Annotated in this window: 40 protein-coding genes, 1 tRNA gene and 1 pseudogene; 24 read left to right on the plus strand and 18 right to left on the minus strand. The window is 69.9% G+C overall.

All coding sequences use genetic code 11. The features are described 5' to 3' along the window. The 8 genes from HG543_RS13905 to HG543_RS13940 all read left to right on the plus strand — a co-directional run. A partial coding sequence (locus tag HG543_RS13905; protein WP_211193912.1) for a hypothetical protein occupies nucleotides 1-1,156 on the plus strand: 1,156 nt, incomplete at its 5' end. Nucleotides 1,157-1,684: 528 nt separating this feature from the next. Next, nucleotides 1,685-2,806 carry an NAD-dependent epimerase/dehydratase family protein gene (locus tag HG543_RS13910; protein WP_169345229.1) on the plus strand — a complete coding sequence of 374 codons (1,122 nt, stop codon included), beginning with the start codon at nucleotides 1,685-1,687 and terminating at the stop codon, nucleotides 2,804-2,806. Next, nucleotides 2,803-4,839 (plus strand): NAD-dependent epimerase/dehydratase family protein, encoded by a 2,037-nt coding sequence (locus HG543_RS56290; protein WP_281404400.1) that lies wholly within the window; start codon nucleotides 2,803-2,805, stop codon nucleotides 4,837-4,839. The genes HG543_RS13910 and HG543_RS56290 overlap by 4 nt, the downstream gene beginning before the upstream one ends. Before the next feature lie 25 nt (nucleotides 4,840-4,864). Continuing rightward, nucleotides 4,865-5,947, plus strand: a complete 1,083-nt coding sequence (locus HG543_RS13920) for a glycosyltransferase family 4 protein (RefSeq protein WP_169345230.1) — start codon at nucleotides 4,865-4,867, stop codon at nucleotides 5,945-5,947. After that, a complete protein-coding gene (locus tag HG543_RS13925; protein WP_169345231.1) occupies nucleotides 5,944-7,083 on the plus strand; it encodes a CgeB family protein in 1,140 nt (379 codons plus the stop codon). Before HG543_RS13920 ends, HG543_RS13925 begins: the two co-directional genes overlap by 4 nt. Continuing rightward, nucleotides 7,080-8,201, plus strand: coding sequence for a CgeB family protein (locus tag HG543_RS13930; RefSeq protein ID WP_169345232.1), 1,122 nt, complete (start codon nucleotides 7,080-7,082; stop codon nucleotides 8,199-8,201). Before HG543_RS13925 ends, HG543_RS13930 begins: the two co-directional genes overlap by 4 nt. Continuing rightward, complete coding sequence (locus HG543_RS13935; RefSeq protein ID WP_246357010.1) at nucleotides 8,201-9,322, plus strand: CgeB family protein; 1,122 nt, start codon at nucleotides 8,201-8,203, stop codon at nucleotides 9,320-9,322. The genes HG543_RS13930 and HG543_RS13935 overlap by 1 nt, the downstream gene beginning before the upstream one ends. Nucleotides 9,323-9,348: 26 nt before the next feature. Then, nucleotides 9,349-10,647: a UDP-glucose dehydrogenase family protein gene (locus HG543_RS13940; RefSeq protein ID WP_169345233.1), complete on the plus strand. Its 1,299-nt coding sequence runs from the start codon at nucleotides 9,349-9,351 to the stop codon at nucleotides 10,645-10,647. A 142-nt stretch (nucleotides 10,648-10,789) separates the two neighbouring features. Here the strand turns inward: HG543_RS13940 and HG543_RS13945 are convergent, their stop codons facing one another. Further along, nucleotides 10,790-14,335 carry a hypothetical protein gene (locus tag HG543_RS13945; protein WP_246357004.1) on the minus strand — a complete coding sequence of 1,182 codons (3,546 nt, stop codon included), beginning with the start codon at nucleotides 14,333-14,335 and terminating at the stop codon, nucleotides 10,790-10,792. A 47-nt stretch (nucleotides 14,336-14,382) separates the two neighbouring features. Continuing rightward, on the minus strand, nucleotides 14,383-16,488 hold the full coding sequence (locus HG543_RS13950) for a chloride channel protein (protein ID WP_211193913.1): 2,106 nt from the start codon (nucleotides 16,486-16,488) through the stop codon (nucleotides 14,383-14,385). A gap of 200 nt (nucleotides 16,489-16,688) precedes the next feature. Between HG543_RS13950 and HG543_RS13960 the strand changes: the two genes are divergently transcribed. After that, nucleotides 16,689-17,126 (plus strand): peroxiredoxin, encoded by a 438-nt coding sequence (locus HG543_RS13960; protein ID WP_246357005.1) that lies wholly within the window; start codon nucleotides 16,689-16,691, stop codon nucleotides 17,124-17,126. Between the two features lie 82 nt (nucleotides 17,127-17,208). On the opposite strand, the gene HG543_RS13965 is transcribed toward HG543_RS13960, so the two are convergent. From HG543_RS13965 to HG543_RS13980, 4 genes are all read right to left on the minus strand, one after another. After that, nucleotides 17,209-18,000, minus strand: a complete 792-nt coding sequence (locus HG543_RS13965) for an NrsF family protein (protein WP_169345235.1) — start codon at nucleotides 17,998-18,000, stop codon at nucleotides 17,209-17,211. Further along, nucleotides 17,997-18,590 (minus strand): RNA polymerase sigma factor, encoded by a 594-nt coding sequence (locus tag HG543_RS13970; protein WP_343073348.1) that lies wholly within the window; start codon nucleotides 18,588-18,590, stop codon nucleotides 17,997-17,999. Before HG543_RS13970 ends, HG543_RS13965 begins: the two co-directional genes overlap by 4 nt. Nucleotides 18,591-18,678: 88 nt before the next feature. After that, nucleotides 18,679-19,746: an acyl-CoA desaturase gene (locus HG543_RS13975; protein WP_169345236.1), complete on the minus strand. Its 1,068-nt coding sequence runs from the start codon at nucleotides 19,744-19,746 to the stop codon at nucleotides 18,679-18,681. An 84-nt stretch (nucleotides 19,747-19,830) separates the two neighbouring features. Continuing rightward, entirely contained in the window at nucleotides 19,831-21,261 is a 1,431-nt protein-coding gene (locus HG543_RS13980) for a TPR end-of-group domain-containing protein (protein WP_169345237.1), read from the minus strand. A gap of 93 nt (nucleotides 21,262-21,354) precedes the next feature. Between HG543_RS13980 and dusB the strand changes: the two genes are divergently transcribed. Continuing rightward, entirely contained in the window at nucleotides 21,355-22,368 is a 1,014-nt protein-coding gene (dusB, locus tag HG543_RS13985; protein ID WP_169345238.1) for a tRNA dihydrouridine synthase DusB, read from the plus strand. Nucleotides 22,369-22,460: 92 nt separating this feature from the next. Here dusB and HG543_RS13990 read toward each other — a convergent pair whose 3' ends face one another. Beyond that, nucleotides 22,461-23,366, minus strand: coding sequence for a zinc metalloprotease (locus HG543_RS13990; protein ID WP_246357006.1), 906 nt, complete (start codon nucleotides 23,364-23,366; stop codon nucleotides 22,461-22,463). A gap of 210 nt (nucleotides 23,367-23,576) precedes the next feature. Further along, complete coding sequence (locus HG543_RS13995; RefSeq protein ID WP_169345239.1) at nucleotides 23,577-24,908, minus strand: glycoside hydrolase family 1 protein; 1,332 nt, start codon at nucleotides 24,906-24,908, stop codon at nucleotides 23,577-23,579. A gap of 357 nt (nucleotides 24,909-25,265) precedes the next feature. On the opposite strand from HG543_RS13995, the gene HG543_RS14000 reads away from it, so the two are divergent. The 4 genes from HG543_RS14000 to pyk all read left to right on the plus strand — a co-directional run bounded on the left by HG543_RS14000 (nucleotide 25,266) and on the right by pyk (nucleotide 29,634). Further along, nucleotides 25,266-25,448, plus strand: coding sequence for an excinuclease ABC subunit A (locus HG543_RS14000; RefSeq protein WP_169345240.1), 183 nt, complete (start codon nucleotides 25,266-25,268; stop codon nucleotides 25,446-25,448). 96 nt (nucleotides 25,449-25,544) lie between these two features. Beyond that, entirely contained in the window at nucleotides 25,545-27,002 is a 1,458-nt protein-coding gene (locus HG543_RS14005) for an NFACT RNA binding domain-containing protein (RefSeq protein ID WP_169345241.1), read from the plus strand. Nucleotides 27,003-27,259: 257 nt separating this feature from the next. Continuing rightward, nucleotides 27,260-28,105, plus strand: coding sequence for a hypothetical protein (locus HG543_RS14010; protein WP_169345263.1), 846 nt, complete (start codon nucleotides 27,260-27,262; stop codon nucleotides 28,103-28,105). Nucleotides 28,106-28,206: 101 nt separating this feature from the next. After that, complete coding sequence (gene pyk / locus HG543_RS14015; RefSeq protein ID WP_169345242.1) at nucleotides 28,207-29,634, plus strand: pyruvate kinase; 1,428 nt, start codon at nucleotides 28,207-28,209, stop codon at nucleotides 29,632-29,634. Between the two features lie 51 nt (nucleotides 29,635-29,685). Here pyk and HG543_RS14020 read toward each other — a convergent pair whose 3' ends face one another. Further along, nucleotides 29,686-31,194, minus strand: coding sequence for an HD domain-containing phosphohydrolase (locus HG543_RS14020; protein WP_169345243.1), 1,509 nt, complete (start codon nucleotides 31,192-31,194; stop codon nucleotides 29,686-29,688). A gap of 171 nt (nucleotides 31,195-31,365) precedes the next feature. Here HG543_RS14020 and rpe point away from each other — a divergent pair, with 171 nt between their 5' ends. Then, nucleotides 31,366-32,022 (plus strand): ribulose-phosphate 3-epimerase, encoded by a 657-nt coding sequence (gene rpe, locus HG543_RS14025; RefSeq protein WP_169345244.1) that lies wholly within the window; start codon nucleotides 31,366-31,368, stop codon nucleotides 32,020-32,022. A gap of 36 nt (nucleotides 32,023-32,058) precedes the next feature. On the opposite strand, the gene HG543_RS14030 is transcribed toward rpe, so the two are convergent. Continuing rightward, complete coding sequence (locus HG543_RS14030; protein ID WP_169345245.1) at nucleotides 32,059-32,442, minus strand: response regulator; 384 nt, start codon at nucleotides 32,440-32,442, stop codon at nucleotides 32,059-32,061. Nucleotides 32,443-32,700: 258 nt separating this feature from the next. Between HG543_RS14030 and HG543_RS14035 the strand changes: the two genes are divergently transcribed. Beyond that, nucleotides 32,701-32,777: transfer RNA gene (locus HG543_RS14035), tRNA-Pro, on the plus strand. 229 nt (nucleotides 32,778-33,006) lie between these two features. Here the strand turns inward: HG543_RS14035 and HG543_RS14040 are convergent. The 3 genes from HG543_RS14040 to HG543_RS14050 all read right to left on the minus strand — a co-directional run bounded on the left by HG543_RS14040 (nucleotide 33,007) and on the right by HG543_RS14050 (nucleotide 34,468). Further along, on the minus strand, nucleotides 33,007-33,222 hold the full coding sequence (locus tag HG543_RS14040) for a glycogen debranching enzyme N-terminal domain-containing protein (protein WP_169345246.1): 216 nt from the start codon (nucleotides 33,220-33,222) through the stop codon (nucleotides 33,007-33,009). An 88-nt stretch (nucleotides 33,223-33,310) separates the two neighbouring features. Beyond that, the gene (locus tag HG543_RS14045; protein ID WP_169345247.1) at nucleotides 33,311-33,508 is read right to left on the minus strand and encodes a hypothetical protein; all 198 of its coding nucleotides are present in this window, start codon (nucleotides 33,506-33,508) and stop codon (nucleotides 33,311-33,313) included. A 24-nt stretch (nucleotides 33,509-33,532) separates the two neighbouring features. Next, complete coding sequence (locus HG543_RS14050; RefSeq protein ID WP_169345248.1) at nucleotides 33,533-34,468, minus strand: VOC family protein; 936 nt, start codon at nucleotides 34,466-34,468, stop codon at nucleotides 33,533-33,535. Between the two features lie 293 nt (nucleotides 34,469-34,761). Between HG543_RS14050 and HG543_RS14055 the strand changes: the two genes are divergently transcribed. Then, nucleotides 34,762-35,343 carry a hypothetical protein gene (locus HG543_RS14055; protein ID WP_246357007.1) on the plus strand — a complete coding sequence of 194 codons (582 nt, stop codon included), beginning with the start codon at nucleotides 34,762-34,764 and terminating at the stop codon, nucleotides 35,341-35,343. Nucleotides 35,344-35,376: 33 nt separating this feature from the next. On the opposite strand, the gene HG543_RS14060 is transcribed toward HG543_RS14055, so the two are convergent. Beyond that, nucleotides 35,377-36,584, minus strand: a protein-coding gene (locus HG543_RS14060) for an IS3 family transposase (protein WP_169345249.1) whose coding sequence is annotated in 2 segments (ribosomal slippage) — nucleotides 35,377-36,230 and nucleotides 36,230-36,584 — 1,209 coding nt in all. Because the reading frame shifts where the segments join, the coding sequence is not laid out codon by codon here. A 182-nt stretch (nucleotides 36,585-36,766) separates the two neighbouring features. On the opposite strand from HG543_RS14060, the pseudogene HG543_RS56790 reads away from it, so the two are divergent. The 4 genes and pseudogenes from HG543_RS56790 to HG543_RS14075 all read left to right on the plus strand — a co-directional run. Continuing rightward, nucleotides 36,767-37,048, plus strand: a pseudogene (locus tag HG543_RS56790) (DNA methyltransferase); the annotation flags it as partial. 357 nt (nucleotides 37,049-37,405) lie between these two features. After that, the gene (locus tag HG543_RS56795) at nucleotides 37,406-38,062 is read left to right on the plus strand and encodes a hypothetical protein (protein ID WP_253910477.1); all 657 of its coding nucleotides are present in this window, start codon (nucleotides 37,406-37,408) and stop codon (nucleotides 38,060-38,062) included. Then, nucleotides 38,059-39,189, plus strand: a complete 1,131-nt coding sequence (locus HG543_RS14070) for a DUF262 domain-containing protein (protein WP_169345251.1) — start codon at nucleotides 38,059-38,061, stop codon at nucleotides 39,187-39,189. Before HG543_RS56795 ends, HG543_RS14070 begins: the two co-directional genes overlap by 4 nt. Nucleotides 39,190-39,198: 9 nt before the next feature. Next, complete coding sequence (locus tag HG543_RS14075; RefSeq protein ID WP_169345252.1) at nucleotides 39,199-39,945, plus strand: HEPN domain-containing protein; 747 nt, start codon at nucleotides 39,199-39,201, stop codon at nucleotides 39,943-39,945. Nucleotides 39,946-40,611: 666 nt separating this feature from the next. On the opposite strand, the gene HG543_RS14080 is transcribed toward HG543_RS14075, so the two are convergent. Beyond that, nucleotides 40,612-40,839 (minus strand): hypothetical protein, encoded by a 228-nt coding sequence (locus tag HG543_RS14080; RefSeq protein ID WP_169345253.1) that lies wholly within the window; start codon nucleotides 40,837-40,839, stop codon nucleotides 40,612-40,614. A gap of 472 nt (nucleotides 40,840-41,311) precedes the next feature. Here HG543_RS14080 and HG543_RS14085 point away from each other — a divergent pair, with 472 nt between their 5' ends. Beyond that, nucleotides 41,312-42,469, plus strand: a complete 1,158-nt coding sequence (locus HG543_RS14085) for a NosD domain-containing protein (protein ID WP_169345254.1) — start codon at nucleotides 41,312-41,314, stop codon at nucleotides 42,467-42,469. Here the strand turns inward: HG543_RS14085 and HG543_RS54485 are convergent. Further along, the gene (locus HG543_RS54485) at nucleotides 42,466-44,472 is read right to left on the minus strand and encodes an alpha-ketoglutarate-dependent dioxygenase AlkB family protein (RefSeq protein ID WP_211193914.1); all 2,007 of its coding nucleotides are present in this window, start codon (nucleotides 44,470-44,472) and stop codon (nucleotides 42,466-42,468) included. The genes HG543_RS14085 and HG543_RS54485 overlap by 4 nt on opposite strands. 404 nt (nucleotides 44,473-44,876) lie before the next feature. On the opposite strand from HG543_RS54485, the gene HG543_RS14105 reads away from it, so the two are divergent. Further along, the gene (locus HG543_RS14105) at nucleotides 44,877-47,087 is read left to right on the plus strand and encodes a sensor histidine kinase (RefSeq protein ID WP_169345255.1); all 2,211 of its coding nucleotides are present in this window, start codon (nucleotides 44,877-44,879) and stop codon (nucleotides 47,085-47,087) included. A gap of 295 nt (nucleotides 47,088-47,382) precedes the next feature. Here HG543_RS14105 and HG543_RS14110 read toward each other — a convergent pair whose 3' ends face one another. Both HG543_RS14110 and HG543_RS14115 read right to left on the minus strand, forming a co-directional pair. Next, nucleotides 47,383-47,928: a putative immunity protein gene (locus tag HG543_RS14110; protein WP_211193915.1), complete on the minus strand. Its 546-nt coding sequence runs from the start codon at nucleotides 47,926-47,928 to the stop codon at nucleotides 47,383-47,385. 110 nt (nucleotides 47,929-48,038) lie between these two features. After that, complete coding sequence (locus HG543_RS14115; RefSeq protein ID WP_169345256.1) at nucleotides 48,039-48,734, minus strand: RICIN domain-containing protein; 696 nt, start codon at nucleotides 48,732-48,734, stop codon at nucleotides 48,039-48,041. A gap of 367 nt (nucleotides 48,735-49,101) precedes the next feature. On the opposite strand from HG543_RS14115, the gene HG543_RS54490 reads away from it, so the two are divergent. Continuing rightward, the coding region (locus HG543_RS54490) for a carbohydrate-binding protein (RefSeq protein WP_343073349.1) at nucleotides 49,102-49,386 on the plus strand (285 nt) is incomplete at its 3' end.

Here is a 49,386-nt window from a genome sequence, read left to right on the forward strand (position 1 = left end):
CTATTTCGGGTGGGCGGGGCTGGGTCTGCTGGCCCTCGCCTACGAGCACCTCGGCGTGAGTGGGCGCGAGGCCACCCGGGTGCTCACCGCGCTCACCATCACCTCGGCGCTGACCTTCGTGGCGTTCCTCCACGGCGGCTACGCCCCGCCGGGAATGGCGGTGTCCACCCTGGCGCTCATCGTCTGGGCGGTGGCCGTGCGAGTCGGGTGGCGCGCGGCGCGCGAAGCCACGGGCCTGGAGTCCCGCTTCCTCCGCGCGGGCCTGGCCTACGTGGTGCTGGCCCTGGCGGGTGCCGTCGCCAGGGTGGTGCTGCTCGCGTCGGGGAAGGGCACGCCGTTCCACGGTCAGCTGGCTGTCTTCGTCTTCCTGCATGCCTTCGCGTGGTTCTTCCTCTTCACCACGATGGCCGTGCTCATCGCGCACGCCCGGGAACGCGGAGCGCGCGTGGACGAGCGCGCACTCGGTGCCAGTCTGCGCGTGCTCGCGGTGACCGCATGGTTGGGCGCTCCGCTCGGCGTCGCGGGAGGAGACACGGGGATGATGGGCGCCGTCGCGCGCTCCGCCGCGCTGGCCGTCTCCGTCGCGGGCCTCGTCTGGGTCCGTGCCCTGTGGCGCATGTCCCGCGAGCTCCACGGGACGACCGCGACCGCATTCCGCTGGCTGTCCCTGTGGTACGCGTTGAAGGTGGTGATGGAGGCCGCGGGCGCGCTGGGCCTCGCCACGTGGGCGGCACGCGCGCGGCAGCCCGCGCTCCTGTACCTCCACGTGATGCTCGTGGGCTTCGTCAGCCTCGGCCTGCTCGTCCCCCTGCTGTCGAGACTGGGGCGTCCGCTGGCACGCGGGTTGGCACTGCACAACGGGGGCCTGCTGCTCATGGCCAGCGGACTCGGGCTGCTGGGCGCGGGAGCGGGCGGCCTGTCATGGGCGGCCACGTGGCTTCCCCACGGATACAGGCTTGCCGCGCTGGGCGCGGTGCTCCTCGTCCTCGCGGGAGTCCGCTGGCTGCTGCCAACATCCGCGTGGCGCATGCAGAGTGCCGGAAGTCACGCGCGCCCACACTCGTCCTCGGGTACAGGGCGCGTGTCGCTTCATGGTACGGCTTCGGTACAGGCCGTGTGTCGCCCATCCGCTGAATCCGGGTGGCACGAGGCGTGAGGTCCGCGCGCCGCACGGTGCTTCACACCGCATCCTGACGGTGTCACGCGCGGCCTCCGCGCAAGCCTCTCGTCATCCTGTAGATGCAGCGTGATTGCGATTCATGAGGCGCCCCATCGCGGAGCAGGGGAGCGTTCGTGAAGCGTTCGCTCCGCGCGTTCTTCCGAGTGAATACCTCGCATGAACGCGCATGAATGTGTCGGCCAGTCCGCCGTTTCGTCCTCGCGTCTCATTCCACGTGAGGCGCCGCGCGCGGAGCATGGTGTCGATGCGCGCGTGCTTCCCTGCCTACACTCCAGGTCACCAGGATTCCACGTGACTTCCCGGGTATGTCCTCAACTACTCAGTGGGTGGCGTACCGAGGCATGGGGACAACGTGGCATGGCACTCCCCGCTTGATTGGCTGAGACCTAGGTTGCGCGAAGAAGAGCCCGGGGGGGGCTCGGTCACGAGGCCGGTCCACGAATCGGGTACGGCGCGCCGGCAGCGGCGGCCATCCAAAAAGGTCTCGAGGGTGTTGGAGGGGCAATGAAGAGCAAGCGGATTCTCATTACTGGCGGAGCGGGCTTCATCGGCTCTCACCTGGCGGACCAGCTCATCGAGCGCGGACACCAGGTGCGAGTGCTCGATTGCCTCCTGCCCCAGGTGCACGGCGAGGCTCGCGAGCGGCCGGCCTATCTCAACCCGGAGGTGGAGCTGCACGTCGGTGACGTGAGGGACGCGGAGGCGGTGCGCCGTGCCCTGGAGGGCATGGACGCTGTCTACCACTTCGCGGCCGCGGTCGGCGTGGGCCAGTCCATGTATGAGATTGCCCACTACACCTCGGTGAACAACCTCGGCACCGCGGTGCTGCTCGAGGCGCTCCTCAAGCATCCGGTGAAGAAGCTCATCGTCGCCTCCAGCATGAGCGTCTACGGCGAGGGCCTCTTCCGCGCCCGTGACGGCAACCTCGTCCCCGGTACGGACCGCCCGCGCGAGCAGCTCCAGGCCAACCAGTGGGAGGTGCTGGACGTGGACGGCCAACCGCTGGCTCCCGTGCCCACGCCGGAGACGAAGCCTCCCGCGCTCTCCTCGGTCTACGCGCTGTCCAAGTACGACCAGGAGCGGCTGTGCCTCATCTTCGGCAAGGCCTACAACATCCCCACGGTGGCGCTGCGCTTCTTCAACGTGTACGGGCCGCGCCAGGCGCTCTCCAATCCGTACACCGGCGTGCTGGCCATCTTCGCCAGCCGGCTGATGAACAACAACGCGCCGCTCATCTTCGAGGACGGCTTCCAGCAGCGTGACTTCGTCAGCGTGCATGACATCGCCCTGGCGTGCCGGCTCGCGCTGGAGGTGCCCGAGGTCGCTGGCGGCGTCTTCAACATCGGCAGCGGCAACGCCGTCACCGTGCGCGAGGTGGCCGCCGCCATCGCCGAGGTCATGGGCAAGTCGCACATCCGCCCTGAAATCGCGGGCAAGTACCGCGTGGGCGACGTTCGCCACTGCTTCGCGGACATCTCCCTGGCCCGCAAGGTGCTGGGCTACGAGCCCCGGGTGGGCTTCCACCAGGGACTGACGGAGCTGGCCGAGTGGCTGCGGGGCCAGGTGGCCACGGACCGCGTGGCCGAGGCACGGGCGGAGCTGGAGGCTCGGGGGCTGACCGTATGACACGGAACCGGATGGGGAGTGGAGCGGGACGGGGCACGGGGCTCCGCACGTCGCGGGTGGGCCTGGTACAGGACTTCGCCCCGGGCGAGCACGGCATCGTGGAGGCCGCGCTGGCGGACCTCAAGGTGCTCGGCGTGCGCGAGCTGCGCACGCGCGTGTCCTGGGCCGAGGCCCTCACGCCCGAGGGTGCCCGGTGGTACCGCTGGTTGATGCGGCGGCTGTCGCAGGACGTGTGCGTGCTGCCCTGCCTCGTGGGGACGCCCTCGGCCGCGAACCAGGACCCGAAAGCCTTCGGCGACTTCGTGGAGGGCTTCCTCGCGGAGCACGGCCGCTTCGTGGAGTGGGTGGAACTGTGGGACGAGCCGTGCAGCCTCGCCTCCTATGACTGGCGGATGGACCCTACGTGGGAGTCGTTCTCCGCGCTGGTGGCGGAGGGCGCCCGGCGCGCGCACGCGGCCGGCAAGCGGGTGGTGCTGGGGGGCATGAGCCCGGTGGACCCGCTGTGGCTGAACCTCGTGCTGGAGCGCGTGGGCCCGGACGCACTCGACGCGGTGGGCGTGCACGGCTGGCCGGACACGCACGACACGCCGTGGACGGGCTGGGACGCGTGGCTGGAGCCCGTGCGGGACGTGCTCGGCCGCCATGGCTCGCGCGCGGAGGTCTGGATTACCGCCGCGGGCTACTCCACGTGGCGTCACGGCGAGCGCCGGCAGGTGGCGGAGTTCCTCGACGCGGCCGCCGCGCCGGTGGCGCGCATGTACTGGGACGGCCTGTATGACGCGGGCTCCGTGGAGGACGTCGTCCCCGAGGGCGCCGACGAACGCGACCTGTACCTCGGCCTGAAGCGCGCCGACGGCGGCATGAAGCTCCTCTATCGCCTCTGGGCGGAGAGCGGCCTCGTGGGGCTGGCGGAGGGCCTCCGGCAGCTCGCGCAGCCTCGCGGCGTGCGTCCGGAGCGGCAGGTCGTCGTGTTCGGCGGCGCGGGCTTCATCGGCTGCAACGTCGCCAATTCGTACCTGGAGGAGGGCCGCCGCGTCCTCGTCTACGACAACCTCAGCCGTCCGGGCGTGGAGAAGAACCTGCGCTGGCTGAAGGAGCGCCACGGTGATCGGCTGGACGTGGAGGTCGCCGACATCCGCGACGCGGCCTCCGTGCGCCGCGCCGTGCGCCACGCGGGCGAGGTGTTCCACTTCGGCGCCCAGGTGGCCGTCACCACCAGCCTGGACGCGCCCACGCACGACTTCGAGGTCAACGCACGCGGCACCTTCAACGTGCTGGAGGCCCTGCGCGACATGGAGACGCCGGCGCCGCTCGTCTTCACCTCCACCAACAAGGTGTATGGCGGGCTGCCCGGCCTGCGCTTCGTGGCGGGGGAGCATCGCTACGAGCCGTTGGATCCGGACATCCGCGCCCAGGGCATCAGCGAGCGCTGCTCACTGGACTTCGAGAGCCCCTACGGCTGCTCCAAGGGCACGGCCGACCAGTACGTGCTGGACTGGGCCCGCAGCTTCGGCCTGCGCGCCACCGTGTTCCGCATGAGCTGCATCTACGGCCCGCGCCAGTTCGGCACGGAGGACCAGGGCTGGGTGGCCCACTTCCTCATCCGCGCGCTGAAGGGGCAGCCGATTACCCTCTACGGCGACGGTATGCAGGTGCGCGACGTCCTCTTCGTGGAGGACCTGGTGCGCGCCTTCCGCCTCGCGCAGGCGAGGATGGACGAGGTCTCCGGCGAGGCCTTCAACATCGGCGGCGGCCCCACCCGGGCCATCAGCCTGCTGGAGCTGCTGGAACTCATCGAGGAGCTGGTGGGCCACCGGCCCGACGTGCGCCACGAGGACTGGCGCACGGGAGACCAGCGCTACTACGTGTCCGACACGCGGAAGTTCCAGGCGGCCACCGGCTGGGCTCCGCAGGTGGGTGTGCGCGAGGGCGTCACCCGGCTGCTGGGCTGGCTGGGGGAGATGCTGGAGCGCCGCGCACCTCGACAATCCGTGTCACGGGAGCCACTCGCGCTTGAGACCTTCGCCGGATAGTCCCGTCGCTCCGCGCCGGGTGCTGATGACCGCCGACACCGTCGGCGGTGTGTGGACGTACGCGCTGGAGCTCACGCGCGCGCTCGCTTCGCACGGCGTGGAGGTGACGCTGGCCACCATGGGTGCGCCGCTCTCCGAGGCGCGGTGGGCCGAGGCGCGCGCCCTGCCGAACCTGGCTGTCGAGGAGTCCCGGTTCGCGCTCGAGTGGATGGACGACCCGTGGGACGACGTGCGCGCCGCGGGGGACTGGCTCCTCTCCCTGGAGGCCCGGCTGCGTCCGGACGTGGTGCACCTCAACGGCTATGCGCACGGCGCGCTGCCGTGGGCGCGGCCGCCGCTGGTGGTGGGCCACTCGTGTGTCCTGTCCTGGTGGCGCGCGGTGAAGGGCGAGGACGCCCCGGACCGGTACGCGCGCTATCACGACGCGGTCGCCGCCGGACTGCGTGCCGCGGGCCGGGTGGTGGCGCCGAGCGCGGCCATGCTGGAGGCCCTGCGCGAGCACTACGGGCCGCTGCCGGCCTCCGACGTCATCTTCAACGCGCGCGGCTTCGAGGCATTCCCTTCGGGCTCGGCGCGAGAGCCCTTCATCCTCAGCGCGGGCCGGCTGTGGGACGAGGCCAAGAATGTGTCCCTGCTGGCGGCCGTGGCGCCGCGGCTGAGCTGGCCGGTGATGGTGGCCGGTGACGCCCGGCACCCCGCTGGGTGGCGGGTGGAGTCGCCCAACGTGGAGATGCTGGGCCTCCTGGCGCCCTCCGTCCTGGCGCGGTGGATGGCGCGCGCGGCGGTGTACGCGCTGCCCGCCCGCTACGAGCCCTTCGGCCTGTCCGCGCTGGAGGCGGCCCTGTCCGGCTGCGCGCTGGTGCTGGGCGACATCCCCTCGCTGCGAGAGGTCTGGGGGGACGGGGCCGCCCTCTTCGTCCCGCCGTCGGATGGGGACGCGCTGGTGGAGGCCCTGGAGTCGCTGAGCCGTGACACCTCGCTGCGCACGCGGCTGGCCGAGCGCGCCCGGGAGCGCGCCCTGAACTACACGCCGCGGCGCATGGCCGCGGCCTACCTCTCCGTCTACGCAGAGCTGCGGCACCCGCATCCAGAGAGCCCCACGCCATGAGAGTCGTCATCTTCTGTCACTCGCTGCTATCCGACTGGAACCACGGCAACGCCCACTTCCTGCGCGGCATCGTCACCGAGCTGGTCGAGCGCGGCCACGAGGTGCGCGTCTGGGAGCCCCAGGACGCGTGGAGCCTCCAGAACCTGCTGGCCGAGCCACGCGGGCAGGAGGCACTGGACGCGGTGCGCACCATCTACCCACGCGTGCGCCCGCTCCGGTACGACCCCGCCACCCTGGACCTGGACCGCGCGCTGGAGGGCGCGAACCTGGTCATCGTCCACGAGTGGAGCACCCCGGAGCTGGTGCAGCGCGTGGGCGAGAAGCGCGCAAGGGGCGGCGCCTTCCGGCTCCTCTTCCATGACACGCACCACCGCAGCGTCACCGCGCCGCACGAGATGGCCCGGTACGACCTGACGCACTACGACGGCGTGCTGGCCTTCGGCGACGTCATCCGCCGCCTCTACCTGGACCGCGGCTGGACGCGCCGGGCCTGGACCTGGCACGAGTCCGCCGACAACCGCGTCTTCCGACCGCTGCCCGCGACGTCCCAGGAGGAGGACCTCGTCTGGGTGGGCAACTGGGGCGACGACGAGCGCACCGCGGAGCTGCACGAGTTCCTCCTGGGCCCCGTGAAGCGGCTCGGCCTGAAGGCCCGTGTACACGGCGTGCGCTACCCCGACGAGGCGAAGCGCGCCCTGGCCGACGCCGGCATCCAGTATGGCGGCTGGCTACCGAACCACGAGGCCCCCAGGGCCTTCGCCCGCGCGCGCCTCACCGTCCACGTGCCGCGCCGGCCGTATGCCTCCGCGCTGCCGGGCATCCCCACCATCCGCGTCTTCGAGGCGCTCGCGTGCGGCATTCCGCTGGTGAGCGCTCCGTGGGAGGACGCCGAGGGGCTCTTCACGCCGGGCAGGGACTTCCTCGTCGCGCGCGACGGGGCCGAGATGGAGCGCCACCTGCGCACGCTGCTGTCGGACGAGGGCGCGCGCCGCGAGCTGGCCGAGCACGGCCGGCGCACCGTGCTGTCGCGCCACACCTGCGCGCACCGCGTGGACGAATTGTTGGGCATCTGCCGCGAGCTGGGAGTCGACACCCGCGCGGCGCAATCGCAGGCACAGGAGAGGGTCACCGCATGAACCAGGGTCTCCGCATCGCCTTCTTCGGCTCCAGTCTCGTCTCCGCGTACTGGAACGGAGCGGCCACGTACTACCGGGGCGTCATCCGCGCCCTCCACGCGCGGGGCCACCGCGTCACCTTCTACGAGCCTGACGCCTTCGAGCGCCAGCAGCACCGCGACATCCCCGAGCCGGACTGGGCCCGCGACGTCGTCTACTCCGCGCAGGGCACCGAGGCCCTGGAGCGCTGCCTGGAGGAGGCCCGGGGCTCGGACGTGGTGGTGAAGGCCAGCGGCGTGGGCGTCTTCGACGCGCTGCTCGAGGCCCGCGTGCTGGATTTGCAGGGCCCGCGCACCCAGGTGATTTTCTGGGACGTGGACGCGCCGGCCACGCTGGAGCGCGTGCAGCAGAACCCGGATGACGCGTTCCGTCCGCTCATCGCCCGGTATGACCGCATCCTCACCTACGGCGGCGGCAACCCGGTGGTGCGCGCGTACGAGGCGCTGGGCGCCCGCGAGTGCGTGCCCATCTACAACGCGCTGGACCCCAGCACGCACCACCCGGTGCCGCGCGAGCCGCGCTTCGAGTGTGACCTGGCCTTCCTGGGCAACCGCCTGCCGGACCGCGAGGCCCGCGTGGAGGAATTCTTCCTCCGCGCCGCGCAGCTCTACCCGGAGGGGAAGTTCCTGCTGGGCGGCAGCGGCTGGGGCGACAAGCGCATGCCGGCCAACGTGAAGTACCTGGGCCACGTCTACACGGCGGACCACAACGTGCTGAACTGCACGCCCCGCGCGGTGCTCAACATCAGCCGCGAGAGCATGGCGCGCTTCGGCTTCTCGCCGGCCACCCGCGTCTTCGAGGCGGCGGGCGCGGGCTCGTGCCTCATCACCGACGCGTGGGAGGGCATCGAGCTGTTCCTGGAGCCCGGCCGCGAGGTGCTGGTGGCGAAGGACGGCGCCGAGGTGGCGGAGTTGGTGCGCTCGCTCGACGCACAGCGCGCGCGCGACATCGGCAACGCGGCCCGCCGCCGCGTGCTGGCCGAGCACACCTACGCGCACCGCGCGGTGCAGGTGGAGCAGGTGCTGGGCTATCGCGCGCCGAAGCGGGCCATGGGCTCCGCGCTGGAGGGAGTGGCGTGATGGAGCCCCAGCGCATGCGCATCGTCATCCTCGGCCTGTCCATCACCTCGTCCTGGGGCAACGGGCACGCCACCACCTTCCGCGGGCTCGTGCGCGAGCTGGTGCGGCGCGGGCACGACGTCCTCTTCCTGGAGCGGGACGTGCCCTGGTACGCGTCCAACCGGGACATGCCCCGGCCGCCCTGGGGCCGCACCGAGCTGTACGCCGACCTCGCCGACCTGCGCGCCCGCTTCACCGACGACGTGCGCGACGCGGACCTCGTCATCGTGGGCTCCTACGTCCCGCAGGGCGTGGAGGTGGGCCGCTGGGTGCAGGCCACGGCCCGTGGCATTCCGGCCTTCTATGACATCGACACGCCGGTGACGCTGGCGAAGCTGTCGCGCGGGGACTTCGAGTACCTCTCGCCCGACCTCATCCCCGGCTACCGGCTGTACCTGTCCTTCACCGGCGGCCCCACGCTGCGCAAGATCGAGCGCGAGCTGGGCTCGCCCGCGGCCCGCCCGCTGTACTGCAGCGTGGACCCGGAGCTGTACGAGCCGCGCAACTGCGTGGCGAAATGGGACCTGGGCTACCTGGGCACCTACAGCGCGGACCGGCAGCCCACGCTGGAGCGGCTGATGCTGGAGGCCGCGCGCGAGTGGGACGCGGGGCGCTTCGTCGTCGCGGGCCCGCAGTACCCGGAGGAGGTCCGCTGGCCCGCCAACGTGCGGCGCGTCGAGCACCTGCCGCCGCCCGAGCACGCGGGCTTCTACTGCGCCCAGCTCTTCACGCTGAACGTGACGCGCGCCGACATGGTGCTGGCGGGCTACTCGCCGAGCGTGCGCCTCTTCGAGGCGGCCGCGTGCGGCGTCCCCATCATCAGCGACGTGTGGAACGGGCTGGAGAGCGTCTTCGTGCCGGGGGAGGAAATCCTCCTGGCGCGGACGGAGAAGGACACGCTGGGCTACCTCCGGGACATGACGGAGGCGGACCGGCGTGCCCTGGGAGCGAAGGCGCGGGCGCGGGTGCTGGCCGAGCACACGGCGGCACACCGGGCCCTGGCGGTGGAGGAGTACGCGCGGGAGGCCAGCCGGGGCGCTGCCTCGGGGACGCCATTGGACAGGGTCATCGTGAAACGCTGAGCGAGAAGGAAGCGGGGGGTCAACCAATGAAGATCGCGGTGGTGGGAACGGGATATGTCGGGCTCGTAGCGGGCACCTGCTTCGCCGAGTCGGGGAACGAGGTCACCTGCGTGGACGTGGACGAGCGGAAGGTCCGCGCCCTCCAGGAGGGAAGGGTTCCCATCTACGAGCCGGGGCTGGAGGAGCTGCTGCACCGCAACTCCGCCGCGCACCGGCTGCACTTCACCACCGACCTGGGCAAGGCGGTGTCCTCCGCCCAGGTGGTCTTCATCGCCGTGGGCACGCCCGAGGGCGAGAGCGGTGACGCCGACCTCCAGTACGTGCTGGCCGCCGCCGAGGGCATCGGCAAGGCCATGAAGCAGTACACGGTGGTGGTGGACAAGAGCACCGTGCCGGTGGGCACCGCGGACAAGGTGCGGGAGACCATCTCCAAGGTGACGAGCGTCGAGTTCGACGTCGTCTCCAACCCGGAGTTCCTCAAGGAGGGCGCGGCGCTGGAGGACTTCCTCAAGCCGGACCGCGTCGTCATCGGCACCTCGTCCGAGCGCGCGCGCAGAATCATGGGCGAGCTGTACGCGCCCTTCGTGCGCACGGAGAACCCCATCCTCTTCATGGACGCGCGCTCGGCGGAGCTGACGAAGTACGCCGCCAACGCGATGCTGGCCACGCGCATCTCGTTCATGAACGACGTCGCCGCGCTCTGCGAGAAGGTGGGCGCGGACGTGGAGTTCGTGCGCAAGGGCCTGGGCTCGGACAAGCGCATTGGCTACCCGTTCCTCCATCCGGGCTGCGGCTATGGCGGCTCCTGCTTCCCGAAGGACGTGAAGGCGCTGGTGGCCACGGCGCGCGAGTTCGGCCTGGAGCTGGACTTGCTGCGCGCGGTGGAGCGCACCAACGCGCGGCAGAAGCGCTCGCTCTTGGCGAAGGCGCTGCGGCACTACGGCGACGTGGCGGACCGCACGTTCGCGGTGTGGGGCCTGGCCTTCAAGCCGAAGACGGACGACATGCGCGAGGCCCCGGCGGTGGAACTCATCGAGGGTCTGCTGGGCAAGGGCGCCCGGGTGCAGGTGCATGACCCGGTGGCCGCGAAGGTGGCGGAGCGCTACTTCGGCAACCGCGTGCTGTACGCGCCGTCCAACTACGCGGCGGCGGAAGGGGCGGACGGCCTCTTCCTCGTCACCGAGTGGAACGAGTTCCGCCGGCCGGACTTCAAGAAGCTCAAGAGCCTGATGAAGGAACACGTCATCTTCGACGGCCGCAACATCTTCGACCCGGTGCGGGTGAAGGAAGAGGGCTTCGCGTACTACGGCATCGGCCGCTCGTAGCGGCGGGTATCGCTCGAGCGGGTAGGGCTCCATCCCGAGAGGGGCTTCGCGGTCCGCGGCACCGGCCGCTCGCGGCGAAGCCCCCGTGGCTGGGCTGAAGCTCCACGGAGCACCAGGCTCCGCTATGGGGTGGCGAAGCTCCTCACGCGGACTGCTTCACCATCTCCCGGGGCGGGAAGACCACCTGCGCGGCACCGGAGACCAGCGGCGACGGGTCGGCCTGGAGCTTCTCCAGGCGCGCCAACCGCTCCGGCGTCCACCCGCGGCCCGGGGCCGCGTCGCGAATCAGGCACCACACGGCCACGCGCCGGGCCTCCGCGCTCGGGCTCGCGGTGAGCCGCGCCTCCACCGCCTCCAGCATCGCGGCGGGAATCGCGTCGACCACCTCCCGGCACGCCTCCAGCGCATCTGGCAGCAGGTGCCCCGACTCGCCCATGTGCGCCAGCCGCTCCGCCAGCTCCACGGGCTCCAGGGCCGCCGCCGCGCAGCGCACGCGCAGCGGCGCCAGCCGGACATCCTTCGCCAGGACGCGCTCCGCCGCGGCCGCCGCCAGCATGTAGCTGGCGCGGGACTTCACCCGCAGGCTCAGCAGCTGCCCGAGCGCCACGCTCAGCGCGCGCCGGTCCACCGCCACCGAGTCCAGCATCCCCTCCAGTCGCTCCAGGTCCTGCTCGTTGGAGCGGTGAAGCACGGCGCGCATGGCCGCGGCCACCTCGTCGTCATACGGCGAGGCCAGCCGCGCGCCGCACGCGGACAGGAAGGTGCGCTCGGTGTCCCTCACGGAGAGGAACGCCGCTCGCTGGAGCAAATCGATACGGGCCTCGGGCTCGGGCCGGGCCAGCACGCGCCCCAGCAGCGCGGACAGCTTCCGGTCCGACGCCTCGGTGAGCCGGTCCGCGGGGATGTCTCCCAGGCGCGAGGCCATGACCCAGTCCGCCCCGTCCACCGCGCGGTCGAGGACGGCCCACGTCGGCTCGCGGTCCAGGTGGTCCCACAGCGCGCGCAGCATGGCGATGCGCACGTCCCGGTGCAGCGCCATCCCGTCCAGCTCCAGGAGCCGCGCGTAGGCCGCGTCGGAGCGCAGCTCGCCCAGCAGGCGCACCACCTCCTTGGCGATGGTGACCTTGGTCAGCGGCACCTCGGACAGCAGGGACACCACCCGCGCGGGAGGCATGCCGTTGAAGGCGCGGCGCAGCCCGTAGATGGCGATACGGCCGCGGACATCCTCCAGGCAGCGCAGCAGCGTGGGCACGCCCTGGCCCTGGTCGCACCGCGCCAGCACCCGGATGGCCCTCTCCTGCACCGCCGGCCGCGAGTCATCCGCCAGCGCGCACAGCCGGTCCATGGGCGCCCAGTCGATGGCCGCGAGCAGCGTGGTGGCCCACAGCAGCGTCGGGGTGTCCCGCTCGGGGTCCTCGAACATCCGCCCCACCGCGCCCGAGTAGAGGGCGCACTGCTCCGACGTCCACCGGAAGAAGCCGCCCTCGAAGGACAGCAGCCAGCCCGTCTTCCCCGTCGCGAAGCGGCCCTGGATGACGGGCGCGCCCAGGTAGGGCGTCAGCAGGTCTTGCCGGCGGCGGTGCAGGTAGTCGTGCACCCAGACGATGACGCTGGCGTCCGCCTTCAGCAGCGCGGGCAGCAGCCGGTCGAACGCGGTCCACGCCTTCTTGCGCAGCACCCCGAGCGCCGGAGGCGTGTGCTTGTCCATCCGCAGCGCCAGGCGCTCCAGTCCGGAGACCAGCTCGACGTGGAGGGCCTCGCCCTCCTCCTGCGCGTCGGCCAGCGCGATGAGTTCCGCGTACCAGCCCGTGTCGAGCCAGCGCCGCACGGTGGCGCCCAGCGTGGCCTCGAACCGCTCGCGGCCATGCTCGGACAGCCACAGGCTGAGCCCCAGCGACAGGCCGGACCAGGGCGTCGCGTCGCGCAGGGAGACGATGACCTCCGGCAGGCCCGGCACGAGGTTCGCCCGCTCGCCGAGGCTCCGCACCAGCTCCAGCAGGGGCCCGCCCCGCTCGCGCTCCGCCCAACCCTTCGCGATGGCGAGGAGCTGGGGCGCGGCGGCGCGCACCTCGTCATCGGTGAGGTACTCGCCCAGCCGGCAGCTGTAGAGGCGGCCCCGCTCCTTGAGGAGGGTGGCCAGCCACGAGGCGCCCCAGGCGGGCTCCCGGGCGAAGGTGCGCAGCACCAGCGTCTCCGCGAGCTGCGCGGTGCCATGGGACAGGTCGGCCGCGTCGAGCGCGTCGCGCACCATGCGCCCCACGGCCTCGGTGTGCTCGCGGCGCCACACGCGGCGGGGCCACTTCACCAGCGCGCCCAGCATCGCCCCGCGCACGGGGTCCTGCTCGTTCTTGCGCGCCAGCACCAGGGGCAGGGCGCGGTCCACGAGGGCGGGCTCGTCGGGGCGCAGCCCGGGGATGGCCAGCAGCGTGGTCAACGCCGCGCCGCGCATGCCGGCCTCGGGGTGGCCCAGGTAGGACTGGAGGGCGGACTGCGCCTCGTCCCAGGGCAGCAGGCGCGCGTACTCCATGCGCTGCTGGGCACGGGTGCCCAGGGCGATGACTTCCGTCAGGTGCCGGCGCGCCTCGCGCTCCCGCAGGTCGATGGGCAGCGCCCGCAGCACGCCCACGGAGATGACGCCGTCGCGGTTGCGCGTGGCGACGCTCCAGCGCGAGTACACGTGCTCGCGCGCGGTGGAGTCGGTGATGGAGCGCAGCAGCTCCGTGCCCCAGTCGGGCGCCACGTCCACCGCGGCGCACCATGCCTCGACGACGGCGCGGCGCGCGGGCTCGGAGAGGAGGGGCAGCAGCGTCTTCGCGTCGCCCAGCGAGCCGGGGGCGCGGCGCACGAGCCACGCGAGCGACTCCACGGCCAGACGGGGCGCGGCGCGGGCGAACAGCTTCTCGGGAGGGGTGGCGTGCTCGTGCCGCTGGAACAGGGCCACCGCGGCCTCGGGACGGCGTATCACCAGCCACTTCCAGTCCTCGGCATCGGGGTGGATGCGCCGGTCGAGCAGCAGCTCGAACAGCTCCAACGCCGCGTCGGGCGCCTGGTCGGCGATGCGGGCCAGGTAGGAGTGGATGAGCTGACGCGTCACCGGGTCGGGCTCGCCGGGCACGGCCCCCAACCACCCCGCGAGCAGCTCCCCGAGGATGTCCGGGGCATGGCGCGCCATCCGGTCATAGAAGCGGTAGCCCGGCATCTCCAGGGCCCGCGCGAGGTGACGGCGGATGCCGTCGGGCGTCCCGAGGGGGACGGCGTCGGCGAAGTCGGTGACACCGTCGCGGGCGGCGAGCCAGTCGAGGTACGTGTCGATGACCCCCTGGCGTCCCCGCCGCATGAGGCCGCGGAGGAGGTCGCCCTCGCGGCGCATGGCATAGGCCATCTTCAGTGCCTCCAGCGCCTGGGTGTCGTCGCAGGCGATGGGCACGAGCTGGAAGGCCAGCGAGCGGATGCGGCGGGACGCGTCGGACGTGGCGCGGAGCACCTGGGCCCCGTCGCGCCGGGTGTACTGGGCGAAGAGGGCGAGCCGTCGCTCGTACGCGTCACCTTCCGACAGGCCGTCCAGCGCGGCGCGGACCTCCGGCTCCACCGGTGCGCGGCGCCCCAATTCCACCATGCGGTGGACGCGGGCGACGTCGTGGGTGGAGGACAGCTCGGCGCGGAGCTCGGACAGGCGGATGTCGGGCATGGCGCCAAGGATGGCAGTCCACCCTCATTCCTGACAAACCTCTGGGGCTAGTGCGACGCCTCGGTGGGGCTGACGGGATAGTCGCCGCGCGCGTGGGCCTTGGCGTGCTGGGCGAAGAGGAAGCGGCGCACGGCGCCCCGGGTGAGCAGCCCGCAGGTGGGCTCGCCCGGTGGCGCGCTGACGGGAAGTGCGTCCACGTCCTCCTGGTCCATGACGCGCAGCGCCTGGGCGAGGTCCGAGTCCGGGGACAACAGGGGCGTCTTGCGGGCCAGGTCGCTGGCCACCAGGAGCGGGTACACGGACTCGTCGCGCCACACCTCGCGCAGGTGCTCCACCTGCACGGTGCCGTAGACGCGGCCGGCGGTGTCCAGCACGGGAAGGGTGCCCGCCTCCGAGGTGAGCAGCAGGTCCGTCAGCGGGCGCAGCGGCGTGCCCGCGGGCACGGGTGTCAGCCGCGCCATCACCTCGCGCACGGGGGTGCCCTCCAGCAGGTCCGCGTCGCTCTGCACCTTCGGCGCCTTGCGCTCGGTGAGGTAGTGGCACAGCGCGGAGGCGATGGTGCACGTCACCATCAGCGGCAGGATGATGTCGTGGTTCCCGCTCAGCTCGTAGAGCATCATCATCCCGGTGAGCGGGCCGCGGTTGAGCGCGGCCACGGCGCCGCCCATGCCCACCAGGGCGTACGCGCCGCTGGGGCCGGTGCCCTCCGGGAAGAAGTAATGCACCACCGTGCCGAAGGCGCCGCCCGCCATGGCGCCGATGACGGCCGCCGGGAAGAAGGTGCCGCCCGAGCCGCCGGAGCCGATGGTGATGGCCGTGGCCACCAGCTTCAGCACGCACGCGGTGACGAGGAAGAGGAAGGGCAGCCGCCCCAGCGCCGCCAGGTTGATGTAGTCGTGCCCGCTGCCCCACACCGTGGGGCTGAGGAAGGCCAGCAGGCCCGCGCACAGCCCGCCCAGGCCCGCGCGCACCGCCAGCGGCCGCTTGGCCAGCCAGGGCGACAGCCGCCCTCCGCCGCGCCCATGGAAGTAGTGCTCCACCCCATGGAGGAAGCGCACGAAGGTGAAGGCCAGCAGGCCGCATGCGATGCCCAGCCCCGCGTATGCCAGCACCTCCGAGCCGCTGACCAGCTCGTACGGGACGCGGCGGAGCATGGGAACCTCGCCCAGCACGCCCTGGCTCACCAGCGTGCCCGCCACGCTGGCGAGGATGATGGGCGAGAAGACGCGCAGCTCGAACTCGCGGAGGATGATTTCCATCGCGAACACCGCGCCGGCGATGGGGGCGTTGAAGGACGCGGAGATGCCCGCGCCCGCGCCGCAGGCCAGGAGGATGGACAGCTCCTTCCGGCTGAAGCCCAGCACGCGGCCCACGCTGGAGGCGAACGCGGCGCCGCCGTAGACGATGGGCCCCTCGCGCCCCGCCGAGCCGCCCGAGCCGATGGTGATGGCCGAGGCCACCAGCTTCAACAGCCCGCGGTCCGCCGGCACCACGTTGGCGCCGCTCTTCACCGCGCGCACCACCTCCGGTACGCCGTGGCCGTGCGTCTCGGGCCGGTCGCGCAGCAGCCGCCCCACCACGATGCCGCCCAGCGTGGGCGCCAGCAGCATCAGCCACCACGGCAGGTGTGGCAGCGCCTCCGGTAGGTTGTGCGAGTGGCCGAACACGCTGTTGAGCGCCGCCAGGCCCACCAGCGGGTAGTAGAGCGACAGCGCGCCCAGGGCCAGGAGCGACAACAGCCGCAGCCGGCGCTTCACCTCGTCGCGGGGGCCACCGGGCTCGATGACTCGCGACAGCAGCAGCGCCCCCAGCGCCAGCGGCACGCCGACGAAGGCGTACTCCGGATGCCAGCGCGCCGAGGCGAACGCCTCCATCAGACTGCGCAGCTGCCCCCGGCGCAGCGTGTGCGTCAGCTCGGCCGCGCCGAAGGTGAGCCCGCTCACCAGGCCGATGAGGTTGGCGAAGATGCCGGCCGCCAGCCCGCTGTAGAGCCCCACCACCGCCCCCGCCACCGGCAGCACCGACGGGCCCGGAAGCCGCAGCCGGTTGGAGGCCTGGAGGAGCGCGTGGATGGAGCGACTCAGGCCCGCGCGGAGGCGGACCCAGGCGGCGTGTCGGAGTGCTGCGTGGGCCGTGGGTGCCTCGCCATTCATTGGGGCTCCCACTAAGCAGGGATGAGGGGGACGCTTCAAGCTCCGCGAATGGGTTGTCGGGCCGGCGGCACTCCGTGCCTTCCATGGGGCGCGTGGCCGGCGGGGGAGCAGGCGGGCGTGCTACGAAAGGAGGGGCCGGAGGCGCAGAGGACACACGGGCGTGGCGGGACTCCGGCACCGCCGCGCACAGAGGGCTTCGCATGCTCAAGCCAGGAGACGTGGCACCGGACTTCAACGTCCGGGACCACACCGGCCGGGTGCACCGGCTGGCGGACTACCACGGGAAGAACGTGGTGCTGTGGTTCTACCCGAAGGCGGACACCCCGGGTTGAACGGCCCAGGGTTGCGGGTTCCGCGACCAGAAGACGCAGTACGACGAGAAGAACGCGGTGATTCTGGGAGTCAGCTTCGACACGTTGGAGGAGAACAAGGCGTTCGCGGAGAAGTTCGGGTTCACCTTCCCGCTGCTGAGTGACACGGACCGGAAGCTGGGGCTCGCCTATGGCGCCTGCGACGACGTGAAGTCGCCGAACGCGCGCCGGGTGGGCGTCATCATCGGCCCGGATGGGAAGGTGAAGGCGTGGTACCCGAAGGTGGATGCACGCGCCTTTCCGCAGGAGGCGCTGAAGCAGCTCTGAGGCCGTGCGCGTCGTACCCGTGACTTCGGGACGCGTCCGGCCTTGAACCCCGGACGCGCCCCGGTTTCGGGCACGAAGCCCCTCAGGGCGCGTGGTTGCGCGTGGGCATGCGGGAGCGCGCGAACACCGCCACGCACGCCAGCACCAGCCAGGGCAGCAGGTGGGCCGACACCAGGTGCCGCGCCGTCCCGTCGGGGCAGTGCAGGTGGAGCACCAGCAGGGCCACTCCGGCGGCGGACAGGCCCGCGGCCAGCGCGCGCACGGGCTGGAAGGCCGTGCGGCACAGCAGCACGAGCGTGGCGGCCAGCGGCAGCACGGACAGCGCCACCTCCGAGCCCATGCACCTCCACATGCCGTCCAGGAAGGGCCGGCCCTCCAGCCCGGAGCCGCCCACCACCTGCGCCGCCGCCACCACCCCCGCCGCCAGCAGCACCAGGGTCCAGGGCCACCGCCGCCGGAGCGGGGCCAGCGCCACGTAGGTGCCGCCGCCCACCAGCACCAGGGTGAGCGCCGCGACGCCCATCACGGCGAGGGGCGAGGCCCGGTTGCCCACGATGCCGTGGCGGCCCAGGACGAGCAGCCCTCCCACCAGCACGACCGCGTGGACGGCCAGCAGCACCAGCAGCTCGTGCCACCAGGGGGTGGCCTTCGGCCGTGTGGCCAGCTCCTTCAGGGCGAGCTGGCGCGCGGCATCCAGCCCCGGCGATGGCGCCACGGGGGCCGGGGGGGCCAGCGGCGCCACCGGAGCTCCGCCCAGCGCGTCGAAGCCGCCCAGGAGGCTCCGGCAGTCCGCGCAGGTGGCAACGTGTGAGGACAGGTCCGCGGGCAGCGGCCCTCCCAGCGAGTCCATCACCCGCGAACACTCCGGCTTCATTCCTGGGTCTCCTGATGCAGGGCGGCCAGCAGCTCGCGCAGGCGCTCATACCCGCGGTGGGCGCGGACCTTCACGGCGCTTTCGGTGAGGCCCATCGCGTCGGCGATTTCCGCGAAGCTCATCCCCTCGAAGCGGTGCAGGAGGATGGGGACGCGCTGTCCCTCCGGAAGCTGCGCCAGGGCGCGCTGCACGGCCTGCTCCAGCCCGCTGTCGCGCGGGCCCGGCGCGTCGTCGGGGATGCTGGCGGGCAGCTCGCCCTCGGGCGTCAGCTCCTCGGGCCGCCGGTTGCGGCGCTGCGAGTCCCGCGCCGCGTTGGTGGCGATGGCGTAGAGCCACGGCTTGAAGCGGGAGCCGGCCAGGAAGCGGCCCCGGGCGCGCACCAGGGAGAGGAAGGTGAGCTGCACCAGGTCCTCCGCCGAGGACGCGCTGCCCGTCAGCCGGGTGAGGTAGCCGTGCACGGGGCGGGCGTAGCGCTGGAAGAGCGCGTCGAACGCCCCGGAATCCCCCTGGCAGAACCGCTCCATCAACACCTCGTCGGACACACCGGCGGCGGGCGCGCGCGCCGGGGTTTCTCCGGTACGCGCGGGCACGGCTTCGGGTTTCAGCGAGGGGGGCGGCGGGGACAAGCGCGCGGGACTCTACCCCGGACTTTCCGGGGGTGTCCCGCTTCGCGGAGTGTCAGCGGCGCTTCAACAGGGCCTGCGGGGTCGGCGCGGAGGTGGGCAGGTGGTCCGCGGCGGAGGCAATCGCCTCGCGCACCTTGTCGCCCGCCGCCTTGGCCGCGTCACCGGCCGCCTTGGCCGCGTCGTTCGCCGCCGTCCGGGCGGCCAGAATCTGGGCTCGCGCACCCCGGGCGCCCCAGAAGGGCGTGGGCGCCGCCAATTCCGCGCGCTCCTCGGGCGTGTACTTCAGGTAGGCGTACTTCGTGGACTCGGACGGCATGCGCAGCCCCTCCACCACGCCCACCCACGAGAGCGCCTTCAGCGTGTAGTAGCTGATGTCCACCTCCCACCAGAACCAGCCCTGGTTGGCGGTGTTCTGGTGGTAGTGGTGGTTGTTGTGCCACCCCTCGCCCAGGGTGATGAGCGCCAGCAGCCAGTTGTTGCGGCTGGTGTCCGTCGTCTTGTAGCGGCGCTTGCCGAAGACGTGGCTGAGCGAGTTGATGGTGAAGGTGCCGTGCCACAGCAGGGTGGTGCTGACGAAGAAGCCCCACACCAGCATGGAGAAGCCGCCGATGAAGTAGAGCGCCACGGCCAGCAGCACCGGCGGCACCAGGTGGAAGCGGTTGAGCCACACCAGCTCCGGGTAGCGCGCGAAGTCCTTGATGGCCTCCATCTTCGTCTCGCCGTACTTGTCGCAGAGAATCCAGTTCATGTGGCTCCACCAGAAGCCCCGCTGGATGGGCGAGTGGATGTCCTCGGGCTGGTCCGAGTACCGGTGGTGGTGCCGGTGGTTCGCCGCCCACCACAGCACGCCCTTCTGCGTGGACGTGCTGCCCACGAAGGCCAGGATGAACTGGAAGACGCGCCCCGTCTTGAAGGCCCGGTGCGAGAAGTACCGGTGGTAGCCCGCGGTGATGCCCCACATGCGAATCACATACAGGGCCACACACACCGCCACGTCCACCGGCCTCGCGCCCACCCAGAAGACGGCCAGGCACATCAGGTGGACGCCGATGAACGGAATGGAGGACAGCCAGTTGATGCGCTCGTTGTCCGCGGATGCGGCGGAGGAGGGTGTCTGCAAGGCGAGCCTCGTGTGCTGAACGGGACCGAGCCGGAACCTGCGCAGTCTCACCCCGCATCAACACCCCCTCGTGTCATGCCTCTGTCAGGAGGCCGCGGATTGGCGCAGCTCCGTCAGCCACGCTTCGAACGCCGGGTGGCCATGCAGCGGCTCCAGGTCCGCGTCCGACGCGGCGTAGGCCCCGTCGTTGAACCCCAATTCGGTGGCGCGGCGCAGCATCCGCACCGCGTCCGGCGCGTTACGCGCGCGGGCATAGGCACACGCGGCGTCGTAGGCGATGGTGGCGCTGGGGACGCGCTGGAGCGCCGCCTCGCCCACCGCGGCCGCCTCGGAGAAGGCGCCCCGGTTGAACAGCACCGACTGCGCGCAGGCGTAGGCCGCCGCGGGGTCCACGCCCGGGAGCCGCAGCGCCTCCTGCTCGCGGTTCAGGCGGATGAGCGTGCCGGCGTACTCGTGCAGGAGCGTCCGGTTGGAGGACATCTTCCAGGCCTGCTCCCACCAGCCCACCGCGCGGGTGTCGTCTCCCACCAATGAATAGGCCGCCGCCACCGCGTGGGGCTCCACCGGCGGCGTGCCCTGCACCTGGGAGAAGTGGTCCAGCGCCGCCCGGCCCTGGCTCTGCTTCAGGGCCACCCAGCCCAGCAGGTAGTGCGCGTGGCTGGCCAGTGGCACCGTCAGCCCTTCTTCCGCCTCCAGTACCGACGAGGCCAGCCGCCGGGTGTCGTCCAGCCGGCCCGCGTCGAGCGCCGCCTTCGCCTCCCGCAGCGTGTCCGCCAGCGGGCCCGTCAGGCGCGCGTCCCGGGCCTGGCTGCCGCGCATCGCCTCGGCCACCACGCGGAAGGCCTGCACGCCGTACATGGCGAAGATGATGGTGAGCAGGGGCGCGCCGGAGCGCAGGCCGTACACCACCGCGCCCACGCACACCATCAGGGCCAGGACCTGTGACAGCACGAAGCCGCGCCGCGGGCCGAACATCCGCGTCGCCAGGGTGGCGGTGATGTGGCCGCCGTCGAGCGGCAGCACCGGCAGCATGTTGAGCACCGCCCAGAAGATGTTGGCGATGGTGAACCAGGTGAGGAAGAAGTCGAGTCCCGGAGACCTCCCCTTGAGGAGGAGCAGCCCCAGCCCGCTGACCAGCCCCAGCATCAGGCCGAAGAAGGGCCCGGCCGCGGTGATGAGCAGGTTGCGCTTCCAGGGCAGGGGGCCGGGCTGGTCATTGGGCAGCGTGTGGCCCCCCATCCAGACGAGCGCGATGCTCGGCCGGTAGCCGAACAGGCGGCTGGCCAGGGCATGTCCCAGCTCGTGGACGAGGACCGACACGAAGACGATGAGCATCCACGAGAGGATGTAGACCCCCACGGCGCTGGCGTGGCCGAGCGCGGGGCCTCCGGCCACCTGGCGGAACGGCCAGCCATTCTGGGCCCCCTCCATGGAGGACCAGGCAATCAGGGCCGACACGAGCAGGTGACTGGGGTGAACCTCGACGGGAATGCTCCCGAGGCGAAAGCGGAACATGGGCGGGGACCTTAACCGTTAGGCCCTGGCCGCGCAGGGTCGTCGCGCACCGCCTGCATCCTCCCGGCCAATTCGCTAGGTTCCCCGCCCTTCATGCCGCAGCTCGGTCCCTACTCCCTGCCGAACCCCTACATCCTCGCTCCCATGGCGGGCGTGAGCGAGATGCCCTTCCGGGTCATCGCCTTCCGCCTCGGCGCCGCCCTCTGTCCCACGGAGCTGGTCAGCTCCCAGGGGCTGATGCGCGCCAACCAGCGCACGCTGAAGTACCTGCGCTACGACGCCGAGGTGGAGCGGCCCTACTCGCTGCAAATCTACGGCGGCGAGCCGGAGGCCATGGCCCGCGCCGCGGTGGTGGGCCGCGAGGCCGGCGCGCAAATCATCGACATCAACATGGGCTGCCCGGTGAAGAAGGTGACGAAGAACGGCGCCGGCAGCGCCCTGCTGTGCGACCCGCCCCGCGCCGCCCGCATCGTCCGCGAGATTCGCGAGGCCACCGGCCTGCCCGTCACCTGCAAGATTCGCTCGGGCTGGGACGTGAAGAGCCGCAACTACCTCCAGATGGCCGCCGCGCTCCAGGAGGCCGGCTGCGCGGCGCTCGCCATCCACCCTCGCACCCGTGAGCAGGGCTACTCGGGCCAGGCGGACTGGAGCGTCATCGCGGACCTGAAGCGCCACTTCCCGGACATGCCCATCATCGGCAACGGCGACGTGAAGACGCCCGAGGACGCCCGGCGCATGCGGGAGACCACCGGCTGTGACTTCGTGATGATTGGCCGCGCCGCGCTGGGCAACCCGTGGATATTCCGCGAGCTGCTGGGCGGCCCGCCCGCCACGCCCCAGGAGCGATGCGCCCTGGTCCTGGAGCACCTGCGCGCGCACCTGGACTTCGTCGGTGACGCGCTGGGCGCGGTGCGCTCCTTCCGCAAGCAGCTGGCGTGGTACGCCCACGGCCTGTTCGGCGCCGCCGCCTTCCGCGCGGAGGTGAACGCGCTCGACGCGCCCGGGGCCGTGGAGGACTGCGTGCGCCGCTTCTTCGCCGCGGCGGACACCGACGCGGCGGGCACTTCCGAGGAGCAGGACGTGGACTACCGGGCCGCGCTGGGCTGAAGGCGGCGGCCCGCGGGAAAAGAAGAAGGCGCGGCTCCTCTGGAAGAGGGCGCCGCGCCTTCGCGCTTCAGACGGCTACGACCGTGCCGGGATTACAGGCTCGGCTTGTACGTGGAGGCGGCCCACGCCATGCGCGACACCTGGCCCGCGGTGAACTGGTTCATGCAGGCGTCGTCGGTGTAGTCCATGAAGTTGTAGATGGGGTCCGCGCCGGTGCTGGAGCAGGTGTCGCGGCCCGCCGGGCAGCCGTAGGCGGCGGAGGCCTCGGCCGGGGTGTCATCCACGGAGTCGCCCGGGTTGTTACAACCGCCCTGGAACGTGTGGTACAGGCCCAGGTAGTGGCCGACCTCGTGCGTCGCCGTGTCGCCCAGGTTGTACGGGGCCGCGCTGCCGCCGGGCAGCGAGCTGTACAGGAGCACCACGCCGTGCTGCTTGCTGCTCTCGGCGTAGGACCACGGGAAGGTGGCCCAGCCCAGCAGGCCCTGGCCCGGGGCCGCGGTGTAGATGTTCAGCGTGGTGGCCGGGTTGACGCCCAGCGTGGTCTTCGCGTTCGTCTCGTTCCGCGAGCCCGGGGACATCGTGTACCACTTGGAGTTGCTCGTCCGGTCGATGGAGACCGTCGTGAACTGGAAGCCCTTGCCGGCGTAGGCGGCGTTCAGCACGTCCATCTGCGCGGCGATCTGCGCGTCCGTCACGTTGCCGGCGGTGCCGTTGGTGATGACGTGCCAGGCCACGCGGACCGTCTTGTCGGCGGCGGCGCGGGTCTCGAACTTCGAGGCCTCCTCGGGGGTCGGCGCGCGGCGGGCCTCGCTGGGTCCGAAGTCGACCGTGGCGCAGGCACCCACCTTGTTCTCGTTGAAGAACGCCTCGTCGATGACCTCGCCTCCGATGACCTGGAAGTCGGCGGCCTCCGCGGCGGGCTTCGGCTCCTCACTCTGGCAAGCGGTCAACGACAGGGCGGTGGTAACGGCAACGACACTCGACCACATCTTCTTCATGAAGGATGCTCCTGGATGTGAGAGGCCGACCCCGGGAATTCCCAAGAAAACGAGAGCCCCGTTCGGTTGGTCCCGCATCAAGCAGCTAATCGGTTGATGAAGTCAAGGTGGTGGGGGCGGAATTTTTCAGATGCAGTTGTAATTCTGTGGCGCAACTCGCCAAATCCGCCCTGATTTCGGGCGGATAGTGGCCTCGTTTCAGCCAGTTACTCAGGTGCCTGTCCCATTTTTGGACAGCAAGTCAGGGCTTGTCGGGGAGCCCGGAGGAACGAGCTTGCGGCTGATCGCCACGGCGCGGAAGTAGTCGCAGGCGGGCGTGACGCGGCGCTCCAAGGTATCGAAGTCCACGTGGTACAGGCCGAAGCGCGGCCCCCAGCCCTCCAGCCACTCGAAGTTGTCGAGGAGGCTCCAATAGAGGTAGCCGCGCACGTCCACACCGGACGCGCGCGCGGCGAGCACCTGCTGCAGGTGCGTATGGAGGTAGTGGGGCCGGCGCGTGCCGGCGCGGTCGTCGATGCCGTTCTCGGTAATCCAGACGGGCCGCCCGTAGCGCTTCACCTCGCGCAGGGACTGGAGGAAGCCCTCGGGCCAGTCCTCCCAGCCGATGTCGGTGAGGCCGCGGCCCTGGGTGTCGCGGTACTTGAACTCGATGAAGGGCGCGCGCGGCACGAAGCGCAGGTGCGCGCGCGTGTAGTAGTTCACGCCGATGAACTCCACCGAGTCGCGCGCCCCGGGGATGTCCGCGCGCGTGGAGGCCACGCCCGGCATGGTGACGCGCAGCTTCCCGGTGGCCAGCGCTTCATGGAAGGCGTGGTTGTAGGCCTGGGCGCTCAGCCGCACCAGCGCGCGGTCCAGCGGGTGCCACCACCGGTCCGGCGCGAAGGCGAGCGTGTTCTGGGAGATGCCCAGCTCCACGCGGCCCAGGCGCGACAGCAGCTCCTCGCGCGCGGCCGCGTGTGAGCGCACCAGGTTCTCCAGGGCCCGCATGGTGGTGGGGCCGTCGATGATGCCCGGCGGAATGGCGCCCTGCAGGTAGCCGCCCAGGAGCAGCACCATGGGCTCGTTGAAGGAGATGACGAGCGCGTCCAGTCCCTCCAGCAGCGCCGCGCACTCACGCGCGTACCGGCGGAAGGCGTCCACGCTGGCCGGCTGGTGCCAGGGCGTCTCGCGGTGGAACCACGTGGGGTGGGTGAAGTGGTGGAGCGTCACCACGGGCCGCAGGCCCTGGGCCTTCATCTTGAGGAGCCGCTCCCGGTACGCCTCCAGCGCCGCGCCGTCGAACCGGCCGCGCTCGGGCTCGATTCGCGCCCACTCGAGGGAGATGCGGAACGCGGTGGCGCCCACCGCGCGCGCCAGGCGGTAGTCCTCCTCGTAGCGGTTCCAGTGGTCCACCGCGCGGCCGCAGCGCGCCTCCGGCTCCTTCAGCTTGCCGGCGCGCTCCCACTCGGCCCAGTCGTTCTCGATTCCGCCCTCCACCTGATACGCAGATGTAGCAACGCCGAAGGTGAAGTCCGCGGGGAAGGTCTGCTCGTGGGTGCTCATCGTGGCCGCGCAACGTAGACCCCGCCTCCCAACGCGAAAAGCACCGCGTGCCCCGCGCGATCGCGCTGCGGTGATGCGCGAGAGGTCGGCGAGAAATTGGGCGAAACGCGCCGGAGGCCGGAAAATCGGCCTCGCGCGCGACGCCTTCCGACGCCTCCGAATGTCCGCGAGGCACCGTTTCCGGCCTTCGGAAGCGCCCGATGCCGAAAAATCGGCCTCAAAACGCGTTGCACTACATCACCATGCGTTGACACACGCGCATGGCGCCCGTACTCTTCACTTCAAGCACTCACTCCCATCAAGAAGAGTGCAGGGCCCCGCTTGACTGGGGCCACACCACTGAACCGGAGGATTCTGATGGCCGCGAAGAAGAAGACCGCCTCGAAGTCGGCGAAGAAGACGACCACCCGCAAGACGGCGGGCAAGACCGCGAAGAAGGCCGCGGCCAAGAAGGGCGGCGCTCGCAAGACCGCGAAGAAGGCTCCTGCCCGTAAGCGGGCGAGCAAGTCGGCGGCTGCTCCGTCGACCCCGGAGTCCTGAGCAGACAGAAGTCATGAGCGGACGTGAGTTGACGTCCGGTGAACGGCTCGGCGGAAATCCGCCGGGCCGTTTTCATTTTCTGGCGCTGGAGGGCCCGTGTCGCTGCGTCCCGTGGAACTGGAGCAGGTGGTGGAGGAGGTGGGGGCACGCCTCACCGGGGCGGTGGCGCAGAAGGCGTGGTGCCCGCTCCCCCGGCTGGCCTACCTGGAGCTGCGCGTGCCCGGCCGCTCGGTGCTGCTGTGCCTGTGCGCGGAGGGTGATCTGGCCCGCGTGTCGGTGGCGGACGAGCGCTTCCCCACGCCGGGCGAGCCCGCCCCCTTCCAGCGGTGGCTGCGGCACGAGCTCACCGGCTTCAAGCTCCAGGGCGCCCGCTGGCGCGACGCGGAGCGGGTGGTGGAGCTGGACTTCGAGCGCGAGGACGTGCGCCGCCGGCTGGTGCTGGAGCTGGGCGCGCCGGGCGGGCTGTTCCTCCTGAGCGACAGCGGCCGCGTGCTGATGCACTCGGGCGAGGGCTTCGCGCAGCGGCGCAACCTCTACCCGGGCATGGCGTGGACCCCGCCGGAGCCGCAGCCCCAGGACGCGCTCGCCAAGGCGAAGGCCGTCCCGTCGCGCCTCGTCCCCAACGAGGGGGAGGACCTGCCGTATGCCCGGGCCGCGGAGCGGCTGTTGGGCGCGCGCGACAAGGCGAGCCGCGCGGAGACCATCCGCCGGCGGCTGGCACAGCCGTACCGCGCGCGCCTCAAGCGCTCCTCGCGCACGCTGGAGAAGGTGCGCGCGGAGGCCTCGCGGGGGCCGGACGCGGAGAAGCACCGGCGGCTGGGCGAGCTGCTCGCCCAGAACCTCTTCCGCCTCAAGCGGGGCGCCACCGAGGTGATGCTCACCGAGTACACGGAGAGCGGCGCCGAGGAGGTGCGGGTGGCGCTGGACCCGAAGCGCACGCCGAAGGAGGAGGCGGACTGGCACTTCCACCAGTACCGGCGGCTCTTGCGCGGCGTGGAGCAGGCGCGCCACCGCGAGGCGGAGCTGGCGCGCGAGGTGGCGCAGGCGCAGGCGGCGCTCGCGCAGATTGAGGCCATGGACGAGGCGCTGCTCCTGGCGCAGGCCGAGGTGCTCCAGCTGCCCGCGGGCGGGGAGGGCACGCCGGAGGGGCGCCCCTTCAAGGAGTACGTGGGCCACGGCGGCGCGCGCATCTGGGTGGGCCGCGGCTCGGAGGACAACGACACGCTCACCTTCAAGGTGGCGCGGCCGTGGCACCTGTGGCTGCACGCGCGCGGCGTGCCGGGCAGCCATGTGGTGCTCCCGCTCGAGAAGGGCCAGGAGGTGGCGCAGGAGGTGCTGCTGGACGCGGCGCACCTGGCGCTGCACCACTCGGGCGCCAAGGGCGAGCCGCGCGGCGAGGTGAGCTACGTGCCGGTGAAGTTCGTGCGCAAGGTGAAGGGCGGCGCGCACGGGCAGGTGACGTACACCCGGGAGAAGACCTTCGTCGTGCGCATGGAGCCCGAGCGGCTGGAGCGGCTGCTCAAGTCCCGTCACGCCGAGGCGCCCACCTCCTGACCTGTGTGACGTGGATGTCGCCTGGCCCGCTGACGTCCTGCCCTGGAGGCGGAGGCCGACGCCTCTGGCGGACATGCACCCGGAGGCTCGGCGCCCTTGCGCGTGGAGTGGGGTCCGCCGGGAGTTTCCCAGGAGCGGCGCGTCCGGGCGCGGTTGACGGGCTGACTTAAGGGGAGGCAGGCAGGGGCCGCCGGCCTTGAGTCCCCCGGGGTGGCGGATACGATGGCGGCCGAGTGACCCCCGAGCAACTCCGTCAGATGTCCTTCTTCCCTCGCGGCATGTCCGCGGCCAATCGCGCCGCGGAGCCCGCCGAGCCGCAGGCGCGGGATGTAACGCCCACGCCCTCGCAGCCCCGTCCCCTGCCACCGCGCAACCGGGTGGCCGAGGAGGCGCCGCGCATGCTCACCCTCAACCCGACGCGCGAGGAGATGTGGACGCGCGCCGAGTCGTTGGCCTGGCGGCTGAGCGCGGACCTGGGCCTGCCCGTGCGGCTGTCGGTGACGGACAACCGCTCCACCATGGTGTCCTTCCGCCGGGGCGCCAGCGTGCTGCAGCTGCGGCTGCACCACATGTTCCTGGACGCGCCCGAGCCCGTGGTGCGCGCGGTGGCGGACTACGCCGGCCGCGGCCACCGCACCGCGGGCGCCATCCTGGACGAGTACATCCGCGGCCAGCAGCCGCGCATCCGCCAGGTGCGTCGTGAAACGGACGCGGACCTCAACCCGCGGGGACGCTGTTTCGACCTCCAGGCGCTTTACGACGCCGTCAACGTCGCCCATTTTCAGGGCCTCATCCAGGCCCGCATCGGCTGGGGTCGTATGCCCCCGCGCCGGCGCCGCAAGTCCATCCGCCTGGGCGTCTACGACCACCAGACGCGCGAGATTCGCATCCACCCGGCGCTCGACAGGCCGGAGGTGCCCGCCTTCTTCGTGGAGTTCATCGTCTTCCACGAGATGCTCCACCAGCTCTTCCCCAGCAACGCGCGGGGCGGCCGCCGCGTCCACCACCCGCGTGCCTTCCGCGAGCGCGAGCGGACGTACCCGCACTACGCCGCCGCGCTGCGTTGGGAACGAGAGAATCTGGGAGTGCTGTTGCGCGGTTGATGGCTCATTCGCTCGCTCACTCATTTACCGTTTTACCGAGCGAAACCACCCGTGGACCGTGCTTGACGCGTCCATGAGGTACACCCATCCTCCCGAGCCCTATGCGAAGAGCGAAGATTGTCTGCACCCTCGGTCCCGCCAGCCAGAGCCAGGAGATGCTCGAAGCGCTCCTGGAGAACGGCATGGACGTCGCCCGCCTGAACTTCTCCCACGGCAGCCACGAGCAGCACGCGGAGAACATCGCCAAGCTGCGCGCCGCGTCGCTGAAGGTCCGCAAGGCGGTGGGCATCCTCGGAGACCTGCAGGGCCCGAAGATTCGCACCGGCCGCTTCGTCAAGGGCAGCACGGAGCTGAAGGAGGGCGGCACCTTCCACATCACCACCGATGAGACGGTGCCGGGCACGGACGACATCGTGTCCACCACGTACCCCTTCCTCGCGGCGGACGTGAATCCGGGAGACCGCATCCTGCTGGATGACGGCCTGCTGGAGCTGAAGGTCCTGGAGACGGACAAGCAGAAGCTCATCAAGACGCAGGTCATCCACGGCGGCACGCTGAAGAACAACAAGGGCATCAACCTGCCCGGCGTGGCGGTGCGCGCGGAGGCGCTGACGCCCAAGGACCGCGAGGACCTCGTCTTCGGCCTCAAGGCGGGCGTGGACTTCATCGCGCTGTCCTTCGTGCGCCAGCCGTCGGACCTGGACACCGCGCGCCAGGCCATGGCCGAGGTGGGCCGCTCGGTGCCCATCATCTCCAAGCTGGAGAAGCCCGAGGCCATCGCCCGGCTGGACGCCATCCTCGACAAGACGGACGGCGTCATGGTGGCCCGCGGCGACCTCGGCGTGGAGATTCCTCCCGAGGAGGTGCCGGCCGTCCAGAAGGACATCATCCGGCGCTCCAACCTGCGCGGCCTGCCCGTCATCGTGGCCACGCAGATGCTGAACTCGATGATTGACAACCCGCGCCCCACGCGCGCCGAGGCGAGCGACGTGGCCAACGCCGTGTTCGACGGCGCGGACGCGGTGATGCTCTCGGGCGAGACGGCGAGCGGCAAGTTCCCCATCGAGTCCGTGCAGATGATGGAGCGCATCATCCTCGCGGCCGAGTCCTCGGCGCGGGTCGGCAACCTGTCGCGCTTCATCGAGGCGCCGCTGGGGCTCCCGCAGCACTTCCCGGACGTGATTGCGCGCGTGGCCTGCGAGGCCGCCAAGGCGAGCGGCGCCACGCTGATTGCCGCCTTCACCCTGTCCGGCGTGACGGCGCGCCTCTTGGCGCACTACCGGCCGCCGGTGCCGATTGTGGCCTTCAGCCCGAACCAGGAAGTGCGCCGCCGGCTGGCGCTGCTGTGGGGCGTGGTGCCGCGCGTGCTCGAGCCCATCCAGGACACCGAGGCGATGGTGAAGCGCGTGGAGGAGGAACTCCTGGCGCGCGGGCTGGGCCGCAAGGGCGACCGCATCGTCATCGTCTTCGGCGCGCCGGTGGGGCAGCCGGGGAAGATCAACAGCCTCCGCCTGCACACCATCGGCTGAGAAGCGCCTCGGGGCTCCGGGCCGCCCGGCTCGGAGCCTTCCGCCGCGCGTCTACTTCTTGTCGTGAAGGGCGCGGCGGGGAATCTCCGCCTCGACGAAGACGGTGAACAGCTCCTTGTCGAGCTGGCCGGAGTCCGCCTCGCGCTTGAGGATGTCGAGCGCGAGCGTGTGGGGCACGGCCTTTTTGTAGGGCCGGTCGCTGGCGGTGAGCGCGTCGTAGATGTCGGAGATGGACATCATCCGGGACTGGACGGGGATGGCCTTCTCGGCGCGCGGGTAGCCGGTGCCGTCGAGCTTCTCGTGGTGGGCGTAGGCGATTTCCGGCACGCGGCGCAGGGTGCGCGTCCACGGAATCTGGGTGAGGAAGCGGTAGGTGTGCTCGACGTGGCTCTCGATTTCGCGGCGCTCCTCCGGAGAGAGGGTGCCGCGGGTGATGGAGAGCGACTGGATTTCGCGGGGCAGCAGCAGCGGCTGCGCCTGCCCGTCCGCGTCCGAGTACTGGAGCCGGCCCAGCTCGTGGAGCCGCTCGAAGCCGCCCTGGGCGAGCACGGTGGGGCGGTTGCAGGTGAGGATGAAGTCGAGCACCTCGTTGAGCTGCTTCAGCTCCGTGCCGAGCCGCTCCTCCTCCTCACCCTCGATTTCCGCCAGGTGCTTGTCGCCGCGAACCTTCACGGCCTCCAGGCGGCGCCGGTAGCTCTGGAGCTGCAAATCCTTCCGGGCGAGATGGAAGCGGGCACGCAGGGCCTCCAGCTCGTGGGGGTAGAGCTTCTCCGCCTTGACGAGCACGGGCTCGCGCACGCCCACCTTGCCGAAGTCGTGCAGCAGTGACGCGTAGCGCAGCTCCTGCAGCTCCACGGGGGAGAAGCGCGTGTGGGCGTAGGGGCCGGTCGTCAGGTGCTCCAGGGCCTGGGCCAGGGTGACGGTGAGGTCGGCCACGCGGCCGGAGTGACCGGCGGTGGTCGGGTCTCGGGCTTCGATGGCGACGACGGAGGCGGAGACGAAGCCCTCGAAGAGGCGGTTGATTTCCTCGTGGAGGAGGGCGTTTTCAATCGCGCCAGCGGCCTGGGCGCCCAGGGCGAGCAGCAGCTCCTCGTCCTCGGCGTTGAAGCTGCCGCCGTCGAGCTTGTTGAGGGCCTGGATGACGCCCGTCACCTCGCCGTTGGCGTCGCGCATGGGGACGCAGAGGATGGTCTTCGTCTGGTAGCCGCTCGAGACGTCGAACGAGCGGTTGAAGCGCGGGTCGGAGTAGGCGTCGGGGATGTTGATGACGGCGCCCGTCTGGGCGACCTGGCCGGAGATGCCGCTGCCCACGGGGAGGCGGATTTCGCTCTTGGAGCCCTGGGCGACCTTGCTCCACAGCTCGTTGCGCTCTCGGTCCAGGATGAAGAGCGAGCAGCGGTCGGCCTCGACGACCTTGGTGGCCTCGAAGAGGATGAGGGGCAGGAGCAGGTCGAGGTCGCGCTCGGCGCTCATGGCCTTGGCGACGTCCAGGATGGACGTGAGCTTCGCGAGGCGACGGCTCAGGTCGGGAGTGGGGGACGAGGCGGGCTGGGAAAGCACCGGGGCGGCTCCGGGTGAAGCGGCCAGCGGCCGCGAGGGCTTCAGGGTTGTAGCACGGCCGGCCGGGCGACTGCCCGGGGGCCCCACCTGCTTGGTTACCTGCTGTCTGCTGGACGCCCCCGGGTACGTTCCGCGCCACCGCGGCCGGGGAAGCGGGTATGAAGCGCCCGCATGACCCGACGCCCCATCCGCATCTCTCCCTCGCTGCTGTCCTGTGACTTTGGCCGCATCGCCGAGGAGGTCCGCGCCGTGGAGGCTGCGGGAGCCGACCTCATTCACGTGGATGTCATGGATGGCAGGTTCGTCCCGAACATCACGATTGGTCCGGTGATAGTGGAAGCCATCAAGCGGGTGGCGACGAAGCCGCTGGACGTGCACCTGATGATTGAGGAGCCGGAGCGCTACGTGCCGGCGTTCGCGAAGGCGGGGGCGGACCTGCTGACGGTGCACGTGGAGGCGACCACGCACCTGCACCGGACGCTGCAGCAGATTCGCGGCGCGGGGGCGAGCCCGTCGGTGGTGCTCAACCCGAGCACGCCGCTGTCGGCGATTGAAGAGGTGCTGGGCGACGTGGAGATGGTGCTGCTGATGAGCGTGAATCCGGGGTTCGGCGGGCAGAGCTTCATCGAGTCCACGGTGGACAAGGTGCGCCGGCTGCGGGCGATGCTGGACGCGCGCGGGCTGGACGTGGACATCGAGGTGGACGGCGGCATCAACGCCACCACGGCGAAGCGGGTGGTGGAGGCGGGGGCGACGGTGCTGGTGGCGGGCAGCTACGTCTTCGGCGCGAAGGACTACGCCGAGGCCATCCGCTCGTTGCGGCCGTGAGGGGTGGGGCGGCGGGGACTGCCGCCCCTGGGTGACTCAGGCGCGGGCGCGGGCCACGGCGGTGGCGAGGCGGGCGACGCGGGTCATGAAGGTGGGGTCGAAGGGCTTCACCTCGTAGTCGTCGGCGCCGAGCTCGAAGCAGACGTGGCGGGTGAACTGGTCCTCGACGCCGCTGAGGATGATGACCTTGCAGTCGCGGGTGGTGGGGTCCTGCTTGAGCTGGGCGAGGAGGTCGCGCCCGTCCTGGTGCTGATTGATGTCCAGGATGATGACGGCGGGCCGATGCTGCCGGGCCAGCTCCAGGACGCGCTCCGAGGTGGTGTCCGAGATGCAGGTGAGCCCGGACCGCTTCGCCTCGCGAGCGAGGGCGGAGACTACGAGGGGCTCGTCATCGGAGATGAGAACGACGGGGGGCGTCATGGAGTCGTGCTGCTGCAATGCAGTGTGACCTTTTCAACAGAGCAAGAGTTGTTCCTGACCGGAAGTACCGGAATGTCGGGGAGTTGGGAAGAGAAGAAGCGGGTCATTCCCGCCGAACGGGTAAGCCCGTACCCCGTGCGAGGGGGCAGGAGGGGGCGGAAGAAAAGGTGATCCGAAGACGTTGACTCAGCCGGGCGGCTCGGGTACTACCGCCGCACTTCGCCGGTCCCGAGAAGACCCACCGGCGGACAGACATATCGGGGAGTGGCTCAGCCTGGTAGAGCACTTGGTTCGGGACCAAGGGGTCGCAGGTTCAAATCCTGTCTCCCCGACCACGTCATGAAGCGGGCTGGAGATCGCAAGGTCTCCAGCCCGTTTTCATTTCGGGCGTCCTGCGGCGCTCCCTTGAGCATCCGAGTGGCCGCTGACTTGGCCGCCGCTTCTCGATCGCATAGCCGGCCGCGTCGTACCGCCAGACGGGCAGGCCCTGATCGAGCCGGAACTCCTTGAGCGCGGCGAGCCCGTGGACGTCGCGCATTCCGGGTGCCTGCTCGCTTCCGCCAATCATCCCCGCCGGCCATCGGGGAGGGTGATGCGCTCGGTGAGCTGGCTGAGCATCACCACCCGGCCAAGCGGCGCGGGGAGCGCGGCGACGAGGAAGGCATGGAACCTGTGGGTGGGAACGCCAGCCACCGTCCCGCACGCGTAGCCGCCCAGCCCATCCCCCCGCACGGGAGCGGGAGCGACCTGACGCTGGGACGCCAGGCCGAGTCCCGGCACGCGGTGGGCACGGTGCCGCCACCGAGCGGCGCGGGCAGCGGACCTCGCGCCCCGGGGAGGGAGCGGGCCCACGAGGGCAGTCACCGCTTCAGGGATACCAGCGCGCTCCGCCGCCGTACCAGCCCCAGGTCGCGGTGGGCCCCACCACGCCCACCGGGCCCCAGGGCGAGGCCGCGGTGACGCCGAGCCCCACGCCGACGGTGGCGTTCTCACAACTGGAGGTCAGCAGGGCGGCGGCGAGCAGCCCCAGCAATGACAGACAACGGCGGGTTTTGCGCGGGAGCATCGGGCGTTCTCCTGGGGGTACGGGTCAGGGCGAGGCCTCGGCGGCCTCCTCCGTCTTGAATGGGTAGCGCTGGAGGGCGAGCACGGCCCCGGTCGGGTCGGCGATGAGCGCGAGCGAGCCGCCCCGGACATCGGGCCGGGGCGCCATCACCACCCGGCCCCCGAGCGACTCCACCCGCGCGGCGAGCGCCGCCGGGTCCTCCACGCGCACATAGGTGAGCCAGTTGGGGCGCACGACCTCCAGCGGCTTGCGGAGGATGCCCGCGCGGGGCTGCTGGCCCTGCTTGAGCAGGTAGTAGGTGCCGCCGCTCTCGTCTCGTGCCTCGACCTCGTAGCCGAGCAGGTCCTTGTAGAAGGTGGCCGCCGCGACGGGGTCCTCGGCCAGGTGCTCCGTCCAGAGGAACTGGCCCGGCTCCGGCAGGCCCGTGTCGGCGGGGTCTCCGGGCTGCGAGCGCACGAAGCCCACGGGGGCACCCTGCGGGTCGGTGATTACCGCGGCCCGGCCGATCTTCTCGACATCCTCTGGTCCCACCAGGGCCTTGCCGCCGCCGGCGCCGGCCTGCTCCACCGCGCGGTCCACGTCCGGCACGGAGAGGTAGCCGAGCCACTGGGAGTGACCCTTGCCCACGCCAATGGGCTGGACGATGCCGCCCATCCAGCGGCCCCGCGCCTTGATGAGCGAGTAGGGGCGCTTGCTTCCCTTGACGTCCTGGAACTCCCAGCCGAGCAGCTCGCCGTAGAAGCGCTTCACGGCGGCGGGGTCTTCCGTGACGAGGTCATGCCAGACGAACTTCCCGTAGAGCGGCACCGGGGAGATCGGGATGCCCGCCTTGCTCGCGCCGCTCGGGGTGCTGGCGCAGCCGGCCATGGCGGAGAAGAGCCCTCCCAGCGCACACAGACCCGCCGCCAGCAGGAGTCCACCGTGAAGCCGGGCGCGCGAGCGCGCGGCAGCGCGGGCCATGTCAGGCGATTCCATCGTTGCTCCTTTGGCGCGGCCCCGGGTCACGCGGGGCGGGCAGCCGGGCGCATCCATATGGAGCGCGAGCGCACGCGGGGCAAGTGACGCACCACCGTCTTGCGACCCGGGTACGGCCCTTCCCGCCAGCGGCCGACAGCGCACGGCCCCCGGGGGCAGAACGCCCTCCCCACCCGCTCCAACCCAGGCGAGGGGCTGGCGTGCGGGGCGGCGTTGCCCGGAGCGAGGGCCGCCCACCAGCTTGTTCGTTGCAGGACTCACGACCGGGGAGGCCCACCATGTTCCCATCCAGACTGCCGCTCACGCTCGCCGCCCTCGCGGCGCTGGCGTCCGTGGCCGGCTGCTCGAAGAGCGCGACGACGTCACAGGGAGAAGGGCAGTCCACGGCCCAGCAGGAGCAGGCCCCGCCGGAACGGACGGGCGAGATGCCTCCACCCCGGGCCGAAATCGAGCGGGACTGCCCGATGACGGTTCCCGGCGCCCAGGCGCGGGCGGAGGACACGCGCGAGGGCGTGGCCATCGCCTTCACCACCTCCGAGCAGGACCAGGTGGTGGAACTCCGCCAGCGGGCCCGCAACATGATGCAGCGGCAGGCGGAGCACGGCGTCTCGGGGCGCCGCGGCCTGGAGCAGCCTCCCGGCGTCGACTACAGCGGGATTGGCGGAGGCGGGCTCCCGGGCTCGGCGGGCGCTCCGAGCGTGCAGTCCTATACCCGCGTGGATGACACGCCCGACGGCGTCACCATCTCCTACAAGGCCGTGAAAGACTCGGAGCGGGAGCGGCTGCGCACGGAGGTTCACCAGACCGCCGGGATGATGCAGCCGGGCGTGTGCCCGGGCATGGCCGCCCCCGGGGAGTGAGGCGGTGGAGTTGCCCCCGTCAAATCGGACAGCTCAAGGTTGAGAGTGAGCAGTACGGAACTCGCGGGGTGACTTCATCTTGAGCCCGCGGTGCGGATGGCAGCGGTTGTAGTCGTCGAACCAGGCGGGCAGCTGGGCGAGGACGTGGGCGGCCGAGGGCAGCTCGTTGACGTACCGCTTGAAGGTCTTCACGAAGGCCTCGGCCATGCCGTTGCTCTGGGGCGAGTAGGCCGGCGTGGTGCACAGCCGCAGGCCGAGGCTGCTGCCGAAGTCGCGGGTGTCCTTGGCGGTGGAGACCGGGCCGTTGTCTGACAGCCATTCCACCGGATGGGGCAGCTTGGCGGTGCCCGGGCAAAAGCGGGCCTCAAGCGTCTCGACCATCAGGTCCTGGAGGGTGAGCGAGGTGGGAGGCTGAGCGGCGGCCTGGAAGGCAATGGCTTCGCGGTCGCAGCAGTCGAGGCTGAAGGCGACGTGGACGCGCTCGCCGTTCCAGCAGCGCACCTCGAAGCCGTCGGAGCACCAGCGCAGGTTGGACTTGAGCGTCACCACTTGGCCCTCGTGGGTGCGCGTCGGCTTGCCGGTATGGCGCTGCAGCAGCAGCCGGCCCTGGCGCATGAGGCGGTAGGCTCGCTTGTGGTTCACCCCGGGCCTGCCCTCGGCCCGGCGCTGGCGGTTGAGGACGACGCAGGCCCTGCGGTAGCCGGAGGTGGCCTGCTGCCCGACAACAGCCTTGAGCTCCTCGAGGACCTCGATGTCGGCCTGGGCGTCTGGGCGGCGGGGCTGGTGAGGGGACAGGGGCCGGTGCAGCGTGGAACGGGCCACGGCGAGGGCCCGGGCCACCGCGCTCACAGAATGCCTCCCAGCTTCGACAAGGCCGCGAGCGACAGCAGTTTATTTTCGCGCGCCAGTTCCACCGCGTCCCGGAGGATTTCGGCTTCCTGCGTCTTCTTGCCCAACAGCCGCTGCAGCTCGCGCACCTGGGCCTTGAGCTCCAGCACCTCGGACTCGGGCACCACCGCCTCACCGGCCTGCAGCCCCGACACGCCGCCCGACTCCTTCAACTGCCGCCACCGGAACCACAGGCTGGAGCTGATGCCGTACTTGCGGGCCACCAGGGACACGCTGCTGCCCGGCGCCTCGCACTCGGCCACCAGGCGCAGCTTCTCCTCCGCCGAGTACCGGCGGCGACGCTTGCTCCCCGCAGTCCCCTCTGGGGCTCCCTCTTGGGTCTTCTTCTCCATCGTCAGACTCGCGTTCTAGCCGAACGAGCCTGTCCGACTCTTCAGGGGCTACACCAGTGGGCGGTGAGCCTCCTTCTTCGCAGACGAAGTTCTGGCGCTTGGCTCGGTCCGGACCTAAAAATGGAGCTTAGGAGGAGCCCACTGTTCTTGGGATTTCGTGGGGATACCCGAGGAGGCAGGGCATGACGGTGCTAGCGCGGCGGACGTCACCACAGCGGCTTTTTGACCAACTCCGTGATCGACTGGGCGGGCTCGTTCCCGACCCGAAGCGCCGAGCTGGGGCCACTGGGGTCGATGCTTGGTACCCATACTACGCAGGCTTCTCCAGCGACTTTGCGAATGCGGTGCTTCGCGAGATACCCCGCGGAAGCATCGTGCTCGATCCGTGGAATGGCAGCGGCACTACCACGACGGCAGCGGCTCGGCTGGGCCTCCGATCCTATGGCGTCGATCTGAATCCGTTTGCTTCGCTCATCGCGCAGGCGAAGACAGTTTCGTTCGCCAGCCCAGCGGACGCTGTTGAGTTCGGGCAACGAGCCCTTGGCTGCACCAGCAGCGTGCGGGGACCTTCGACAGCCGGTGATCTGTCTCGGTGGATTTCGCAGAGCCTCGCCCGCCGTTTTGTTTCCCTCGGAGCGGCGATTGTCGAATCTGAAGACGTAGCGTGGCCTCCGGATCCGCGACGAGCTTTCGCTATGCTTGCACTCGTACGGGCCGTGAGGTGCGTGTCCCCTCCGAAGTCTGGTTCTAACCCCACTTGGTTTCGGCCCCCGAGGCGGCGCAAGCAGCCGAGTCGAGACCTTGCTGAGGAATTCCTCAAGGTGGTTCATAGTCTCGCGGCGGACGGAATGTTGCTTGCCGAGCCTGAGAACTCACCGCGCATTCTTGTTGGGGATGCCAGAGCGTTGCCCATTCAGAATGGCGGCGTCGATGTCGTGTTGACTTCTCCGCCTTACTGCACACGAATCGACTACGCAGCTTCGACCGCGTTTGAGCTGGCGTGTTTGGCTGCGGTCACGTCGCGTAGTGACGCGGGCTCACTGCGGCGCGAGTTGATGGGAACCACAATGATCCGAACCCGAGCCCCGCATCCGATCCCGGACAACTGGGCACCTTCGGTTCGCTCACTCCTGGAACAGATCCGCTCCCACGGCTCGTATGCATCGAGCGGGTACTACTTCAAGAACTTCTGGCAATACTTCAACGACGCTCATTTGGCCTTAGGTGAAATCGCACGCGCCCTGAGAAGGGGCGGCGTAGCGGTGCTTGTTCTTCAAACCTCGTTTTACAAAGAGCTCTTGATCGATCTGCCGGCTCTCTACACCGAGATTGGTGAGGCACACGGGCTTCATGGCGGTGTCGTTGTGAAGAGAAATCTTCCGAGTTCTCGCGTGATGGCGAGTCTCCACCCGAAGGCCAGAAGAAACAGAGTGGGTAGGCACTACGAAGAAAGTGTGCTGCTCCTGGAGAAGCCATGAATAACGACCAAATCGACATGGGAGAGGAGTCCGAACCCAGCCCGATTTCGCTTGAGGACAAGTACAGGCAGCAGATGCGGCAGATCTATCCGCAGAAGATCGAACTGCCGATTTCGACGCTTCCGGACATGATCGAAAGACAGATCGACCTCAGCCCTGACTTTCAACGCCGCAACATTTGGACGCGAAATAAACAGAGCCGGTTCGTCGAGTCGATCATTATGAACGTTCCCATTCCTCCAGTTTTTCTAGGGGAGGACGACTATGGGAAGTATGTCGTGCTCGACGGACGACAGCGGCTAACCGCCATCTCGAGTTTCTTAGAGAACACCTACGCACTCGAGGGTCTGGCGGTCTGGGACGAGTTGAATGGGCTTACCTATCATGACCTCAAGAAGAAGGGGCTCGATAAGACCATCCTGCGGCGTTTCATTCCTGCGGTCTTGATCCTCAAGGAGTCATCGCCAGAAGTGAAGTACGACGTGTTCGACCGCCTCAACACCGGAGGAATGGAGGCGGAGCCAATGGAGATCCGAAATGCGATCTACCGAGGGCAATTCTGCACTCTGCTCCACAAACTTTCAGCGAACGCAACGTTTCGAAAGTTGTGGGACATTCCTGAGGATCCGGACGAGCGACAGAAAAATTCCACGTACAGTCGCATGGAGGACCTTGAGTTAGTCCTTCGGTTTTTCGCACTCGAGAAGTATCAGGCGATGAAAGGGCGCTTTCGGGACTACCTGAGCACGCAGATGGATGAGCGAAATCGGGCCTACAAACAGAATGCGAACCTCGCTGCTCTTGACCAAAGGAGATTTGAGCAAGCCGTCGAGAACGCTTTCAAGGTCTTCGGGCTCGATGCCTTTCGAAAGCCCGGCGAACCCGGAGCGAAGAGGGGTGTCAAGTCTGCGCCTCTTGCTGACGCTGTCATGTTCGCGCTCGCCGATGTCGACCCCGCTCAGCTAACCCCACCTGTGGCGTTAAAACTGGCTTCTGCGCTGCAAGGCCTTTTTTCCGGCGACCCTGAGTTCAAGAAGGCCATTGGAACGGGTACCAATGGGAAAGGGGCGACGCAGTACCGCCTCGAAAAGACAAGAGAAGTCGTTCGCGCCTGCCTTGCCACCTGACTTGTTGCCATGCCTGCCCTTCAGTCCTTGCGAGACTCACTCGATCTCGTTCGAGATATCGCCAACGACATTGACGCCAACGCATCGGCAGCGCTCGCGAGCGCTGCGGTGCGAGCGAGGCATGACACCATTCAGTGCGCATCTGTTGTGCTTCTCAGCGGGTATTTCGAATCCTTCTTGAAGCAGTTGGCCGAAGAGACGGTCGCGACGATTTGCTCATTCGGGGCGCCGTTTTCAACGCTAGATAAGCGCATTCGAGAGGCACATTTCGAGCACGGTGGGCGGGTCCTTCAAGAAGTTTCAAAGGCCGCTCGCTCATCGCGGCCGCACGACTGGGTCAAGGCAAACAGCGCTGACATCGCTCGGCGACTTCACTCTGTTTCAAACGCTGCTGGCTACGAGATCGTTTGGGAGGCCTTCGCCGATACTAAGTCCAACCCTGGAGTGGAAGTGGTTCGAGACTTCTTGCTCCGCTTCGGAGTGGAAGGGGGATGGGACAAGATTGCCGTGCACTGTAGAGTGACGAAGCAATGGGCGCAGACTGCGCTAACGAACCTGATTGCGATTCGAAACGAATGTGCCCATACGGGCAAAGTGGCCGTGATTCCCTCTCCGTCGGAGCTGCGCCAGTTCTGCGACAACCTCAAGGATCTCGCAGAAGCCATCGCAGCGCTAATCCAGTCGCACCTAGCTCAGATGCAGCAAGTGGTCACGCCGGTTGCCGCGCCTGCCACTGCTCCGACAGGTAGTCCGTGAACCACTGAAAGAGCGACGCCAAACCCTACGGGAGAGGTTTTGCCCCGTCTACAGAATGTCTCCAGGACTGGAGGGGACCCAGGGGACAGGCGGGACTGCCCCCGTGGACTCGAAGTGCCTGGGTTCACTTACGATTCAGCGAAAGGCGTGCGCCGTCGCGGGTTTAGGGCACCCCGTGTCCACGGGTTCAAATCCTGTCTCCCCGACCACGTCATGAAGCGGGCTGGAGATCGGAAGGTCTCCAGCCCGCTTTTATTTCGGGCCTCCTGCGGTGTCCTCCCGAGCATCCGAGTGGCCGCAGACCTGGCCGCCGGGCTCGGGTGCATGTAGCGCTGGGGGTGGGGAGGTTCTGGTGCCCGGCCAGTTCCAGGTTGGCTGCGGCACGGGGCGGAGCGCGTCGTTCACCGACAGCCACAGCGTCACGAGCGTGGGCTGGAGGCGATGGCGCGGGGCACCTCGGCCTCCTCCGCTTCCCCAAGGGTCAGGCCGCTGCGAGCGAAGCGCTCATGTACCGTGTCCGGTGGCAGCGCGGCGCGAAGGCGTGCGGTCCAGTTCTCGATCGAGAGGTCGAAGTTCTCTTCTGCGCGGGCGAATCCGATTTCGTGCGTGGCAGGCAGTCGCTGGCTGCAGACGCGACGCAGGGCCCTTGGCCTCCCGTCCGAGGCCTCAGCGAATCGTGAGCCAGAAGAGGCTGATCAGGACCACCGCGACCAGCGCGCCGGTGCAGAGCATCCCCATCAGCCGGGCAGCCTGGACGAACGTCCGCCCGCCCGGAGGGGATTCGCCTTGTTCGATGTTCCGCAACTCTCGTTCCGCGACCACCCACCCGATGACACCGGGGACGAAGCCGCCCACCACTCCCAAGAGGGCGAGCCCGAAGGCCGTCCACGCCATCCCAGACACCTCGGGTGCCCGGAGCTGGCGGGTGTAGCAGCCGGCGCATAGCACGTCCTTCTCAAAGGGCCGTGCGCACGAGGCACACACGAAGCTTCCGCACCGCCGGCACGTCGCGGTGGCGAGGGCGTCTGGGTGTGCGGCACAGCGCGCGTCGGAGCTCGAAGTCATGGCGTTACCCGAAGGCGGGCCAGAGTAACCGACCGACGGACACCCCGTCTCTCCGCGGCCGGCGGTGAGCGTCAAGGTGAAGTTGCCGCGTGAAAGGATTCAGCCGGTGCGCTTCAGCTCTTGCGCAGCCGGGCCGGTGCAGAGGCCGTGCAGTCCCCCTCGCGGCCGCCGCGCGCGGAGTGAGCGCCGGCGGGAAACGTCGGCCACGTGAAACCGCCGTCCCTCCCCCGCACGGGCTTGGCGCGTCCCCCCTGCGCTCCCACGATTCCCAGGCAGCACGCGACACACAACGGGAGGGGACATGTCTGGGACATCGCTTCAAGGACTGACACTTCTGGGGGCCCTGTGCCTCTCGCTCACCTCGCTGACGGCAGCCCAGGCCCATGGGGCAGGGACGCTCTTCGTGGCGAACAACGGCGTCGACAGCGCGACCTGCGGAGCGAGCCAGTCCCCCTGCCGCTCCCTCAGCCGCGCCATCGACAACGCCCGCGACGGGGACAGGATCCTCGTCCGCCCTGGGGTCTATGGAGAGCTGACCGGCGATGGGGACTTCAACGACCCCGGCGAGGAGGCGGCGGAGATCGGAGGGGGCTGTCGATGCATGATCCTGGTCGACAAGCGCCTCGTTATTGCTTCGACGGACGGCCCGACGGTCACCGTGCTGGACGCCAGGGGGGCACAGCTCGACGTCGTCAACATCACCGCGAGTCATGTGGTCTTCGGCGGGGACGGGGCGGGCTTCACCGTCACCGGGGCCCGGACGACGGGCGACGATGATGGCTTCGGAGTGGCGATCCTGGCAGACGAGGGCGTGCGCGTGATCGGCAACATCGCCGTCGACAACCGAAGCATCGGCTTCGCCGCCCAGGGGAGCCGCAACATCATCCGAAACAACCTCTCCATCAGCAACGGCTCCGGATTCAACCTCGGGGCCACCGGGGCAGAGGGGCACTTCGTCATCGGCAACGTCGCCGTCTCCAACGGGAACGAGCAGGAGGGCGGCAATGGCATCTCGCTCTTCGGCGAGAGGCAGCGGGTGATGGGGAACAGGTCCATCGGGAACGATGGCCTCGGCTTCTTCCTCGTCGGTGCGGGCGGCCCGGAGTTCCTCTTCCAGGAGAACGAGGCCATCGGCAACAGGGGCGTCGGCATCTGGGCGGAGCAGAGCCTGCCGATGGAGCTCCACAGGAACAACATCTACGGGAACCTGGGCCTGCCGCTCTTCGGCTTCTTCCCGGCGCTCCCCAACTGCGGCCTCGCCAACCGCTCCGGCAGCGACATCGACGCGACCCGCAACTACTGGGGCGCGCCCTCTGGCCCCGGCCCGGACCCGGCCGATGATGCGGGGCCGGGGTCCATCTGCGACCTGAATGGTGAGACGCTCGTGACGCCCTTCGCGCCCCGGCCGTTCTCCGTCTGGACCGGGCCTCGCCTGCTCGACACGAGCGAGGCCCGCTAAGCCACCCGAACGCCGCCTCCTGGGTCGGGCGGCAGCAGGTCGCTCGGGCTGATCGTGTAGGTGAGCCGAGGGTACGTGAAGGCGGTCTCTTGATTCTCCTGGCGCCGGAGCCGGTAGAATTCGCGGCGCTCCTCGTCGCTGGCCAGGGTGAGGCGGGTGCCGTCGGAGAAGCAGGGCTGCTGCTCGCGAAAGCGCACGAACGTCTTCGAGGTGCGACAGGTGACGCCGAGCCACTGGCTGGGTGCACCGGCGGCGGGGTCGAGCACGATCCGGTGCCGGAACCTGCGATTTGTGTCCACGGAGAACACCACGACGCTGTTGTGGGCCAGGGGGATTTCGAAGGCCGGGCCGCCAGGCTCCTTCGCCTCGACGAGGAGCCGCCTCGCCGGGCTCTCCTCGGCGCGCTCGTAGCAGGAGAAGAGGGCGATCTCCGTGGCATCCTCCAGATCGAGGGCCTGGTCCGAGTGCGCACCCATGGTGGCATAGGCGTTCGTATAGCTCTCGATGAGCGCGTTGTTGAACCCCACCGAGAGCGACGCGCATTCGCGAACCTGCCGCGCCAGCCAGGCGTGGATCGGTCGGAACGGCTGCGCCGGAAGGCTGTAGACGGTGGTTGTTCGAACGATTGGAACCCCGCGCGCATCGTCGCTCGCGACGAGCACTGCCCCTCGCCTTCCCTTCCCCTGGTCTTCGAACCGAGCCGACGCGAGCAGCTCCGCGAACAGATTCCCCCGCGCGGGAATCACATACGTTCGAAACTCATCCGCCGCCTCGTAGCTCGGCGCCCGGTAGTCGCCCTCGTTCATGCTGAATCGGAACGGGTCCCCATAGTCGATGTGCGCCTGGGTCTTGTTCTCTTCGGCATACAACCTTCGAAGCTCCCTCATCCCCTCGGGCGTGGGCGCCTCCAGCGGAACCCGCTCGCCACCCATCGCGAGGAACGTACGGCCGCCGTCGTGCACGGCCTCGGTCTTCGAGCAGCGCACCACGTAGCCCAGGCGCGTTGGGAGCTGCGCGGCATCCAGCTCGGACGGCAAGATCTCGTGCGTGTACAGCCGGTTGGTGGACAGCGGCATGAACAACACGGAGTGGGGGTACAGGGTGATGGTGAATTGGGTGGGCAAGGCGCCTGCCGTCCCGTCCTGCACCGTCTCCTTCAGGCGGAAGCGCAGTCGGGTGAGCCCGCTCTTGCGGCCGTTGCCCGGGTCGAAGGGGTCGTCGGGCAGGGGGCGTCGCTCGTCGAGGTGCTCGTAGAAGGTGCAGAAGGCCATGATGCCGTGGGTCGGCATGTCCTTCGTCTTGTCGGCGTGCGGTGAGATCCGAGCCTTCGCCTGCTTCGTCTCGGCGTCGGCCGGGGTGTTGTGGTAGAGCTGCGCCAGCACGTGGTTGAGCGGAGCCGCGTCTCGAAAGATCAGCGCCGCTTCCTGGTTCAGCGCGTCGACGATGTGTCGGTCCGTGGCACGGAAATTCTCGGTCGGACCCGAGAGGTTCGTAGAGCAGCGCAGCAGGCGGAAGTGAAGCTCCTCCCCCTCCGGTCTCACGCTCGTCAGGTAGATCCCCGTACGATGGGCCCTGCCGGGTTTGGTCGATTCGGTGAGCGACTGGAAGGTGTGCTCGCTTCGGATCCGGTCCAGGAAATCGATGCCCGGGTCGAAGAAGCACCGGTAGTACACGCCGACCCCGTACACGCGAAGGGGAACCCGGCCAAGGCTCACCAGCGGCCAGGGCACGCCGTCGTCGCGCTCCCCGTAGCCGCTCGAGCGCTCCCGGATCACCTGGACGCGCGCGGCCGCCGAGAGATCCAGGCCCTCGGCCCTCGACACGTCGCCGCACAGATGGACGACCTTGCCGGAGAGGTCGGGCAGCCCGGCGGAGGGGTCGGTGATCACGGTGCCACAGAAGCCGTCGAGCAAGCCCACGTCGTCCAACGGCGAGAGCGCGATCAACACATGGTTCGTGTCGATGATGCGGGCTTCGGGGAGAGGCGACGATGCTCGGGCCATGGGGAGGCTCCTCGCGCAGGACTGGCGTCCTGCTGCATGGCTACGATCCTGCCAGAGCGCATAGGCGGCATGGGAGCCCTGTTGTGGGCGAGGGACGGGGTGGGGGGCGTCCAGGAGGGCCGCGCGGCTCCGCGAGAGTGCATCCCTCAGTCCAGCGGCCTCGGCTGTAGCCCCCGCGTTCCAGGATGCGCTGCGCACGAGCCCACCGTCGATGCGCAACGCGGAGCCATTGAGGACGGAGGCGAGCGGGCTGCTCACCTCGGTGATGAAGTCCGCAACAATGCCCCGAGAGGGGCGTGCGCCCGGAGGGTTGGGGCTGGCTGCCTGACCGGGCCCTGGCGCGAAGGCCGACCCCCCGGGCCCGCTGGCTGCACATGCTCCCCCATACCGTTTGTTGAAGTCACATGGCCTCCACCCGCAAGCTCTCCGCGCTTTCTCAGGGAAGGGGAGACGAGCGGGTACGGCGCCCCGCGGCCGACCGCTCGGAAGAGCAGGAACTCCAACGCGAGGAGGAACACCTCGAGCCCTGGACTCAACTGTTCCACCATGCGGGCCTGGGCATGGTGAGCACGGACCCCGAGACCTCGTGCATCAAGGCGGTCAACCCGGCCTTCGCCCGCATGCATGGGTATGACTCGCCCGAGGAGCTCATCGGGAAGCACGTCCAGGAGCTGCTCGCGCCAGAGTGCTTCGCCAGCTTCCGCGCCGAGCTGGAGCGGACCCTCGAGAAGGGCCATCACAGCTACGAGCTCCTCAACCGGCGCAAGGACGGGAGCTGCTTCCCGGTGCTCGTGGACGGGGTGGCGCTGAGGGACGAGCGGGGCAAGGTCATCTACCGCGCCGCCAGCGTCCACGACCTCACCGCGCGCAAGGAGGCGGAGGACCGCTTCAGCTTCATCGCGCGGGCGGGAGAGGTGCTCGCCTCTTCGCTGGACGAGGACACGGTGCTCCAGCGACTCGCCGAGCTCAGCGTGCCCCACCTCGCGGACGCGTGCACGGTGGACCTGCTCACCGAGGGGGGCGGCGTGGAGCGGCGGGCGGTGATGCACCGCGACCCGGAGCTGGTGGCCGCCGTCTTCGAGATGGTCCGCCGCTGGCCCCTCGGCACGTGCGCCCCGGGTGTCACGGCCCAGGTGCTGCGAACGGGCGAGCCCGTCTTCATTCCCGTGCTGACGGACGCGGCGCTGGCGGACCTGGCTCGCGGCGAGGGACACCAGGCTTGGCTCCGGCAGCTTGGCTTCAAGTCGCTCATCTGCGTCCCCCTCCAGGCGCGAGGCCAGACGCTGGGGGCGCTGACCCTGGGCCTCCAGTCGGGCCTCCGAAGCCATGGGCCGCGAGATGTGGAGCTCGCGCAGGAACTCGCCCGCCGCGCCAGCCTCAGCCTGGACAACGCCCTCCTCTTCCAGAAGGCGAAGGAGACCCAGGTCCGCACCGAGCGGCTCCAGGACCTCACCGCCGCGCTCTCTCGCGCGGCCGCCGTGGAGGAGGTGGCCGAGGTCGTCATCCACGTGGGGCTGAAGGCCGCTCGGGCCCAGCGGGGGGCGCTGCTGCAGCTTCGCGAAGGGAAGCTGCACCTCATGTGTCACTCCGGCTATCCCGAGGCGCTGATGCGCGCCTACCAGCCGCTGCCGCTCGAGGTGTTCAGCAGGTCGCGGACGCTCCTGCACGAGCGCCAGCCCCTGTTCTTCGGCTCCCGCGCCGAGTGCCTCGCCCAGGTGCCGGAGATGACTCCCGTCTCCTCGGTCGTCGGAGAAGGTGCGCGTGCGCTCCTGCCGCTGGTGACCGAGCAGCGGATGATTGGCCTCATCATCGTGGGCTGGGAAACGGTGAAGTCCTTCAGCCAGCCGGAGAAGGACTTCATCCAGGCGCTCACGCGTCAGTGTGCCCAGGCGCTCGAGCGCGCGGAGCTCTACCGGGATGCCCAGGCGGCGGTCCGGCTGCGCGACGAGTTCCTCTCGGTGGCGAGCCATGAGCTGAAGACCCCCCTGACCTCGCTCGGGTTGCAGCATGTGCTCATCGAGCGCGCCGTGAGCGCGGGCCTGCTGGACAAGGCCCACTCCCGGCTGGCGTCGTCCGCGCGGCAGGTCCACCGGCTGGCCTCGCTGGTGGGCAGCCTCCTGGACGTGAGCCGCATCTCCCTGGGAAAGCTGGCGCTGGAGCCGTCCGAGGTGGACCTGGCCCAGGTGGTGAAGGACGGGCTGGAGCGGACGGAGGCCGTCTTCACGCAGGCGGGCTGTGACGCGCGGCTGTCCCTGGAGCCCGGGGTGCGAGGCTGGTGGGACGGCTCCCGGCTGGAGCAGGTGGTGGTGAACCTCCTGTCCAACGCGGTGAAGTATGGCCCCGGCAAGCCTGTCGTCATCCAGGTGGACTCGGAGCCGGGATGGGGCCGGTTGCGCGTGCGCGACGAGGGCATTGGCATCTCCCCCGAGGCCCTCCCACGCCTCTTCGGCCGCTTCGAGCGCGGCGTCTCCGACCGACACTACGGTGGCTTGGGTCTGGGCCTCTACATCTCCCGCCAGATTGTCGAGGCCATGGGCGGCACCATCACCGTGGAGAGCGAACTGGACCGCGGGGCGCTCTTCACGGTGCGCCTGCCCCTGCGTGCTCCTGGATAGCCACGAAGGTACCCAGGCTGTGCGCCAGCCCAGTGGGGAGGCGGTGCAACCCCGCTGGACACACGCCGGTCCATACGTCCATCTCCGTCCAGCGCAGCCGCTGCTGCGGGGAGTGTGCCACGGCCCCGGCCTGCCCACGGCCGCCGCCCCTGTCGCGACGGGGCATCCGTGGAAGGAATGTTCGTTCCGCGTCCGCCCCGCCGGAGGGGAGGCCCGTCCGCGGGTTGTGGGTGAGGCAGATGCGCGCCCACTCCTCGCGCCCGTCGTTGCCGTGTCGCCCCGACGTCGTCATCTCTCAGCCGCGAAGGCGCCCGTCCAGCTCGCGAAGCAGTTCCCCGACGCGCCCGCCGCCGCGGGGTGCCGCGGGGAACCGATCGAGCACGAAGACGACGATTGACGTGGCGTGCCGTCGCGCCCGCTCGACGTGCTCGGCACCAACATCCCGGTCATCGCCAGACAGCAGCTCGGCCGCTCTTGCCGCGTGAGCAGCCGCTCCGAGGATGTGCTTCACCTGATGGGAGCTGGCCTTCGGATGCAGGTATGCGGCGGCGGCGGCGTGACTCGCTGCTCGCGCTGCTTCGCGTGCGGCCTCGGTGGTGGTCTCACGCGATGCCTCGAGCGCCGCCCACGCGTTGTCTCTCAGCGCGCCCGTGCGTCTGCCGCCCCTGGCAAAAGCGTTCGCCGCGTCGATGGCGTCGCGAGGCCGAGTGTCACCCGGCCGTTCGCTTTCGAAGATGGCCAACGCCGCCTGTGCGCACTTCGCCGCATAGCCCGCGACCTCGCGAAGTTCCTGCTCGCTCAGCGCGATGTTGCCCGGCTCGCTCGTCATGGCGTCCATCATCGACTGCCACGCGAGCCAGTGTCTTCCCTGAATGTGTCTCGCGGTGGCGCACCGGATGCGGCGGTGCTTTCGCACGTGCCCTGCCGCCTGGTGCGCCCGTGGTGCTCAGTTCAGACGTCCAACTGCCAGAGCTGGTTCTTCGCCGACCCATCGCGCTTCATGGGGTAGGTGATGAGCCGCCCCGTGCCGTCCGTCCTGGCGCCCTCGATGTCCAGCACCATGCCATTGAGCTGGCTCTGGATGTAGTAGGTGCCGCGGACCCGGCCGGGCACGAGCTGCCACACCTGATTGGGGTGGCCGTGGGCCTCCCAGGTGACGACGGCGGTTCCCGGGGCCTTGTTGGCTCCCTCCACGTCGAGCACGAGCCCGTTGAGCCGGCTGCGGATGAGGTAGCCGCCCCGCGTGGGCACCAGCTCCCACTTCTGGTTCTCATTGCCCTCGCGGTGGGACTTGGCGCGGAAGGCGACGAGCCCCGTGCCGGGCGCGCGGTTGTTGCCCACGATGTCGATGACGAGCCCCTCGAGCCTGCTGCGGATGAAGGTGCTGCGCTGGGGCCGCGACTCACCCCGGTCTGGACGCCAGTCCCGGTCCGCTCGCGGCGGAGGCGGCGGCGTGGGGCGCGCCTCACCCTGGCACCAGCCCGCGGGGCTGCACGTGCGGGCGCCATCGCACTGCGAGCTGTCGTGGCAGCGGTTGGGTCCGGAGCGGTTGCGCGACTCGTCCCAGCGGTATTCAGGCCCCGGCCCCGCCCCCGCCGTCAGGGGCAGGAGCAGCAGCGCGAGCGCCGCCCATCCCTTGCTCTTCACGGACGACCGGTCTTCACGCGCACGACCACCCTCGGAGCTACGCCGAACCGCCAGCATGGGACTTCTCCTCGTTTGGAGTTTCCGGGAGAGGGGCTGCTCTCGCCGCCCGCTCGCTCCATGCCCTTCATGACGGGGGCAGGGGGATTTCATTCACCTGCTATCGGTTGAGTGTGGGTCGATCTCTCGCATTGGAGCCTGAGCTCCTCCTGACCCGAAAGGTCGAGCCGGAGCCCGGCGCTCAATAACCCGGAAAAATCAGCAGTCGCCTCAATCCGCGGCGTCGGGCCCTTGCTCGAAGGAGACAGACCTGACGTCCACCCGTCGTCTCGGGTGGCATCCAACGTTCAAAGCAGAGGAGGAGCTGGATATGCATCGCCAAGGACTGCGCAACATTTCGAGGAGACTCTCGCATGCGGCAGTGCTGTGCACTTTCATGGCGGTGGCACTTGCTTCGCAAGAAGCGGCTGCGGCTTGCCGAGGCACCTGGGCCGAAGGAACGACCTACACCGCGGGCGACAGTGTGACCTACAGCGGCGCGACCTACACGGCTCGCGTGACCCATACCGCATGCGTCGGCTGCGGCTGGAACCCGGTGGCGGCACCGTCGCTGTGGGCGGCGGGCGGCGACTGCACCGGTGCTGTCTCTTATACA

The sequence above is a fragment of the Pyxidicoccus fallax genome (assembly GCF_012933655.1).
Lineage (GTDB): Bacteria > Myxococcota > Myxococcia > Myxococcales > Myxococcaceae > Myxococcus > Myxococcus fallax.

Coding starts and splice junctions, on each gene's coding strand:
- HG543_RS13910 (WP_169345229.1), top strand. CDS start 1,685: ATGAAGAGCAAGCGGATTCTCATTACTGGCGGAGCGGGCTTCATCGGC.
- HG543_RS56290 (WP_281404400.1), top strand. CDS start 2,803: ATGACACGGAACCGGATGGGGAGTGGAGCGGGACGGGGCACGGGGCTC.
- HG543_RS13920 (WP_169345230.1), top strand. CDS start 4,865: ATGACCGCCGACACCGTCGGCGGTGTGTGGACGTACGCGCTGGAGCTC.
- HG543_RS13925 (WP_169345231.1), top strand. CDS start 5,944: ATGAGAGTCGTCATCTTCTGTCACTCGCTGCTATCCGACTGGAACCAC.
- HG543_RS13930 (WP_169345232.1), top strand. CDS start 7,080: ATGAACCAGGGTCTCCGCATCGCCTTCTTCGGCTCCAGTCTCGTCTCC.
- HG543_RS13935 (WP_246357010.1), top strand. CDS start 8,201: ATGGAGCCCCAGCGCATGCGCATCGTCATCCTCGGCCTGTCCATCACC.
- HG543_RS13940 (WP_169345233.1), top strand. CDS start 9,349: ATGAAGATCGCGGTGGTGGGAACGGGATATGTCGGGCTCGTAGCGGGC.
- HG543_RS13945 (WP_246357004.1), bottom strand. CDS start 14,335: ATGCCCGACATCCGCCTGTCCGAGCTCCGCGCCGAGCTGTCCTCCACC.
- HG543_RS13950 (WP_211193913.1), bottom strand. CDS start 16,488: ATGAATGGCGAGGCACCCACGGCCCACGCAGCACTCCGACACGCCGCC.
- HG543_RS13965 (WP_169345235.1), bottom strand. CDS start 18,000: ATGAAGCCGGAGTGTTCGCGGGTGATGGACTCGCTGGGAGGGCCGCTG.
- HG543_RS13980 (WP_169345237.1), bottom strand. CDS start 21,261: ATGTTCCGCTTTCGCCTCGGGAGCATTCCCGTCGAGGTTCACCCCAGT.
- dusB (WP_169345238.1), top strand. CDS start 21,355: ATGCCGCAGCTCGGTCCCTACTCCCTGCCGAACCCCTACATCCTCGCT.
- HG543_RS13990 (WP_246357006.1), bottom strand. CDS start 23,366: ATGAAGAAGATGTGGTCGAGTGTCGTTGCCGTTACCACCGCCCTGTCG.
- HG543_RS13995 (WP_169345239.1), bottom strand. CDS start 24,908: ATGAGCACCCACGAGCAGACCTTCCCCGCGGACTTCACCTTCGGCGTT.
- HG543_RS14000 (WP_169345240.1), top strand. CDS start 25,266: ATGGCCGCGAAGAAGAAGACCGCCTCGAAGTCGGCGAAGAAGACGACC.
- HG543_RS14010 (WP_169345263.1), top strand. CDS start 27,260: ATGTCCTTCTTCCCTCGCGGCATGTCCGCGGCCAATCGCGCCGCGGAG.
- pyk (WP_169345242.1), top strand. CDS start 28,207: ATGCGAAGAGCGAAGATTGTCTGCACCCTCGGTCCCGCCAGCCAGAGC.
- rpe (WP_169345244.1), top strand. CDS start 31,366: ATGACCCGACGCCCCATCCGCATCTCTCCCTCGCTGCTGTCCTGTGAC.
- HG543_RS14030 (WP_169345245.1), bottom strand. CDS start 32,442: ATGACGCCCCCCGTCGTTCTCATCTCCGATGACGAGCCCCTCGTAGTC.
- HG543_RS14045 (WP_169345247.1), bottom strand. CDS start 33,508: ATGCTCCCGCGCAAAACCCGCCGTTGTCTGTCATTGCTGGGGCTGCTC.
- HG543_RS14050 (WP_169345248.1), bottom strand. CDS start 34,468: ATGGCCCGCGCTGCCGCGCGCTCGCGCGCCCGGCTTCACGGTGGACTC.
- HG543_RS14055 (WP_246357007.1), top strand. CDS start 34,762: ATGTTCCCATCCAGACTGCCGCTCACGCTCGCCGCCCTCGCGGCGCTG.
- HG543_RS14070 (WP_169345251.1), top strand. CDS start 38,059: ATGAATAACGACCAAATCGACATGGGAGAGGAGTCCGAACCCAGCCCG.
- HG543_RS14075 (WP_169345252.1), top strand. CDS start 39,199: ATGCCTGCCCTTCAGTCCTTGCGAGACTCACTCGATCTCGTTCGAGAT.
- HG543_RS14080 (WP_169345253.1), bottom strand. CDS start 40,839: ATGGCGTGGACGGCCTTCGGGCTCGCCCTCTTGGGAGTGGTGGGCGGC.
- HG543_RS14085 (WP_169345254.1), top strand. CDS start 41,312: ATGTCTGGGACATCGCTTCAAGGACTGACACTTCTGGGGGCCCTGTGC.
- HG543_RS54485 (WP_211193914.1), bottom strand. CDS start 44,472: ATGGCCCGAGCATCGTCGCCTCTCCCCGAAGCCCGCATCATCGACACG.
- HG543_RS14105 (WP_169345255.1), top strand. CDS start 44,877: ATGGCCTCCACCCGCAAGCTCTCCGCGCTTTCTCAGGGAAGGGGAGAC.
- HG543_RS14110 (WP_211193915.1), bottom strand. CDS start 47,928: ATGATGGACGCCATGACGAGCGAGCCGGGCAACATCGCGCTGAGCGAG.